We start from the raw sequence: 55,797 nt of genomic DNA, 5'->3' as shown, positions 1-55,797 counted from the left end.
TAGCCATTACCCATATAAAAATGTTCTGCCCACCCCAAAACTTCACTAATCCAAACTTGGGTTTGATTGTCCATCAATCTTTCCTTATTCTTCTAAATTAACTGATTCTGTTTTGCGCCATGCTTCGGTGCAGGCGTGCAGTTGTGCCAGTGGTACGCGCAGCAGCAGGCGGCAGTCCAGTTGCAAATCTTGCTCGATGATTTGGGCTTGGTGCAGTTTTGCCAAGCGGCGCACTTCGCCCAATACGGGATAGGCGCAGCGCAGGGCAATGGTTTGTTCGATGTTTTTTTCAATGATTTCGGCATCGCTTAAGGCGTTGGCTGTGGCGGTTTTGTAGGCGTGAATCAGCCCCGGTACGCCCAATAGTGTGCCGCCAAAATAACGCACCACCACCACCAGTGTGTCGGTTAGGTTAAATGAGTCAATCTGCCCCAAAATGGGTCGTCCTGCGCTGCCAGAGGGTTCGCCGTCGTCGTTGGCGCGGAAACGGTTGCCGTCTGTGCCGATGCGGTAGGCATAGCACCAGTGGCGGGCTTTGTGGTGCTGTTGGCGCAGGGCTTCAACGTGTTGTTTGACTTGGTTTTCGTGGGAAACGGGGTAGGCGTAGGCGGTAAAGCGGCTGCCTTTGTCTTTAAATTGCCCTTCGGCGGGGGCGGCGAGGGTGCGGTAGGTGGTGGGGGTCATTGCCAGTCTTTCTGTTTGGACGTTTGTCCGATGCCTGCATTAAAGCGGTTGGTGGGGTCGAGGCTGCGGTAAAAGTCGCGCAGGGCAGGGGCGGCGGGATAAAGATGTCCGACATTGTGTTCGGCGGGATAGTGTGCGCCGCGTTGGTCAAGCAGTTTCCACATGGCGTGTTCTACCGCCAAGCAGTCTTCGCCTTTTTTGACGATGTAGTCTTGATGGAAAACGTGGCAGAAAAAATGTCCGTAATAGAGTTTGCGGGCGATTTTGGCATCTAATTCGGGGGGAAGCTGTTCAAACCAGTCGTGGTCGTTGCGGCGCAGGGCGATGTCTAGGGCAACAATGTCTTCGGTGTCGCGGGGGTGAACGGCGCGGTAGCGCACGGCGGCGGAAGCTACGGCAAAACGGTGCAACATGGCGGCTTGGGCTTCATCGGGGGTGCATTCAAAAAACGCGCCTTGTTGGGGGTCGGCAAACAGTTGGTTTAAATAATCGCGGGTTTCGGCAATGCCTGCATCGGCGGTTTTGAGGATTAAATGGTGTTCGTAGCGGTGGCGGAAATCGGTCAGGCGCGGGGGCAGGTGGGCGGGCAGCAGCCGCGACAGGGTTTGTAGGGCGCGGTCGGCAAAATGGCGCGGCAAAAAGGGCATACGAGCAGCAAAACGGTCTACTGCGGCTTTAGCGGCAAATAAGTTTGGTAGGTGTTGTGTGCCGAAGTGTTTAATCACATAAAACATATCTTTGCCATATTGCTCTGCCAAATCAAAGGCATCGCGGTGGATGTATTCGCCTGAAACGGGCAGGTTGGCAAAGTTGCTCAACATCTCGCGGCGCAAACGGGTAAGCGTGGCGGTGTGGGCGCTGCCGATGTAAAACACGGCGGTTTGTTCGGCGGCGGGGAAGGTGTCCAAGCGCACGGCAAACACCGCCAAACGCCCCGCGCTGCCCGAAGCCTGATGCAGACGGCTTGGGTCGGCATTGAAACGGGCGGGGGTGTCGGCATCAATTTGGCGGACGTGCTGACAATAAGCGTGGTCGTGCCCGTGTGTGCCAGCGGCGATGTCTTTGCGCTGATAACGTCCGTTTTGTAAATTGTCTAATATTTCTTCGGGGCTGTCGCCCAAATCAATACCTAAATGATTGACTAAATTGAGTGTGCCTGAAGCGTCAATTTGGGCATACAATGCCATTTCCGTATAAGCAGGACCACGCTGTACCAATGCCCCGCCCGAATTATTGCACACCCCGCCAATCACCGATGCGCCGATACAGGACGAACCAATCACCGAATGCGGTTCACGCCCCAAAGGTTTGAGCAGGCTTTCCAATTCGTGTAAAGTGGCAGCGGGCAGACACACGGCTTGACGGTTGTCGTTAATCAACTGAATGCCCTTGATGCGCATGGTGTGGATAATCACCACTGCACGTCCGTAACCGCCGCTGGGCGTTGAACCGCCTGTTAAACCCGTGTTTGCTGCTTGGTTGATAATCACCACATCCGCCGCCGCACAAGCCTGCAACACGTGCCAATATTCCACCAGCGTAGCAGGGCGCACCACCGCCAAAGCCTCGCCGCTGCCAAAACGGTAGCCCTCGCGGTAACGGCGGGTTTGCGCAGCTTCGGTTAAAACATGGTTTTCGCCAACAATTTGGCGCAATCGGATAAGCAAATCGGCAGACATGGCATCACACATCAAAAAATAAAACTTTATTTTAGCGCAGTTGGCGCATTCGCACGGATAGAAATCATCATGCACAATATTTTAATTTTTGGTTTGGGTTTTCTGGGTAAACCCTTGGCAGAAGCCCTGTGGCAAAACGGCGCAAACGTCCGCGCCGTCAAACGCCGTCTTACTTCAGACGACATCAACCTGCCGTTTGCCTTGGATACGCTGGATTTGTCGCCGCAAAGCCGTTTGCCTGCATGGGCGGATTATCCGACATGGGTGTTTTTGCTGCCGCCGTCTCAAGTAGCAGATTATGCACAAACCCTTGCTGCTTTGGTGCAATATGCTGAAAGTGCGGGCGTGGCGCAGCTGGTGTTTGGCAGCAGCACTTCCGTTTACGGCTCGCAGGCGCGGGTGTGTGATGAACACAGCAGCCTTCACCCCGAAACCGCTTCAGCCCATGCGATTGTGGCTGCTGAACAAAGCTGTTTGAACAGCACCATCGCCCATGTGGATATTTTGCGTTTTGGCGGGCTGTACGCAGCGGAACGCCACCCCGTTTATTCTCTGCTCAAACGCCAAAACAACACAGGTGCACACCAGCCTGTGAATATGGTACACCGCGATATTGCCCTTGCTGCGCTAATTCGCGCCATACAGCAGCCCAATGGCAAGCGCATCCGCAATATTGTGGAAGCGCAGCACCCCAGCAAAGCGGAGTTTTACGCTGCCGAAGCCGCCAAATTGGGCGTGGCTGCGCCGCATTTTGATTTAAGTGATACCCGCAGCGGTAAAACCGTTGTTAGCGTGTTTGATGAGGTTTTATCTGCTGTGGCATAAATGGCTTTATCTTTTGACTGTTTACAGGCAGCCGTGAAATGCGCGGCTGCCTGTTTTTTGGCTGTCGTCTGCTATAATCCGCGCATTTAATGATTGAGTAATCGCAGAAAGACTTTAAATGATGCAAGAAACCTATCGCCCCGACCAAATTGAACCCGCCGCCCAACAAAACTGGACGGTGCAGCAGCTTGCCAGCGTGGGCGAAGACCCCGCCAAGCCCAAATTTTACTGCCTGTCCATGTTTCCCTATCCCAGCGGCAAACTGCATATGGGACACGTCCGCAACTACACCATCGGCGATGTACGCAGCCGTTTTAAACAATTAAACGGTTTCAATGTGTTGCAGCCGATTGGTTGGGACGCATTCGGTATGCCCGCCGAAAACGCCGCCATTGACAAAGGCGTTGCCCCGTCTGATTGGACCTATGCCAACATCGCCGATATGCGCAGCCAACTGAAACGCTTGGGGTTTGCCTTTGACTGGCAGCGCGAAATTGCCACCTGCAAGCCCGAATACTACCGTTGGGAACAGCTTTTGTTTACCAAGCTGTTTGAAAAAGGCATTATTTACCGCAAGTTGGGCTTGGTAAACTGGGACCCTGTCGATAACACTGTATTGGCAAACGAGCAAGTGATAGACGGACGCGGCTGGCGCAGCGGCGCATTGGTGGAAAAACGCGAAATCCCCATGTATTACTTCCGCATTACCGATTACGCCGAACAGTTGCTGAGCGATTTGGACGGTTTGGATTGGCCCGAACAGGTTAAAACCATGCAGCGCAACTGGATTGGCAAATCGGTGGGGATGCAGGTGCGTTTCAAGCTGCCTGAAAACCAACGCGCAGGTTTGCCAACAGAAAACGCCGAATTTATTCAAGTTTACACCACTCGTCCCGACACCCTGTTTGGTGCGTGTGCCGTAGTGGTGGCGGCGGAACATCCGCTTGCCACTGCTGCCGCCGAAAACAATCCCGAACTGCAAGCCTTTATTGCCGAATGCAAAGCAGGCAGCACTGCCGAAGCCGATTTGGCAACCATGGACAAAAAAGGCATGCCCACAGGTCGCCATGTGATTAACCCTTTAAGTGGCGAAGAACTGCCTGTGTGGGTGGCGAACTATGTGATTTGGGGTTACGGCGATGGCGCGGTGATGGTTGTTCCCGCGCACGATGAACGCGATTTTGCCTTTGCCCAAAAATACGCCTGGCCGATTAAGCAAGTGATTGACATTCAAAACGCCCCTGCCGCTTACGACACCGCTGCTTGGCAGGATTGGTACGGTCAGAAAGACGAACACACCGCCTTAATCAACAGCGGCGAATTTAACGGCTTAAACGTTGCCCAAGCCTTTGGTGCCATTGGCGTGAAACTGCAAAGCATCGGCATGGGCGAACCGAAAACCCAATACCGTTTGCGCGACTGGGGCATTTCCCGCCAACGCTATTGGGGTTGTCCGATTCCGATTATCCATTGCGAACAATGCGGCGACGTGCCTGTACCTGCCGAACAACTGCCCGTGGTGTTGCCCGAAAGCGTTGTTCCCGATGGCAGCGGTTCGCCTTTGGCAAAAATGCCCGAGTTTTACGAAACTACCTGTCCGCATTGCGGCAGTGCAGCCAAACGCGAAACCGATACCATGGATACCTTTGTGGAATCAAGCTGGTATCAATTCCGCTATTTGTCGCCGCATGATGAAAACACCATGGTTGCGCCTGAAGCGGCGGCGTATTGGGGGCAGGTGGACCAATATATCGGCGGTATTGAACACGCCATTTTGCACCTGCTGTATGCGCGTTTCTTTACCAAGCTGATGAACGATGAAGGCATTGTGCCTGTGCGCGAGCCGTTTAAACAGTTGTTTACGCAAGGCATGGTGTTGCAGGCAACCTATTTTCGCGAAAGCGAAGACGGCAAAAAACAATGGTTTAACCCTGCGGAAGTGGATTTGACTTTGGACGAAAAAGGTCGCCCTGTGGCGGCGGTGTTGGCAGCAGACGGCGAACCCGTGCAAGTGGGCGGCGTGCAAAAAATGTCCAAATCCAAAAACAACGGCGTGGACCCGCAAAAAATCATTGACCAATACGGCGCAGACACGGCGCGGCTGTTTATGATGTTTGCCTCGCCGCCCGACCAATCTTTGGAATGGTCAGACGCAGGTGTGGAAGGCGCGTTCCGCTTTTTGCGCCGTTTGTGGCGCACCGTGTACGAATTTGTACAAAACGGCGGCGCAAACATCGCCAAATTTGACGGCAGCCAAACGCTTTCAGGCAGCCTAAAAGATTTGCGCTTTAAGCTGCACGCCACCATTGCCAAAGTAACGGACGATTACGACCGCCGCCAACAGTTCAACACCGCCATTGCCGCCGTGATGGAATTGCTGAACCAATACGACAAAACCGACACATCGGGCGAACACGGTCAGGCATTGGCGCGTGAAGTGTTGGAAAACGTGTTGTTGCTGCTTGCCCCGATTACCCCGCATATCTGCGAAGCCCTGTGGACGGAACTGCACCCGCAGCCAAACGCCGCCTTGTGGCAACAAAGCTGGCCGCAGCCCGATGCCGCCGCCTTGGTGCAAACCGAAGTGGAAATGATGGTGCAGGTAAACGGCAAACTGCGCGACAAAATCACCGTTGCCGCCGATGCCGATAAGGACAGCATTCAGGCAGCCGCCCTTGCCAGCGCAGGCGCACAAAAATTCACCGAAGGCAAAACGCCGAAAAAAGTGATTGTTGTGCCGAAACGTTTGGTGAATATTGTGGTGTAAAAAATCGCAGCGCCTACAATAAGTTTGCAGGCGCTGTTTTGTTGGCATCAAACAAGCCTTATTGGTCTTTCGTACCGCCAAAACTGGTATTGAGATTGCTTAAATCTTCACCCAAACCACCCCAAGTCCGTCCGCTAAAAGTGGCTTTGCCTGCTACCTCCTCGGCTTGTGGTCCAAAGAATTTACCTTCGTAATGTCCTTCGCGGTTTTTGACAAAAATACTGTCTGTTCCGACAACTGCTGTACCTGCAAAACTATTACCGCGAATATTGGTGCGTTCTAAAGTAATATTACGGCGCAAACCGTCCATACGCAAATGTCCTCTAACGGTTTTATTACCAAAGTCGGCGTATAACTCCATAGAGCCCGCATTGCGTACTGTGCCCTTTAAAGCATCATAGCGGGTTGCTACCCCTGTGTAACGTGCTGTGCCCTGTGTGGGCATATCTTTAGCAGGGGTTGCTTTCCCTACATAAAAAACATCGTGTTCAGGTGCAGCAGCATAACTAATCAAAGGCCAGAAAGCCTGTTTGAATGCTTCACCTTTCAAACCACCTAGCGCTTTTCCGCCTACTGCTAAAGCAATATCCACACCGCCTATAGTTAAAGAATCTATGTCTGCGTATGCGCCGTTAAACGAATAGCGGCGGTTTTCACCTGCAATTTTTCCACCTTGAGGTAAGTCAATGGAAACTCTGCCAAGAATAAAATCATCTTTATTTAAAGAGGCGGTATCATCAGTATGTACAGCACCTGTGCTTGAATTAACACTAGAGCTTGAAGAAGATGGTTGCTCACTGTGAGTGTGATTGGTGTGGGGAGTAGGTATGTAGCTACTAGAGGTAGAGGGTGCTTCGCTACCGCTACTGCCGCAAGCGGAAAGTAAAACTGCAACTGGGACACTTGTGATGAGTTTACGCATAGTAATTCCTTAAACGAGATAAATAGAGAAAAGGAAGCATCAAGCCAGAGTTGATAAATAAAATCAACTGGACTATTATACCAAATTTTTAAATATATTAAGATAAAACTGATATTTAAACCAGCCATTAATCAGGTATCTTTGGTGCCTTATCAGGTGCTTAAGTTTCCATTTTGGACACTTTGGGATAAATCATGGCGTTAAATGAAAAAATCCGCATGTTGCGGAAGCTGAATAATTGGTCTCAAGAATAGATGGCAGAGAAAATGCAAATGACAAAAAGCGGTTATGCAAAAATAGAACGCGGGCAAAGTAAGATTACTACTGAAAAGCTGGAACAAATTGCCAATATTTTTGGAATAGAGATTACTGAACTGTTAAAAATGGGTTTAAACGGGACATTTAATCTGATTAAAGAAAACGGCAGCCAATCCAATTACTATGGCAGTAGTGAATCGTTGGCTGCTGAAATAGAAAAATTAAAACTGATTATCCAGCACCAGCAGGAAATGTTGGTGCAGAAGGATTTGTTGTTAAAGCAAAAGGAAAGTGAAAACGCTGTATTAAAAATTTTGGTAGAGACCTTGCAGCATAAGCAAGATTAAGTTTGTAGTTGATAAAAATAAAAACAAGACAAGGTTCAGTGCCCGCCGTGTTAGGGTATTGGTAATTTTGTATTGTTTTTGTTGTAATCAACTGCATAATTGTAATCCAAACGCCCAAGCTGTTTTTACGGCTTGGGCGTTGGCATTACTGCTGCTGCGGTTTGGCAGACAGGCTTTGCGCCGTTTGGATTAAATCCAAAAACTCTTGGCGCAAACCATAGCGGTCAGGGTGGGCAGACTGTTTTGCCAAATCAAAAATGTTTTGCCAACCCATATTGCCGTTGTATTTTCCGCCTTTTAGCTGTTGTGCGTAAGCGGCAGCAGCCAGTGCAAAGCGTGTATCCGTGCCGGCTTGTGCCAAAGGTTTGCTTTTGGCAGCAATGGTTTGGCTGATTAAATGGCTTTTTTGCTGTGTGGGCAATTTGTAACGCAGTTTCAGCAAGGCATATTCGTGGCTTTTGCCTTGAGCGGCAGCAGTAGCTTGATAACGGTTGTCGTCCAGCCAACCTTTTTTGCCAACAGGCACAATTTCATAGAGCGCGGTAACGCTGTGTCCTGCGCCAATATCCCCCGCATCAACGCGGTCGTTATTAAAATCTTCTTCTTTTAAGGCACGGTTTTCATAACCTATCAAACGGTATTCTTTAACCGTAGCGGGATTAAATTCTACTTGGATTTTGACATCTTTTGCCACCGTTGCCAAAGTGGACGACAATTGCCGTGTCAGCACTTTCTGGGCTTCTTTTTCGGTGTCGATGTAGCTGTAATTGCCATCACCCGCATCGGCAAGCTGTTCCATCATGTGTTCGTTGTAATTGCCTGTGCCAAAACCCAATGTGGTCAGCGAAATCCCGCTTTTGCGTTTTTCTGCCACCATGTTTTTTAAGGTGTCAAAATCGGTTACGCCCACATTAAAATCGCCATCGGTTGCCAGTAAAATACGGTTGATGCCATTGTGGATAAAAGATTTTTGTGCTTCACGGTACGCCATTTGAATGGCTTGTTCGCCTGCCGTAGCGCCATCTGCTTCCAGTTGCTCAATGGCGCGGCGGATGGTGTCTTTTTCGCTGCCTGATGTGGGTGGCAACACCAGTTTTTCGCCAGAAGCATAGGTAATCAGTGTGATTTTGTCCTGCGGGCGCATTTGCTCCAGCAGCAGGTTTAGGGTGTGTTTGACCAAGGGCAGTTTTTCGGGTGTGTCCATGCTGCCTGATACGTCCACCAAAAACACCAAATTGGCAGGGGGAAGTTGTTTCGTTGCCCAATCTTTGGCTTTAATGCCGATTTTGATGATTTTGGCATCGGCTTGCCAAGGCGAATCTACGGTTTCGGTGTGAACAGCAAACGGTTTGCCGTCAGTGGGTTGGGCGTAGCCGTAGTCGAAGTAATTGATGATTTCTTCGGCGCGCACGGCGTTGGCAGGCGGCAGACTTTGGTTGTTGAGATAACGGCGGGTGTTGGCATAGCTGCCTGTATCCACATCAATACTGAAGGTAGAGACAGGGGTTTGTACGGTGCGGTGAATGGGGTTTTCGGGGGTATTGCCATAACGCTCGGTATTAACAGCTAATGATGCAGTACGGATATGGGCATGGGATACGATAGGGGCGGCTTGGGGGGAAATACCGTAAGCAACTGGCAGGGACTCTAAACGATAGGTCATGCGCCCGAGAACAGACAGGTCATCAGCAACGGCAGTGTGGTCAGACGACGGTGGTGGCGGCGGGCTGTGTGGTGCGCAGGCAGAAAGTGCCACTAAAACGGCAAGCAAGCGTAAGCGGAACATGGTGTTTTCCTTGAAGCAAATGGGTGAAAACCAGAAGCGCAAATCCCGTTTTTTGATTATTTTCTTTATTTTAAGTCAAGCCTGTTTACCCATCAAGTTCCGCAAAAGGTTTGATAGGGTTCGTTTGTAGCGGGAATGGATTGGTAAATGCTTGGGCTGTCGGCATAGGCAAACGGCTGTTGCAAGGCAGTCAGCAAATCCGTAAACGGCTGCATTTCGCCCGCTTCGGCGGCGGCAAGCGCGGCTTCCACATGGGCGTTGCGCGGAATCACAAAGGGATTGACGGCACGCATTTGCGCGGCGGTGTGCGCCGAATCCTGCCCTTGAAGGGCTTGCTGCCAACGTGCGTACCATTCGGCAAAATCGGGCGCAGCAAACAAATCCTGCGTACCGTCCAAAACGGCATCGCTGCCGCCCACGCGCAGGCTTAAACGCACAAAGGTATTGCTGTAATCGGCGCGGTGGTCTTGCATCAGTTGCAGCAATTGCGTGGGCAAATCGTGCGGGGTTTGCGGTGGCAAGCCCAGTTTTTGCTGCATGATGTGTTGATATTCTGCGAGAAACGTGGTTTGAAACTGCGCTAATTGGGTGTGTGCGCTGTCCAAGGCGCGTGATTCGTCTGTGTCCAGTAGCGGCAGCAGTGTTTCTGCCAAACGCGCCAAATTCCATTCGGCAATCCGGGGCTGATTGGCATAGCGGTAACGTCCGTGCTCGTCTATGGAACTGAAAACGGTGTCGGGGTGGTAGTGGTCTAAAAACGCGCATGGACCGTAATCCAGCGTTTCGCCTGCGATGCTGGTGTTGTCGGTATTCATCACGCCGTGAACAAAGCCCACGCTTTGCCATTGTGCCAATAATTTAGCTTGGCGGATAATGATTTGTCCGAGCATTTCGGTATAGGCTTGCGTGGGGGTGTCGGCGGCAATGTCGGCAAAATGGCGTTTTAAGGTGTAATCTGCCAAGGCGCGGATGTTGGCAATATCGCCTGTGGCAGCGGCAAACTGAAACGTACCGACACGGATATGGCTTTGCGCGCTGCGTACCAATACTGCGCCATCAGGAAAACGGGGACGGTACACACGTTCGCCCGTGCGCACCACCGCCAAGCTGCGTGTGGTGGCGATACCCAGCGCGTGCATGGCTTCGCTCATCAGGTATTCGCGCAACATGGGGGCAACAGCGGCTTTGCCGTCGCCACGGCGGGAATAGGGCGTTTTGCCGCTGCCTTTCAGTTGAATGTCGTACAAACGACCGTCAGGGGTTTGCTGCTCGCCCAATAATAGGGCGCGACCGTCGCCCAGCAGGGCAAAGTGTCCGAACTGGTGTCCTGCATAGGCTTGAGCAATGGGGGCTGCGCCATCGGGGAAGCGGTTGCCGCACCAAATATCAGCATCTTCCGCACCTGCCGAAATACCCAATTGCTGCGCCAAAGCGTGATTAAAACACAGGGTTTGGGGCGCGGGAAAATCGGCAGTTTGGGGGATGCGGGTGTAAAACGTTGATGGAAGCGTTTGATAGCTGTGAACAAAGTGAAAATGGCTCATAAAGGTGCGCTTTCAGACGGGGCAGGGGCTTTTTTGCGCCCGAATTTTAAAACGGTTTTGCCGTCCCAATCGATTTTGACCGAGCCGCCGTCTGCCAGTTTGCCGAACAATAATTCGTCTGCCAACACGCTGCGGATACATTCGCGGATTAAGCGGTGCATGGGACGCGCGCCCATGTGCGGGTCAAAACCTGCTTCGGCAAGGTGGCGGCGCAGCGCGGGCGTAAAGGTGGCGGAAACGTTTTTCGCCAACAGCTGCTGTTCCAATTCCAACAAGAATTTATCCACCACACGGGCAATCACGGCTTCGTTTAGCGGTGCAAACGGCACAATCGCGTCCAAACGGTTGCGGAATTCGGGGCTAAATTGTTTTTTAATCGCCACCATTTCATCGCCGCGTTGTCGCGCACCCGTAAAACCAAACTGCGGTTTACTTAAGGCTTCCGCGCCCGCATTGGTGGTCATAATCAAAATCACATTGCGGAAATCTGCGCTTTTGCCGTTGTTGTCGGTCAGTTTGCCGTGGTCCATCACTTGCAGCAGCACGTTGTAAATATCGCGGTGGGCTTTTTCAATTTCGTCTAGCAGCAGCACGCAATGTGGTTGTTTGTTGACCGCTTCGGTCAGCAAACCTGCCTGTTCGTGTCCGACATAACCAGGGGGCGCACCAATCAGCCGCGACACGGCGTGTGCTTCCATGTATTCCGACATATCAAAGCGTTGCAGCGGAATCCCCAAGGCATAGGCAAGCTGTCGCGCCACTTCGGTTTTGCCGACACCTGTCGGTCCGGAAAACAAAAAACTGCCTACGGGTTTTTCGGGCAAGCCCAAGCCCGAACGCGACATTTTTACTGCTGCCACCAGCGCGTCAATCGCCGCATCTTGTCCGAACACCATGTTTTTCAAATCGCGCCCCAAATGCTGTAAAACATTGCGGTCGTCGTGGGAAACGGTTTTTTCGGGAATGCGGGCAATGTGTGCCACCACGCTTTCAATTTCGCTGCGCCCGATGCGTTCCACTTTTTGCTCGGTGGGCAACAGGCGTTGTGCTGCGCCTGCTTCGTCAATAATATCAATGGCTTTATCGGGTAGAAAACGGTCGTTAATGTGTTTGGCGGACAATTCGGCGGCGGCTTGCAGCGCATCTTCTTCATATTGCACCTGATGATGGGCTTCAAACGCGCTTTGCAAACCGCGCAAAATGGCAACGGTTTCCGCCACATCGGGCTCAACAATATCAATTTTTTGAAAACGGCGGCTTAAAGCGTGGTCTTTACTGAAAATGCTGCGGTGTTCTTCGTAAGTAGTTGCGCCGATGCAGCGCAGCGTGCCTTTTGCCAAGGCGGGTTTGAGCAGGTTGGACGCATCCATGGTGCCGCCTTGAGTACTGCCCGCGCCGATAATGGTGTGGATTTCGTCAATAAACAAAACGGCATTGTCTTGTTTTGCCAATTCTTTTAACACAGCTTTCACCCGCGCTTCAAAATCGCCACGGTATTTTGCGCCTGCCAGCAGTGCACCCATGTCCAAGGCATACACTTGTGCCTGTGCCAAAATTTCGGGAACATTTTTTTGTTCAATCAAATACGCTAAACCTTCTGCCAAAGCGGTTTTACCGACACCTGCTTCACCCACCAGCAGCGGATTGTTTTTGCGGCGGCGGCACAGCACCTGAATCAAACGGCGCATTTCGTTTTTGCGCCCAATCAGCGGGTCAATGCGCCCTGCGCGGACTTCGGCGTTGAGATGTACGGTATAGGCTTCCAGCGGTTTGGCGGAGGGGGCATCGTCTTCTTCGGCGTGTTCAGACGGTTTGGCTGTGTCTTCATCATCGGGGGCAATACCGTGAGACAAATAGCGCAGCAAATCATAACGGCTCACCGATTGCAATTGCAGAAAATAAGCGGCGTAACTGTCTTGTTCGTCCAAAATGGCAATCAATACATCGGCAGGTTTTACTTCGCGCTTGCCCGCGCTTTGAACGTGTATCATGGCGCGTTGCATCACACGCTGAAAACCCAATGTGGGTTCGGGTTCGGAACGGCGCAGGTAATCATCAGGTAAAACAGGGGTGTTTTCGCTGATGCTGTCGCACAATTGGGCGCACAGCACCGCAGTATCCGCGCCGCAGCGTTGCAACATGGTGGCGGTATCAGGGTCGTGTTGGGTAAGGGCGAGCAGCAGGTGTTCCAGCCCCACCATTTCATGACGGCGGTTTTGCGCGTCTTCATACATTTGTTGCAGAATATTTTCCAGTTGTGGGGTAATCATGATAATTCCTCAATGGTGCACAGCAGCGGATAACCTGCTTCGGCTGCCAATTGCAGCACCTGTTGTTGTTTGGTTTCGGCAATATCGCGGCTGTAAGTGCCGCACAATGCCTTGCCCTGATGGTGGATAGTCAGCATGACGGCAACGGCTTGGTTGTGCGGCAGCAGAAAAATACCGCTTAACACGTCCACCACAAAATCCATGGGGGTATAGTCGTCATTAATTAGAAAAACACCGCAGCGTTTGGGTGGGGCGAGTTTACCGCGCAGGGCGGTGCTGTCGGTTTGGGAAAAGGTCATTATGGCTCGCTTTGTTGCATTTTTTTGCTATTTTAATGAAAAAAATCGTGTTTCCCAACTCTTGTCTTGACTGTTCAGCCTAACATCGGTAAAAAGCTAATCAGCGAGATGGTGCTGCGGAAAAAGCCGTTTTTTCGGTTTTGGTTCGACTCCGTTTTGCATCTTGTTTAATTTTTTTCAGAAAGTACGATTTATGGCAACCGGTATTGTTAAATGGTTTAACGACGCTAAAGGTTTCGGTTTCATCACCCCCGACGAAGGCGGCGAAGATTTGTTCGCTCACTTTTCGTCCATCAATATGGAAGGCTTTAAAACCTTGAAAGAAGGTCAAAAAGTATCCTTTGATGTTACCGAAGGTCCTAAAGGCAAACAAGCGGCAAACATCCAAAAGGTATAACAGCCTGTTGTTCGGACTTGCCGAATTGGGTATTCAAAGCAGCGGCAGATTAAGGTTTGATGCCTTGGTCTGCCGTTTTGTATGGGCACAAAAACGGCACAAACTTTTAGGTTTGTGCCGTTTTCAAAATATTGTAAATAAAATAAATGGTTTCATTGGTGGGTCCGGTGGGTTTCGAACCCACGACCAAGGGATTATGAGTCCCCTGCTCTAACCCCTGAGCTACAGACCCCAAGGCAATATTAACCATACGCAAACGCAGGATTTTACCCAAAAACAGCATCAGCTGCAAGCCTAACTGCCCGCCTGACGGATTTTCTGCTGCATATCCTTGTCAAATTCGCTTAAATCAAACTGTGAAATGCTGTCGGGCACGGCAAGCACCAAAGGCAGGCGCGTGATGCCGTTGTTGCCTGCGGGAAAAGCATAATGGCGGATAGCCTGTTTGCTTAACATCAGCGAATCAAATTCCAAATGCACCACTTGGTCGGGGAAATGTTTGGGCAGCTGCAAAAGCTGCTGATACACTTCCCATTGGGTCTGCTGCGACTGACGTTTTAAATTACCCAAGCGGTTTTCGTCTTTTTCGGTGCGTTTGAGCAGACGCCCCAGCAGCCCCGGCGAATCCACGCTGGATTGCTGGTCGTTGATTTGGCTGATTAAACGGGTGTGGCGTTCCATTTTTTGCGCCATCATGTCTTCTACCGACTGCAAGGCTTCCTGCGAGGCTTCGTGGCTGTTTTCCCATTCAATAGGTGTTTGCATTTTGAAAATGGCATCGTGGCGTTTTTCCAAAAACAGGGTGTAGGCAAGCAGGCGTCCGAATAACATATCTGCCTGTTCGTTCAGCAGCAGCGCGGGCAGCAGCAAAAAATCTTTAAACGAACTCAATATATTACCAAACAACTGGCGGATGCCGATGTACAGCACTTCCTGCTCGTCATTATTGCTGACCACTTTGCGCAATACCCGATGAAACGGTAATAATACATTAACAATCAATAGTTTTTCGTATTGCTGCAAACGCGATGTTACGGCTTTGTTCAGCGGCACATCTACGGGCATGGGCGAAAACAGCATGGGCAGCAGGGTGTCTTCGTGGAAATGCTCCAATTCGTACAAACACTCAAAAATTTCGGGATTGACGTTGGATTCAAGGGTAATGATGTGTTCAATCTGGTGACGGAAACGCTGTTCGTATTCGGTTTGCTGCTTAAAATGCTGTTCGTATTCGGGAGGATTTTCTGCCAGCACCGCCAAATTGATGGCGACACCGTTGAAAATAATGCGCTCGTGCGAATACAGGGCTTCTTCCTGTAAAAAACGGCGGATGGTAAAGGGGTTATGCCCTGTTTCGATGGTGGGGGCAATGGCAAATAAATATTTGGATGTGCGGACAATCTGCAGCTGGCGGGTTTTTTGTTCGCGGCACAAAAAGTCGTGCATCAGCGGCTCGGGCATGGCGGCGAGCTGGCGGTTGCTGAGGGTTTTGAACCAATAGCCCAGCAGCTGGTATTTGAGATACACCTCGTTGATAAAGGTGATAATCATGCCGGGATTGAGGTTGCGGTGGTTTTGCGGCAGCAGCAGGTTGTTTTTTTTGCGGATAATATGGGCTGCAGCGTAAATAAAGGCAGTATAAAGCCTTTGTTTGAGCACTTGCTGCTGCAGGTTGTTTTCAATATCGAGGTTTTGGATTTTATCCAATACGTTTTCTAAAAAATCGGCAATTTCTTCAATGTGTTCGTAGGCGCGCAGGCTGTCCAGATGGCGCACGGCGCTGACGGCGAAGGCTTTGAGGTGGCGGGCGCTGTGGGGGATGTCTGCCAAAACGTGGGTCAGGTTGTCTTCTGTGCCGTCGGGGTGGTAGCCGAAGGCTTTCTGTTCGTTGTTCCAGAAGATTTTTTTGGGCGCAAGCAGCTGTACGGCCACGTTTTTGCGGTCGTGGTCGCGCAGGCGTTTGAAAATATCCAACAGATAATCTTGCCAAAATACATCCAATCGGGGGTCGATTTGGTTGATTTGGGTGCGGATGGGATAGGGTATATAGTCATCCGGAACCGATATCTGAGGCGGTGGTATATCCATACTTGCTCTCGTAAACAGGCTCTCGACGGCGTGTGTGGGTCAAACTGTTTTATTGTACTGATTTATTGCGCTAACAGGCGTTTTTTTGCGCCAAGTTTGCGCGGTATGTGGTTTTTCGGGCGTGCTTGGCAGCAACGGCGGTACAAAACCGCCGCGCATTGTACCGTATTTTTGGATTTACATTGCGCCGTAATTGGGTCCGCTGCCGCCTTCGGGACATTGCCAACGGATATTGCCCGTGGGGTCTTTGATGTCGCAGGTTTTGCAGTGAATGCAGTTGGCGGCGTTGATGTGCAGTTGCGGCTTGCCGTTTTGTTCAATGATTTCGTACACGCCTGCGGGACAATAACGGGTTTCAGGGGAAGCGTATTCGCGGGCGTTGATTTCCGTTGCCAGCAGGGGGTTTTCCAATATCAGGTGAACAGGTTGGTTTTCGTCGTGGGCGGTATGGGTTAAAAATACGCTGTCGCTGCGGTTAAAGGTGAGTACGTTGTCGGGGGCAGGGTAGGCAATGGGCGAAGCTGCGGCGGCTTTGTTTAGGCTGCGGGCATCGCTGTGGCGGTGGCGCAGTGTCCACGGGGTGCGCCCTTTAAACAGGTATTGTTCTAAAGCGGCATAGGCGCTGCCGCCGTATAATCCCCAGCGGAAGGCGGGACGGATATTGCGGGCGGTGTGCAGTTCGCGGTAGAGCCAGCTTTCGGCAAAACGTTGTTCGTAAGTTGCGGCACGGCGGGGGCTGTCGGATTCGGTTTGCAACACTTCAAACACGGCTTCTGCGGCAAGCATACCCGATTTAATCGCGGTATGAGAGCCTTTGATGCGCGGCACGTTTAAAAATCCCGCTGCATCGCCCACCAATACGCCGCCGTCAAAACTCAACTGCGGCAGGCTTTGCAAACCACCTTCGCTGATAGCACGCGCACCATAGGCAATGCGCCGTCCGCCCGCCAGCATTTTTTGGATTTCGGGGTGGGTTTTCAAACGCTGCATTTCTTCAAATGGCGACAAATACGGATTGTGATAATCCAGTCCCACAATCAGCCCGATGGCGATGCGGTTATCTTTGCCGTGATAAATAAAACCGCCGCCGTAAGTGCGGCTGTCCAAAGGCCAACCGATGCTGTGAATTACCCGTCCTGCGGTGCATTGCTCGGCGGGCACTTCCCAAATTTCCTTAATGCCCAAGCCGTAAGTGGGCGGACAGCTGTCGCGGTCCAGCGCGAAACGGGCAATGACTTGTTTGCTTAACGAACCGCGCGCACCTTCGGCAAACAGGGTTTGACGGGCGTGCAGTTCCATGCCCGCTTGGTAGTTGGCAGACGGTTTGCCGTTTTTGTCCAAGCCCATATCGCCCGTTGCCACGCCTTTTACCGCGCCGTTGTCGTGATACAGCACTTCCGCCGCCGCAAAGCCCGCATAAATTTCCACGCCCAAAGCTTCTGCCTGTTCCGCCAACCAGCGGCACACCAGCCCCAAGCTGACAATATAATTGCCCTGATTGTGCAAACTGGGCGGAATCGGCAAACGCCACGCCCGCTCTTTGCTTAACAGCCAAAAATCATCTTGTTGAACTTCGCAATCCAAAGGCGCACCGCGTTCGCGCCAATCGGGTAACAGCTCGTTTAACGCCACAGGGTCCATCACCGCGCCCGACACAATATGCGCCCCCACCTCGCTGCCTTTTTCCAAAACGCACACGCTGATGTCGCGTCCCGTGCTGTGGGCGAGCTGTTTTAAGCGGATGGCAGCTGCCAAACCTGCCGGTCCTGCGCCCACAATCACCGTATCGTATTGCATAGTGTCGCGTTTTTGAGATGAATCCATGGCTTGTGTTCTTTCCTGCTCTGTGCGGCAGATTGACAATAAAACAGTGGATTTTAACACTATTTTTATTTTTCGGCACAGGGTGCGCCCGTTTTTGCCTGCAGGGAAGCTGCTGTTTGACAAATTTTCTGCGGCAAACCCTTGTAGTGCCGCTGCCTTGCTGATAGAGTGAAACCTACTGGTCTTTAAGATTCAGGTGGTATTTTGTGTATTGAAGTAACTGTGTTTTTTTGGAGTTCTCACTCATGAACAAGCAATTTGTTTTGTGCACGGCAGCAGGCTTTGCCCTTTCCGCCTGTTCGCTGCTGCCTATTTATCAACAGCCGCCGCAGCAAGGCGCAAACGCCCCCCGTGTGTACGACGAAGCCGATGCCCGCCGCGCTGCCGACATTCTCAACCGCAACCACGCCCGCACCACCGTGTACGCGCCCAAAGTCAAGCCCCAAAGCAAAAATCAAAGCAAAACCGCAGGCGTGCACAGCGACCATATGCCGCTGGTGTTGGCTGCCGAGCGTTACGCCGTAGGCAAAGCCCGCAACGTGCTGACCCAAGGGCGCGTGATGGCACTGTTTCACAAAGAAGTGGTGCGTGGTGGCTGTTGGGATTATCTCGACACCGTATTTACCCGCGCAGGCGTACCGCGCCAAGCCCGCAAAACCGTGTACAAAGGCGCATCGCCCAAAGGACCGTACGCCCACCCCGACCAACTGCGCGTAGGCGACTGGATTTACCACATCAACCACAGCTACAAAAACATCCAGCACAGCGGCATGTTTATCGGTTGGGTGGATAAAGAACGCCGTTTGGGTTTGACATTAAGCTATGCAGGCGAAGGGCGCAAAGACCCTGCCCGTTACAAAGTATATGATTTGAGCAGCGTGTACAACATTATGCGCGCCGAATAAAACCCATTGTGGTTTACGAAGACACTGCCTAGCAGTGTCTTTTTTGCTGTTTGACCGTTTCGTTTGCACCACAATGCCACGTTATCGTTTTTTGTGAATGCTTGTATCAGGAAAATTTATATAATATTGAAAATTAAATTATTTTTATGATTGAAATCCTGTTGTCGCAATGTTTGCAGCGTATAGATTACGCATAAAATAAAATCATTTAAAAATAAATAGATAGTGATTGTTGTGTCAAAGCGAATACAGTAGGCGCAAAATAAATAGCTGTGTAGATTGACAGAAAAGATGTACTATAATGGCAAACAAATGGTAAGAAATGTTGCCGTTTGTTAAGACTACCTCACCGCTGCGGCGGGATTTCGGAGAACTGCCATGCAAGAACTCATCAATACCCTAAACGGGTTAATTTGGAGCAAACCTTTGATTTACCTGTGTTTGGGTGCGGGTTTGTTTTTCTCGGTGCTGACGCGCTTTATGCAGGTGCGCCATTTTGGCGAAATGCTGCGTCTGCTTGCCAAACCCAATACTGCCCAACAGGGCATCAGTTCGTTTCAGGCTTTGGCGGTGGCACTGTCGGGGCGTGTGGGAACAGGTAATATTGCGGGGGTGGCGGCTGCCATCGGTTTTGGCGGACCAGGTGCGGTGTTTTGGATGTGGGTGGTGGCGTTTTTGGGCGCGAGTACCGCTTATGTGGAATCCACGCTGGCGCAAATCTATAAAGAACGCGACCAAAATGACCCCAACGAATACCGTGGCGGTCCGGCTTATTATTTTGAAAAATTCTTTGGCGGTGCGGCGGGTAAGGCTTACGGTATCTTGCTGGCGGTGTCGCTGATTGTATCGTGCGGATTGTTTTTACCGGGGGTACAGGCAAACGGTGTTGCCAATGCCGTTACCACCATTTTCGGTGAAGGCGATATGGTTAATACCATGTTTGGCGAAGTGGGCGGCAACAAACTGGTTGCGGTGCTGGTGATTTTGGTGGTGCTGGGCATGATTATTTTCGGCGGTATCAAGCGCATTGCCAATGTTACCCAAATTGTCGTGCCGTTTATGGCATTGGGCTATATTATTATGTCGGTACTGATTATCGCCATGAACGCCCATCAGCTTCCCGGTATTGTCAGCCTGATTATCAGTGATGCCTTTACCGCGCAAGCGGGTTTTGGCGCGGCGATTGGCTGGGGTGTGAAGCGCGGTGTGTATTCTAACGAAGCAGGACAAGGCACAGGTCCGCACGCTGCCGCTGCCGCCGAAGTGGAACATCCCGCGCAACAAGGCATGGTACAGGCGTTTTCTGTGTATGTGGACACCTTATTTGTGTGTTCTGCCACCGCGTTTATGATTTTGATTACGGGGCAATACAATGTGCAAAACGAAGCAGGGCAGTTTGTGGTGCAAAACCTGCCGACTGATACCGTTATCAGCAGTCCTGCGTTTACCCAATTGGCGGTTGCCAGCATGTTTGGCGGATTTGGTAAAGTATTTGTGGGGATTGCGATTTTCTTCTTTGCCTTTACCACTATTTTGGCTTACTACTACATCGCCGAAACCAATGTGGCTTACCTGACCCGTTCGTTTAAAACCACTGGCAGTTTGTTTGTGGTTAAAGTGGTGATTATGATGGCGGTTGCCTATGGTGCAGTAGGTGGCGCAGGCTATGTGTGGGACATCGGCGACATCGGCGTGGGCTTGACCGCGTGGCTGAATATTGTCGGCATTATTGTGATTTTCTTTATGGCAAAACCCACTTTAACGGCGCTGAAAGACTATGAAGAGCAGCAAAAAGCAGGGGTAAAACATTTTACGTTTGACCCGCAAAAGCTGGGGATTAAAGGCGCGTTGTTTTGGGAAGAGCGTTTGCGCCAGCAGAAAAATCCTACTGAAGACAAAGCTTCCTGATTGTTACCGGTAACGGCAAACTGCCCGAAAAAAAAACTTTTCGGGCAGTTTTTTTTAATCGGCAGAAAAACGTCCCTGCAGGCGGTAGCGCCCTGCGGCAAACCACAAACGCACCTGCGTTACTGCCAGCTTGCCGCTCCATGTGCGCCGTTCTACCACCAAACACGGTTCGCCACGTGCCATAGCCAGCGCAGCGGCAATGTGTTTGGGCGGTAACACCGCTTCAATAATGTGTTCGCCTTCGCTAAACGGGGTAACCGCAGTCAGATAATCGTGCGGGGTAATGTGATGAAAATCCTGCGCCAAATAATCGGGAACGGCAGCAGGATTGACCCAACGGTCTTCATACTGAATCGGTACATGGTTTTCAAAATGCACAATCATGCTGCGGTAGGCGTGTGCGCCGGCGGGCAAGTTGAGTGCTTCGGCGGTGGCGGCATCGGTGGCGAGTGCCTGCACCGACAGCACCCGACAATGGTGTTTTCCGCCACGGCGGGCGATTTCTTCGGCAATGCTGCGTACTTCAAACAGTGCCGATTGGGCTTTGGGCGGGGCAACAAAAGTGCCGACACCCTGCAAACGCACCAACCTGCCTTCGGCAGCCAGTTCGCGCAAAGCACGGTTTACCGTCATGCGCGACACGCCGAATTGCGCCGTCAGTTCGTGTTCGGACGGCAAACGGTGGTGTACGGGCCAAGTACCGTTTTGAATATGGGCGAGCAGGTGTTGTTTGACTTTCTGATAAAGCGCTTGGGGGATATTGTTCATAATGTTTGAAAAAAAAATCTGTTAAATCATTATAAAACGTATGCGGCGGTTTTGTCATGGCGGGCGCGGCGGCGGGGCGAAGCGGATATTTTCTAAAAAATATTTATTTTATAATCAATTGTTTGTGATTTTTTTATTCAAAAAGCAAAATTTTTTGTAAGAAAACGCCTGCCTTGTCCGTCTAACGGGTATAACACTTCACAAACAGGGAAACACCTTATGATGAATCCACGCCTCTGCTGCCCCAAACGGCTGCGCTGTTTAAAACATTTTTCCGAAGGCATCGGCAAAGATGTGTCGCTGCTGGCACTGCGTTTGTTTGTTGCTTATGAATTTGCGGAAGCAGGTTTGGAAAAATGGCGCGGACAAAACTGGTTTGCCGATATCCAGCAATCGTTTCCGTTTCCGTTTAATGTGTTGCCTGCCGATTTTAATTGGGCGTTGGCAATGGGCGCGGAATTGCTGGTGCCGCTGCTGCTGGTGTTGGGATTGTTCGGTCGTGCTGGTGCTTTGGTGTTGGCTGTGCTGACGGCGGTGGCTTGGGCGGCGGTACACGGCGGCAACGGCTACAATGTTTGCAACAACGGCTACAAAATGGCGCTGGTGTATCTGCTGATGCTGCTGCCTTTGCTGTTGCAAGGCATGGGGCGTTGGTCGCTGGATTATGTTTTATTCGGGCGTAAAGCTGCGGATGCAGCGGTAACGCATGAAACCAATTGATTTTCTTTAACTGTTTAACAAAGGACTTGAACCATGAAAAAAACTTCTTCTCTGATTGCTTTGGCAGGTGCGTTGGCATTGGCGGCTTGTCAGGATTCCGCATCACAAAACAGCGCAGCCCCCGCCGCGCAACAACAGCCTGCCTCTGCTGCTAAAGCGGGCGAAGGCAAATGCGGTGAGGGTAAATGCGGTGGTGCGGCATCGGCTGCTGCCAGCAAAGCGGGCGAGGGTAAATGTGGTGAAGGCAAATGCGGCGGTGCATCGGCTGCGGGCAGCAAAGCGGGCGAAGGCAAGTGCGGTGAGGGTAAATGCGGCGGCGAGCAAAAATAATCTTGCGCCCGCTTTATGATTGAATCAATTGAAATTTAAAAGGATGAAACCATGAAAAAAACTGCTTCTTTAATTGCCTTGGCGGGTGCATTGGCGCTGCTGGGTTCGCAAACAGCCGTTGCCGACCATCATCAAGCCGCTACCGCCAAAACCCAAAAAGCGAAAAAACTGAAAAAAGCCAAACGCGGCAGCCTGACCAAAAAACACCGTCACAGCAAAACCACTGCGGGTGCGTGTGGTGCAGCGCACGGTGTTAAAGCAGGCGAGGGCGCATGTGGTGCGGGCAAATCCAAAGCCCGTGAAGGTGCATGTGGCGGACATTCGTCCAAAACAGGCGAAGGCAATTGCGGCGGCGCACATCAATCCACAGGCGCAAAAGCGGCTGAAGGCAAATGCGGTCACTAATTAACAACCGTTTCTAAACCAAAGTAAACAGGCAGGCTGAAGCCCTGTTGGTTTTAGCTGTCTGTTTTGCCATGCGTATGGCGGTTTGCACAAGCTGCCATACGCATGGCATAAAAATATAAAGGATAAAAAGATGAACGCTTTACAAGGTGCAGGTTTGGGATACAAACGCAGTATGGCAGATGATTTTCTGGCATTAGACCGCGAAGTTTCGCCCATTCAATTTATTGAAGCTTCGCCTGAAAACTGGTTGAAAATGGGTGGCGCGGCACGCAAAAAATTTGATGCGGTGGCAGAACGTTTCCCCATTGCCTGCCACGGCTTATCGCTGTCTTTGGGCGGACAAGACCCTTTGCAAATAGATTTTGTCCGCCAAATCAAAGAATTTATGCGTCAATACCGCATCGGCTTTTTTTCTGAACATTTAAGCTATTGTAGCCATCACGGGCATGTGTACGACCTGCTGCCGCTGCCATTTACCGAAGAATCGGTGCGCCACACCGCTGCGCGTATCCGCATGGTGCAGGATATTTTAGAACAGCAGATTTCGGTTGAAAATACATCGTATTACGCCCACAGCCCTTTGGCGGAAATGGACGAAGTGGGTTTTTTAAACGCCGTGGCGCGGGAAGCGGATTGTGGGATTCATTTGGATGTCAATAATGTGTATGTTAATGCCGTGAATCACGGCATTGTGCAGCCGCGCGATTATATTGACCGCGTGGATTTGCCGCGTGTGAACTATATGCACATGGCAGGACACGATGAAGAACACGAAACCCTATTGATTGACACCCACGGACAAGCCGTGTGCGATGCGGTGTGGGACTTATTTGCCTATACCTGCCAACGCATTCCCCACCCTGTGCCCGTATTATTGGAACGCGACAGCAATTTTCCGCCGTTTGCCGAGCTGGAAGCCGAAGTAGGGCGCATTGCTGCGATTCAAAGGCAAACCGAGGAAGCACCTTATGTCTGAAGCCAAAATAAGCAGCGCCGAATTTCAAGCCATGCTGGCGAATTATGTGCGCGACCCGTCCCAACCTGCGCCCCCCGGTATGCCTGCCGAGCGTTTGGCGGTTTATAACCGATTGGTTCGCAATAATATTAAAAACTTTTTGGATTTGTGTTTCAGCGACAGCCAGCATTTTGCCGATGCTGCCTTGTGGGAACGTCTGCAAAACCGTTTTTTGGCAGAAGCTAAGCCCGAATCGCCGTTTTTTAACGATATTCCCGCCCAATTTCTTGCCTACGCGCAAAGCAAAAACGGTGCAGACAAACTGCCCGATAATGTGTTGGCGATGATGGATTTTGAAACCGCGCTGTTGCACGCCGAGACCGCCTTGCTTCCCGAATCAGACGGCAGTTGGCAAGATGATACCCTGCTGCGTTTTTCGCCTGCTGCCCGTTTAACGCATTACCCCTGCGATTTTGTCAGCAGCGGTTTGGAACGCTTGGACGAGGGCGAAACCGCCGTATTGACGTGGCGCAATCCGCACAACGAAGTCTATTACCGCAAATTGGAAAATACCGATTTGTTTTTACTGGAACATTTTAGCAGTCAGGACGACAGCTTAAACAGTCTTGCCGCTGCCTTGTACGAATTAACAGGCAATTCTGCCGAAGCATGGCTGCGTGATGCCGTGGGTGCATGGATAAAGGCGGGCGTGCTGCTGCCTGTGGCGGATTAGCATGGAACAGTTCCAAGCCCTGTTGGCGGCGGTGCGCCCCGAAGTCTTGCGTTTTGCCCGCGTGCAGTTGCGCGATGAAGACCTTGCCGAAGACATGGTACAGGAAGCCCTAGTCGCCGCAATGGACAAACACCGTCAGTTCCGCAGCGATTCGGGATTAAAAACATGGGTGCTGGCAATTTTAAAAAACAAAATCAGCGACCATTTCCGCAGCCTGAAAAATATGGTTAGTTTGGACGAATGGCAGGAAGACAATCACGCCATCGAGCAAAATTTTGATGCCTGTTTTGACGAACGCGGACATTGGCTGGCAGCGGCTGCACCGCAGGCTTGGGATGCCGAACCCGAAACCTTTACCGACCAGCAGGAATTTCGCCGCGCTTTAGAAAACTGTTTGCGCGGATTGCCCGAAGACACCGCACGGATTTTTTATCTGCGCGAAATCATGGGCATGGAAGTTGAGGAAATTTGTGCGGATTTTGCCATCAGCCGCGAAAACTGTTATGTGATTTTGCACCGCGCCCGCAACGGACTGCGGGCGTGTTTGCAACACCGTTGGTTTGATTGGCATCAGGAATCAGGAAAGGCGTATGTTGAATTGTAAAGAAGCCTGCAAGCTGTTGTCGCAAGGGCAGGACAGGGAATTGACACGCGGGGAACGCTGGCAATTGCGCCTGCATCTGCCGTTTTGCCCGAGCTGCCGCCGTTATCACGCGCAATTGTCGTTTATCCGCAAGCAGGTGGGGCAGTGGCAGCGTGAGTCGGAAAATAATCAGCATGAAGTTGAAAACCGGTTACCGTGATGAAAAAATCCGCATAAAGCTGTTGAACTTTATGCAGATTTTGATAACTGCAATCGCTACAGGCAGACACGCTTATGTGAACACCCCGCACATTGCTGTGCGGGGTGGGTTTCATCATGTACTTTTAATTAACTTTTTAAATTTTGCCAAACCCAACTCAATTAACGGGTGCGGGGCATGCAGCTCTTGAAAGCGATGCGGTTGTTCGGCTCGGTAACCATTACGCTGGCTTTGCGGTAGTTGCGGCTGTCGATGTTGCTTGCGCCCAAACGGTAACCGCGTGCATCTTTAAAGAAAGAGCTGACGTTGTCAGAATGGTTCAGGTCGTAGCGCATTACGCGGTTTTGACCGTTTACACGGGCAGTGGCGGTAACGGGTACGCCCGCAGCGTTAAAGCCGTAGCTCACAGTCAGGTGTTTGCCGCCTTGGCAGGTGTAGCTTACATTGGCGCGTTTGGTGATTTTGTTGGCGTTAATGGGGCTGGTAGCGGCAGAAGCAGAAGCAATCAGACCAGCAGACAGGGCAATGGCGGAAAAAATTTTCAGGGCTTTCATCATGGTTTCCTTATTGAATTAAAGAGTGGAAAAACAAGCGGGAAATTTTTGGTTTGTGCCGTCCCGTTCGGCAACAGAGCGAATATTACGCCTCTGCCCGCTGTCCGTCCAACGGGATTGCCGAACTTTGCAAAGCTTCACGCAATACGCCTTTATGTAACCGCCGCTGTGCAAACGGTAACGTCTTGGCGCGTTTTCTTGACACAAACGCTACATAAAAAACAGGGTTATTCGGGCAAAACGGCTGGGGTAAAACCGTTTTGCCCGAATAACCCTAAAGCTACTCGGGGGGCGCGCTGGAAAAGGAGGAAAAAACCACCGCACCCAAAAGCCACATTCCGTCTGCTGCGTATGCCAAATACAACACTGATACACATTTTATACCTGTTCCTGCAGGATACAGGCTAGCACCTTGTGCGGAATGATGTTTTAATTCTGACGAAATTTGCCCGTGCATGCAATTTATTCTCAAAATTTTTACCATATTTTCTTACTATGCTTTGCGGGGGCGCAGCAGCGCACGTTCTGTGTTACCCTGATTGATTGTGCTGTGTCAATACTGAAGGAATACCGATGAAAATCAAATGTTGGCTTTTTTGTACCGTAATCGATAATTTTGGCGATATTGGCGTGTCGTGGCGTTTAGCTCGGGAGCTGACGCAGCGTTTGGGCTGGAGCGTGTATTTGTGGGTGGACAATGCGGCGGCATTGCGGGCAATTGTGCCGTCTTTGCCCGAAATTCTGCCTTTGCATCACGATGGTGTGTATTTACGCCATTGGCAGGAAGGGCAGTATGCCGATTTAAGCCATGTGCCGCCGCCCGATTTGGCGATTGAAGCCTTTGCCTGCCGTTTACCCGAAAGCGTACAAAAAATCATTATTGACAACAACGCCGTGTGCCTGAATTGGGAATACTTGAGCGCGGAAGATTGGGCTTTACGCACGCATTTGATGAAATCTTTACAAGCCAATCATTTGCAAAAGTATTTTTGGCAGATGGGTTTTGTACCCGAGAGCGGGGGGTTGTTGCGCGAAGAAAACTATGCCATGCGCCAACGCACGTTTGACCACGCCGATGAATTTGCCTTGCGCCGCCGTTTGGGTTTGCCTGACCGCAGTTCCGACAGCACCGATATTTTTGTGTTCAGTTACAAAACACCTTTATTGCCCATTTGGTGGCGTACGCTGATGCAAAGCGGACGCAATGTGCGTTGGTGGTTGGCAGGCGAACAATCAGCCGACAGTTTGCGCCAAAACGGGGCATTGCCTGACAACTGCTATATATTGCCGTTTGTGCCGCAGGCAGATTTTGACGAAGTATTGTGGTCGGCAGATATTTTGCTGGTGCGCGGCGAAGACAGCTTTGTACGGGCGCAATTGGCAGGCAAACCGATGTTGTGGCACACTTATCCGCAAGCGGAAGCGGCGCACCTGACCAAATCGGATGCGTTTTGGCGGCAGACGTATTATCCTGCCGCTTCTTTACCGGGCAAGCTGCAATCGGCGCATCATGTGTTGTCTAACGAATTAAACGGCGGTCGCCGCTTAAACGATACGGTACGCACGCAGGCTTTAATCACGCTGCTGGACTGGCAGGGGCATTGGCGGCAGTCGGCGCAGCAGTGGCAGGCGTTTTTGCACGGACAAAGCGATGCGGTGTCGCGTTTGGCGCAATGGTATGCGGCGCAGCAGCCTGCGCGTTACCGTTTGACGGGGTGAGTGTGGTCGGCGGTTTTTTCTATCATAAAATCAATAAAGCTGCGGATTTTAGCACTTAAAAAAGCACGGTCGGCATACACGGCATATAAAGGAATACGCATCAGCGTGTAATCAGGCAACAGCCGCACCAAGCCTTCCGCGCACCATTCGGGCAGAAAACCAATGCCGCAACCTGCCCCAATCAGTTTGGCGGTCATCATGGTATTGTCGCAGCGCAAGGCTTCGCACAACGCCAAAGTGCTGGCTTCACCCTGCGGCGGACGCAGCTTTACCCACGCCAAATCGGAATAAGACGGCACTACTGCGGGGTGTTTGGATAAAGCTTCGGGCGTGTCGGGCGTGCCGTAACGCGCCAGATAATCGGGCGCAGCGTATAAATAAAACGCAATTTCCCCCAAAGGACGCACAATCCATTCAGGCTCGGTGTGTACCGACACCCGCAATGCCACATCCAAACCTTCCGCCACCAAATCGCAACGGCGGTTGTCAAACGACAAATCCAACACCACTTCGGGATAACGTTGGCGGTATTCCGCCATCCACGCCGCGACACGGCGGTCGGCAAACCATTGCGGCATGGTCACGCGCAACCTGCCTTGCGGTTTGTCCAAACCCCCGCCCGCTTTTTGCGCCGCTGCCGCCAAAATTTCCAAAGCGTGTACACATTCGCGGTAATATTCCGCGCCCGTATCGGTTAAGCGCACATGACGGCTGTTGCGGTACAACAATTTTGCCGACAAAGTTTTTTCCAAATGCGCCACATGTTTGCTTGCCATTGCAGGCGAAATATCCAAACGCTGCGCCGCCCGTGAGAATCCGCCTGATTCCACCACCAAGCGAAACACCTTCATACTAAAAAGCGTGTCCATTATTTCCCAATAAGAAATGATTTATCAATAAAACGACCGTATATTAAACCACAAGAATCTTATATACTGTCCATTGTGATTAGTTCAATTCAATTTTAAGGAAAAACCATGCTTCACAACAACCCTTTGCAACGCTTCCAACCCATTTTGCTGGCACTGCTGCGCATTACCACTGCATATATGTTCTTCTTGCACGGTACAGCCAAACTGTTTGCCATGCCCCACATTGAAATGTTTGACAATATGCCGATGTTTTCATTGATGGGCGCGGCAGGTGTGCTGGAAGTGGTTGGCGGTATTTTGCTGATGATTGGTCTGTTTACCCGTCCTGTGGCATTTTTGCTGTCGGGCATGATGGCAGTAGCATATTTTATGATGCACGCCGCACAAGCCCCGCTGTTGCCGCTGATGAACGGTGGCGAACCCGCTGCATTATTCTGCTTTATTTTCTTGTATCTGTCGGCTGCCGGCGCGGGCGCGTGGGCTTTGGATAACCGCCTGTTTGCCGCAACCAAGTAATACCCTGCCTTGGTTTGTGCCGTTTCGGGTACAATCTGCGCCTGTTTCCTTTCATGGGAAACAGGCGTTTTTTATTGTTTATAGCTGATTAAAATTTCAACGATACCGCGTTGCCAACGCCCTGATGTACGATTCGTACACGGCGGGCGTTATCGCCTTGTCTCGTTTTTATTTTTATCAACTATCCTTACTTAATTAAAGGAATCATCATGAAAAAATGGCTTATCCTGCTCAAAACCCTGCTGCTGGCATTGTGCTTGTTGCGCCCCGCTTGGGCTGCAGATGTGCCTGCCGACACTTTTCTCTGGAAAATCAGCAAATCCGACACCCCCACCAGCTATCTGATTGGCACGGTACATAAAGGGAAAACAGGCAGTACGCTGTCGTCCCAATACCGCGATATTTTGGCACAAACCCCGCGTTTGGTGGTAGAAACCCAAATTGAACCTGAATTTTTTCAAACGCCTGCGGGTATGCTGCGGGTAATGCTGATGATGCAGTTGGCGCAGTCCGAGCAAACACTGGTGCAGTCTTTAGGCAAAGCCCGCCATGCCAAAGTGCAACGCGTCGTGCGCCGTTATGCTTCGCCCGACGAACGCGCCATGTTAAGCAGCAAGCAAAAATGGCAGCCGTGGTTTGTGTTGATGTCGCTGGAACAAATGATTGTTCCCAAAGGCTATGATGATGATTACGGGATTGACAGACTGCTGCTGAAAGCTGCCCGCGCCACAGGCAAAGACATTGACGAATTGGAAGGGATAGAAGTGTTGAAATATTACGCTGCCATTCCCGAAGACACGGTTTTGCGTGGCATTGATGCCACTTTACAGCATCAGCAAGAACAAATTGCCTTGTCGCAACATTTGTTTAAACTCTACCGCGAGCATCGCGCCACCGAATTGTGGGCAGAAGTGAAATCCGATAAATATTATGAAATGTTTGTCCCGCAAGACCGCGAAATTTGGAAAAACATGATGTTTAAGCAATTATTAAAAGAAAGAAATACCCAGTGGATGCCAAAGTTGGAAAAATTATTGAGTGAGCGTGCCAACACGGTGGCAGTGGGTGCGGCGCATCTGTTTGGCGAACACGGTTTGATTGCTTTGTTACGCCAACAGGGTTATACGGTAGAACCGATTATGCTGAAAAAACGCAAAACCAATATTCCATCTTGAAAGGCTGAATATGTCTGAAATCGCGCTGCTGCCCGACCATTTAATCAACCAAATCGCGGCAGGGGAAATGGTGGAACGTCCCGCCAATGCTTTAAAAGAATTGTTGGAAAACAGCTTGGATGCGGGGGCTAATCAGATTACGGTGGAATTGGGCGGCGGCGGCGTCCGCCTGATACGGGTGCGCGACAACGGCGCGGGCATCGCCGCTGCCGAACTGCCCTTGGCACTGTCGCGCCACGCCACCAGCAAAATCCGTTCGCTGGCGGATTTGGAAGCAGTGTCCAGCTTGGGTTTTCGCGGGGAAGGTTTGGCAAGCATTGCTTCGGTGTCGCGGCTAACGCTAACCAGCCGCCGCGCCGATGATGCCCACGCCGCCGAAATCCGCGCCGAAGACGGTAATTTGGGTGCAGTATCGCCCGCGTCCCACCCTGTCGGCAGCACCGTAAGCGTGGCAGAACTGTTTTTCAACACCCCCGCACGGCGCAAATTTTTAAAATCGGAAGCCACCGAATACGCCCATTGCGCCAATGTGTTGGCACGTTTGGCATTGGCGCATCCGCAAGTGGCGTTTGCCCTGTCGCACAATGGCAAAGAGATTTTTAATTATCCCGTTCAAACCGCACAAGCGCGTATGCAAGCCGTTTTGGGCGAAGCCTTTTCCGCAGCGGCTTTGGCGGTGGACGAACAGGCGGGCGAATTGCACCTGCACGGCATGATAGCCAAACCCACTTTTGCCAAAGGGCGTAGCGACAATCAGTTTTTCTTTGTCAATAAACGCTTTGTGCGCGATAAAGTGATGTTGCACGCGCTTAAACAGGCGTACCGTGATGTTTTGCATCAGCAGTTTTCGCCTGCTTTTGCGCTGTTTTTGGAACTGCCGCCCAATCAGGTAGATGCCAATGTGCATCCCACCAAAACCGAAGTGCGTTTTAGCGACAGCCAAGCTGTGCATCAGCTGGTGTTTCACAGCATTAACAAAGTATTGGCAGACACCCGCGCCGACCGTACCGACAGCGTATCTACTTTGTTTCTGCCTGAAACGTCTGCCCCCGCCACACCTGCCGCACCCGCCAAAAGTGCGCCTGCCGCCTATTCCTATCAACAAGCACGCCCGCAACAGCGCGGTTTAAGCCTGAACGAAAGCCGCGCTGCCATGCGTACTTATGCCGAGCTGTACCGTTCCGCCCCGCCACCGCCGCCAGCAGACGACTTTACCCCTGCCGAAATCCCCTTTCCACCCGCCACACCCCAACCCCAAGCGATTACCGAATCCAATGAAAATGAATCAGCCGACCATTCTGCCCCGCCTTTAGGCTTTGCCATGGCGCAATTGTCGGGGATTTACATTTTGGCGCAAGCCGCAGACGGGTTGGTATTGGTGGACATGCATGCCGCCGCCGAACGCATTACCTACGAAAAACTCAAAAGCAAACACCGCGAACAAGGCAGTTTACCCATGCAAAAACTGCTGATTCCCATAGAGTTTACTGCTGAACGCAGCACCGTTGCCGCGCTGGACGAACACCGCCAAGCCCTACACGAGCTGGGTTTTGATATCCGTGCCAAAGGCGAACAAACTTTAGCCGTGTACGCCTTGCCCGCACTGCTGGCACACGCCGATGTTCCCGTATTGGCGCAAAAAGTTTTGCAGGAATTGGGCGCAGTCGGCACGAGTCAAGCCCTTGAAGCCTATGAAAACCGTATTTTCAGCACCATGGCGTGCCACGGTTCGGTACGCGCAGGGCGCAGGCTGACTTTGCCCGAAATGAACGCCCTGTTGCGCGATATGGAACGCACCCCGCGCAGCAACCAATGCAATCACGGTCGTCCCACATGGGTTAAACTGGGGCTGGACGATTTGGACAAACTGTTTTTGCGTGGTCAGTAAAAACTTTGAGGCTTGATGGATTGCGTATTGTATTGTATAAACCTTTAATCCAGTCTTTTTACCTCACCCTAGGAACAAACACATGGAACTGCATAAAGTTTACATCTGGGACAGCAAATACGGCATTCCCACCAATGATGAAGAAGCCCGCGCCATCGCGGCGAAGCTGGCAAACACCTTTGAAACCGAACCCAATCCGCGCATGGTGGCATTTGGCAAGAAAATGGAAGAATTTGTCCGTCCCGCATGGACATATTTTGAAGATGCCTCCGAATTAACCGCCATGTATCATGTTGCCCGCGATACCGAAAATTGCTTGGAGCGTATTTATTGTTTAGGCGACCTTCCCGATTCATATATAGCCAACAGTACTGGGATTGTTGCCCGTGCTGCTGCTGAAAACGGCTTGGTTGTCGCACGGGAATTTGAATATACGGTACAATTACTTTTACCTGACGGTACAGAATACTATGAAGGAAAAAAAAGCGATTGGCGGAACGATGCAGAAGAAACTGAAAAGCGTTGGCAGGAAACACTAGCAAAAGTCAGAAAGAGAACAGGCAAACTGCCTAAAGGATACGACGCCAGAAACACCTTCCTTTCCTTAATTATTCAGGAAAAAATCGGTAAGCCGCTTGATTTATTGTGCAATCAATATCATTACATACCAACCCGTATGAATTATTTTGATTCTTTTAGGAAGTTGCAAACAGAATTAGTAGATTCATTTATGTTTTCTACAGATATAGAAACTGGGAGTGAAAATTATTTCACAAGCTTGATTAGAATAAATTTTCATAAAGAATATAATGATTTAATTGACAGACTGATGCCGGCTGCTCAACCTAGTAATACCGATGAAGGTGCGGTTAGACAGATTGCATTAACTGATTTTTATGGGGTATCGGAGGAAGAAAACCCTAAAGTTCACGTTGGATATCATTCTCATAAAGCTGCAAATCATAAATGGAGCATATCCAGCCGTGAAGAAGCGGTTGTTTTGGCAGAAGCGGCGGCGGATATGTTGATGTATTACCTGCCCCATATCGGCACGGCAGAGGATTTTACCCGATTTGTGCAGGCACACCATGCAGGCGAAACCAACTTTGCCCGCTTAACCTTGCCCGATACCAATCCGAATAAGCGTAAATTTTATTTGGAGCAGCCTTAAATACCATGTTCAGACAGCTTGAAACCGCTTTTCAAGCTGTCTGAAAAACCATTTTTTATTTCAGGACGATTAAACGATGAGCAGCAACGGCATTTATGTGTGGGACATCAAATACGGTATTCCCGACAATATGGAAACAGCCTACCGCTTTGTGGCCGATTTGAACACCGTTCCCGAAACCGAACCCAATCCGCGCATGGCGGCATTCGGTCAAAAAATGGCGGAATTTGTCCGCCCTGCTTTAATGTATTATGACGGCGATTATGCTTTGGAAAATATCGGCGGCATTGCCTGTTCTACCGCCACCACCTTGGAACGGGTGTACTGCTTTGAAGCCAAGCCCGCCCTGCTGGATGAAGAAGTTTTTGTCTGCGCCATCATCCGTGCGGCCTGTGAAAACGGTTTGGCGGTATTGGAAAACGATTGGGACATCATGTTTTTGCCCGACGGCAGGCAAATTTCTTATCGGGGCGGACAAGGCGACTGGCGCAGCTATGTGGCACAAGGCGAAGCGGCGTGGCAGCAACTGCTTGAAGAAGCCGAGAAATAGCGCGTAGTTAAACCGTTACCGATTCGCGGTTTTCAATCAGGGCATGCAAACCTGCATCGCGCCATGCTGGGGCGTGGCGGGCGCACACATCGGCGCGGGCATAGGCGGCAACAGGCAGCGACACGCCTTGTTGCAGGGTGTGCAGCAGCGTTTGCGCGGCGGAATCGTTTTCCACACGCCACAGCAGGGCATCGGCATCTTGCGCTTGCTTAAATTCGGCAAGATTGCCAACGCTGCGCCAAACGGCGCGGGGCTGAACCGTAGCGGGCTGAGGGGCGTGAGCATCTAAAAGCAGGGCATCGTGTCCGCTGTGAAATAGGGACGGCGGTGCAATACGGTACGCGCCGTCTGTGCTGTAAAAACCGTGTTGCGGATTGCCTGAAAACGTTGCGGGAATCGCCAGCGCGTTCAGCAGCGCGGCATTGGCGGGCAACATCGGCGAGACCGCATACGCGCCCGCCCGTTGCCATGCCAATTGTTGTCCTTCACGCGGCGACACCGTGCCATACCAAGCATCGGCAGCAATACGGAAAAAATGCAAATGCACGGTGGCGTGTTCATAGGCGTGGATTTTTTGCAGCCACGGACGGGCGCGGGTAATGGTGATGCCCAATTCTTCTTCAAACTCGCGTTTGAGCGCGTCAAACAGGCTTTCACCTGCTTCTACTTTTCCACCCGCGAATTCCCAATAGCCTGCATAGGCTTTTCCTGCGGGACGTGATGTGAGTAGGATTTCACCTGCTGCGTTATACACCACGCCTGCTACGACTTGCACGGGCTTCATGCCTTGTCCTGATGAATAATGCGGGCAATCAAGGCATTGTCTTTGCCGTGCATATCGGGGATTTGCACTTGAATGCCGTTACCGGGGGCAATATCGGTGGAGATGCCTTTGCGCTGCATGGCAGTCAGTACGCGGATTTCGTTACCCTGCGGGTGGATAATTTCCAAGCTGTCACCCACGGCAAAACGGTTTTTCACATCTACAGTCGCCCAACCTTCTGAATTAACTGCCGATACTTGTCCGACAAACTGGCTTTGTTTTGCCAATGAATGTCCGTGCAAGTAGTTTTGGTAATCCTGCGTGTGGTGGCGTTCTAAAAAGCCTGATGTGTAACCACGGTTTGCCAAGCCTTCTAATTCGGCTAACAGGCTGTAATCAAAGGGTTTGCCTGCTACGGCATCGTCAATGGCGCGGCGGTAGCTTTGGGCGGTGCGGGCAACGTAGTAAACGGATTTGGTGCGTCCTTCCACTTTCAGGCTGTCCACGCCGATTTGGGCGAGTTTGGCAACTTGTTCAATGGCGCGTAAATCTTTGGAATTCATGATGTAAGTGCCGTGTTCGTCTTCCATAATCGGCATCAGTTCACCGGGGCGGTTGGCTTCTTCTATCAGGAAAACTTTGTCGGCGGCGGGGTGGCGGCGTTGTCCGTTAATGCCTTCAAAGGCGGCATCGGCTTCACTTTTGGCGCGGTGAAAATCAAATCCGTTTAAGGATTGCACATCGCCCATATCATCGGTTTGGGTGTCGTGTACTTTGTAATCCCAACGACAGGCGTTGGTGCACGTGCCTTGGTTGGGGTCGCGGTGGTTGAAATAGCCCGACAGCAGGCAACGCCCCGAATAGGCAATGCACAATGCGCCGTGTACAAACACTTCCAATTCAATATCGGGGCATTGCTGGCGGATTTCGGCGATTTCTTCCAAGCTTAATTCGCGTGACAGGATAATGCGTTCTACGCCCACGCTCTGCCAAAATTTTACGCCCCAATAGTTGGTGGTGTTTGCCTGTACCGACAGGTGTATCGGCATCTCTGGCCAACGCTCGCGCACCTGCATAATCAAACCGGGGTCTGCCATAATCAGGGCATCGGGGCGCATGGCAATCAGTGGTTCCATGTCGGCGATAAAGGTTTTGAGTTTGCTGTTGTGGGGCAGGGTATTGACGGTTAAAAAGAACTTTTTGCCACGCTGATGGGCTTCGTTAATGCCTTGTTCTAATACGGGCAGTTTGGCAAATTCGTTGTTGCGGGCGCGCAGGGAGTAGCGCGGGCTGCCTGCGTAAACGGCATCGGCGCCGTAATCAAAAGCGGTACGCATCCGTTCCAAGCCGCCTGCGGGCAGCAGCAGTTCGGGGGATTTCATGATGATTCCTTTAGTAAAATGGTTTTCAGGCAGCCCAAAAACCACGGGGCTGCCTGAATGGAAAAAACGCGCCGATTATGCGCTTTTTTGCAAAATGGGTCAATTTGCAGGCTATAATTGCCGCATGATGTTCAAAACCTTTTTCTTGTTTGTTGCCACCGCATTGGCGGAAATTATCGGTTGTTGGCTGCCGTATTTGTGGTTGCGCCAAGGCAAAAGCGCGTGGTTGTTGCTACCCGCAGCAGCGGCATTGTCACTGTTTGCATGGTTGCTGACTTTGCATCCTGCTGCCAGCGGGCGCGTATATGCCGCTTATGGCGGCGTGTATATTGCCACTGCCTTATTGTGGCTGCGTTTGGCAGACGGCGTGCGCCCCGCGTGGAACGACTGGCTCGGCGCGGCACTGTGTTTGTGTGGTGCTGCGCTTATCGCCTTGGGCAAACATTGATTAAGGCTGTTGTTGCGTTTCTTTGGCAGGTAAAGTATCCGCAGCATCGTCTGCCGTTTTTTCTGCCGCAGCATCCACATACATACCCGCCACCGCCGTATCCAAACCCTTCCATTTGCGCCAACCGTACATCACATAGCCCGACAAACTGTAAGCAAAGAAAAACGCAAATAACACCAAAGCAGGTTTCAATGCCAGCACCATAACCGCCAGCACCAGCAAAATCATGCCAAAAAACGGTACTTTGCGTTTAACATGAATTTCCTTAAAGCTCCAAAATGGAATCTGTGCCACCATCGACAAGCCCGCAAACAGCGTAATCAGCAACGCCCAAGCCCCGCTGCCGCCCAAACCGTCCACACTTTGGTCCAACCACACCAAACCCGCCATCAGTGCCGCCGCAGTTGGGCTGGGAATACCAATAAACCATTTTTTATCGATTTTACCGATAAGCGTATTAAACAAAGCCAAACGCAGCGCCGCACATGCACAATACACAAAAGCAATCCCATAACCCAGCTTGCCAAATTGATAAAGCTGCCAGTTATACACAATCAGCGCAGGCGCTACCCCAAAGCTCACCATATCCGCCAAACTGTCCAATTGCTCGCCAAACGCACTTTGGCTGTTGGTCCAACGCGCCACGCGCCCGTCCATACCGTCCAGCAGCATAGACACAAACACCGCCGCAGCTGCCGTACCAAAACGGTCGTGCATGGATTCGGTAATCGCATAAAACGCACAAAACAAAGCCGCAATGGTAAACGAATTAGGCAGTAAATAAATACTGTTTTGTTTCAGTGTGTTGATTTTATTGATGGCTTTCGGATGAGGCATAATCTTTTCCCCGTATTGGCAATAAGACGATAATAACACGGTTTGCGCGTATTTCGGGCATCTTATCAGGGTAGGGAATAAAAATCATAGGGTTAAAAATTGCCTGATGATTTTTCAAAAAATGGGTTTGAGTATTCAGCATAAAAACAGCCTGTTAAATAACAGGCTGTTTGGTTTGGGGAAAGGTAGTGGTTTATGTTTATTGTGCCCCAAGTTGCAGATAGGCGGGCAAGCCCAGTTTGGCAATCAGCTCTTGCTGGTTACCCAGCCAATCGGCATGCTCTTCGTTTTCGGTTTTTTGCTCTTCCAGCAATTGGCGGGAAACGTAATCTTCCTGCGCTTCGCACACGGCAATCGCTGCGGTTAACGCGGCGTGTTTTTCTTCTTCTTTTGCCAAATCGCAAGCAATGATTTCTTCTGCGCTTTCGCCAATCAGGATTTTACCCAGTTCTTGCAAATTGGGCAGACCTTCCAGCAGCAAAATGCGCTCAATCAGTGCATCAGCGGCTTTCATTTCTACAATAGACTGTTTGTAAAAACGCTGTCCTAGCTCTTCCAAGCCCCAGTTTTTCAAAATGCGGGCGTGCAGAAAATATTGGTTGATGGTTACCAGCAACAAACCCAAGTTTTTATTGAGTTCGCGGATAACGGCGCGGTCGCCTTGCATGGCTGTCCTCCTTAATGGCTGTGGGGTACGGCTTCACCGATTTGGCTTTGCAGGTAGTTTTGTTCGCCCAGCAAATCCATCAGACGCAGCTGTTGTTCCAGCCAATGCGCGTGGTCTTCTTCGGTGTCTTTCAGCTGTTCAACCAGCAATTGGCGGGTAACATAATCTTGTTTTTCCTCGCACAATTTAATGCCTTTTTTCAGATTGCCTTGTACTTCCAATTCGGTATCCAAATCCAGTTGCAGCATTTCGCGCACGGTTTTGCCTACTTTAATGGCTGCGGGTACGCAAATAGGCGTACCGCCCAAAGTCAAAATACGGCGGATAAAGCCTTCGGCGTGCAGGGTTTCGTCTTCCATTTCGTGACCGATGCGGGCAAACAGCTTGGTCAAGCCCCATTCGTCATACATACGTGAATGGATAAAATACTGGTCGCGTGCCGATAATTCATAAGCCAATAAAAAGTTCAAATAATCAATAATTTCTTTATCGCCTTGCATGGTGATGTCCTTCTGTAATGTGTTTTGCCAATCAATGTGGCGCATGATAGCGCGTTGCTTGCAAAAAAACAATTCCCTTTGAAATACAAACCATTATCAACATTAAAAACCGCAGCGGAACGGATTTGATAAGCATTCCGATTGGGATGTTTTTATAGTGAAATCATATCGGTATTTTGAGATTGATTGTTAATTGCTATTTAATCGGTGCGATAGTGTTTAAAATCTTTACCTTTCTTTATACTTTGCAGCGGTTTTTTGCAGCTTATCTACAGGCTTTTTCCGTGTCTGGGGCAAAAAGGTTTATAATATTCGGTTTTGACGTAAAAATACCGTAAGATGAAAAATATTCGCAACATTGCCATTATTGCCCACGTTGACCACGGCAAAACCACCTTGGTTGACCAACTTTTGCGCCAGTCCGGCACGTTCCGCGCCAACCAGCAGGTAGATGAGCGCGTGATGGACAGCAACGATTTGGAAAAAGAGCGCGGCATCACCATTTTGGCGAAAAACACCGCCATTGAATACGAAGGTTGCCACATCAATATCGTAGACACCCCTGGACACGCCGATTTCGGCGGCGAAGTAGAGCGTGTATTGGGCATGGTGGATTGCGTGGTGCTGCTGGTGGACGCGCAGGAAGGTCCGATGCCGCAAACCCGTTTTGTTACCAAAAAAGCCTTGGCATTGGGTCTGCGCCCGATTGTGGTGATTAACAAAATTGACAAACCCTCTGCCCGCAGCCAATGGGTGGTGGACCAAACCTTTGAACTGTTTGATAACTTGGGCGCAACCGATGAGCAGTTGGATTTCCCCATTGTGTATGCTTCGGGTTTAAGCGGTTTTGCCAAGCTGGACGAAAACGACGACAGCAGCGATATGCGCCCCTTGTTTGAAACCATTTTAAGCCACACCCCGCCGCCTTCAGGCAGCGCGGACGAAACCCTGCAACTGCAAATTTCGCAACTGGACTACGACAACTACACAGGACGTTTGGGTATCGGGCGTATTCTGAACGGACGCATCAAACCCGGACAAGTGGTTGCCGTGATGAACCACGAACAACAAGTCGCACAAGGTCGCATCAACCAACTGTTGGGCTTTAAAGGCTTAGAACGCGTGCCTTTGGAAGCAGCCGAAGCAGGCGATATTGTGATTATTTCGGGCATTGAAGACATCGGCATCGGCGTTACCATCAGCGAAAAAGACAATCCCAAAGGTCTGCCGATGTTGAGCGTGGACGAACCCACGCTGACCATGGACTTTATGGTGAACACTTCGCCCTTGGCTGGCACAGAAGGCAAATTTGTTACCTCGCGCCAAATCCGCGACCGTTTGCAAAAAGAACTGCTGACCAATGTGGCTTTGCGTGTGGAAGACACGGAAGATGCCGATATTTTCCGCGTATCGGGTCGCGGCGAACTGCATTTAACCATTTTGCTGGAAAACATGCGCCGTGAAGGTTACGAGTTGGCAGTGGGCAAACCGCGTGTGGTGTACCGCGAGATTAACGGTAAAAAATGCGAACCTTATGAAAACCTGACTGTAGATGTGGAAGACAGCGTTCAAGGCGCGGTAATGGAAGAGCTGGGACGCAGACGCGGCGAACTCACCAATATGGAGAGCGATGGCAACGGACGTACCCGTTTGGAATACCATATCCCTGCACGTGGTCTGATTGGTTTTCAAGGCGAATTTTTAACCATGACACGCGGTACGGGCTTGATGAGCCATGTGTTTGACGACTATGCACCCGTTAAACCCGATATGCCGGGACGTCACAACGGCGTGTTGGTGTCGCAAGAGCAGGGCGAAGCGGTGGCGTATGCCTTGTGGAATTTGGAAGACCGCGGACGCATGTTTGTTTCCCCCGGTGAAAAAATTTACGAAGGCATGATTATCGGTATTCACAGCCGCGACAATGATTTGGTGGTGAATCCCTTAAAAGGCAAAAAACTGACCAACGTCCGCGCCAGCGGCACAGATGAAGCGGTGCGCTTAACCACGCCGATTAAACTGACTTTGGAAAGCGCGGTAGAGTTTATTGACGATGACGAATTGGTGGAAATTACGCCCAAGTCTATCCGTTTGCGCAAACGCTTCCTGACCGAACAGGAACGCCGCCGCCACTTTAAGAAAGATTGATTGTATAGCTGATTTAATTTGAAACAGTTACAAGGCGGCGAGCCGCAGACAGTATAAAAATACGGCAAGGCGAGCCAACGCTGTAACTGTTTTAAAGTGGATTAGCTATAAAGGGTAAAAACAGGCTGCCTGAAAACTTTTCAGGCAGCCTGTTTGTTAATTGGCTTTTTGCCATTGTTCATCGCGGTAGATGAGCTGAAGCTCTTGTTCGCTGTTCTGTAATTCAACCTTGCATTTCATTTTATTGCGCTTTCTGCCTTCAGGCGCGGCGCAGTAAAAATCCAGCAATTTTCCGCCCGATGCTTGGGTAATCCGCACAATATCGCCTGCCGTAATGGGCGGCGGAGGAACATCGGGCGTGTGTTTTCTAAACACAAACCACATCAATACCAAGCCTATCAGGCCGACTTTCAACCAAATTCCGCTATTTTCAAACATTTTTTATTTGTAAAAGGTTTTAATATGTTAGAATCATAGCATAACGGTTTAATTTTTGTAAAACGGGTTATGGAAGAATGGTCTGATGATGACGGCGGCGCAGCTTTGTTAAGCGAGCCTGCGGTTTGTGCCGTACGCAACGGTGCGGTATGGTTTGCGAAAGCCTTTCAGTTGTTTGAGCAACGTTGGGTGGGCTGGTCAGTGTTGTGTACGGTGATGTGGCTGCTGCAATGGGGCATTTGGGCGGCGGCGCAAGTTAAGCCCGCCTTGCTGTTGGCTGTGCCTTTTGTGATGTTGATGTTTGCGGCAGGGGTAATGTCTGCGGCATCGGCACAGGAATTTGATGAAGAACCGCCCTCTATCGGGCATTTGTTTACGGTGTTCAATACCGACAATTATATCAATGCCTTGCTGCTGTATATCTTGATGCTTATCGGCGGGTTGGGGATTTTTTATTATTTGAACATTGTTTTCTTGGGCGGAAATTGGTTGCAGCTGCAAATGGCGGCGGCGTTTTTTGCGGTGTGTTTGTCGTTTTTGTTTTTTACGCCTGCTTTGGTGTTTTTACAGGGCGAAGGGGTGATGACGGCGGTGCTGTTGAGCTTGAAAACGGCGTGGCGTAATATTTTTCCGATGCTGTTGATGCTGGGTTTGCAGTGGGCGATGATGGTATTTGCCGGTTATGGTTTGCTGCCGTTTCTAACGCAGATAACGAATACGGTGTATATGGGCATGGTGCTGCTGGCGGTTTTAACGCTGGGGCAGCTGTTTATGATGTTGGGCTGTTATGCGGCTTACCGCGATATTTGGTTTGAAGATTGATGCTTACAGGCTGCCTGAAAAGTGTTCAGGCAGCCTGTATAGTCAATATGCTTTATTTCTCATACGGTGTTGGCTTGCCTTGCCGTATTACGCATACTGTCTGCGGCTCGCCGCCTTGTATGAAAAATAAATCACATTAACTATAATATTAAGAACGGCGTTTTTTGTGGGTTCTGCCTTTTTTGTGTGGGGCAACATCGCTGCATTCGCCGAGCTTGATGTGGTTAGCAGCATTGGCAAACACAATATGGTTGTTTTCCGCGTAATCTGGCGTTATCTTGCTGACACGGTATCCTGCTTGGGTTTTGTGCGGTAAGCCTATGGCAACATGGGCGCATTGTGCAGCATAACGCACAGGGCGTTGGTTAATCTGCTTGCCGTTTTGGTTAAACAGGTAAACAGTGAAGCCGCGTATGAAAGCAATTTGCCCCTGTGGTGTCTGTTTTGTATCCCAGTCCCAGTCGGTGGGGAAATCAAATTCGGGCGCAATCATGATTTTGCCCTGTGCATTGGCAACACCAAATTTATTGTCTTTGAACAATAAATAAAATTTTTCCGTATCCTGCCAAAGAAGCCTGTTGTATTCCGCTGCCAATACGCTTTCGCCGCGCTTGTTGATTAAGCCGTACAAATTATTTTTTCTGGCGATTGCCAAACCGTTTTGTTCAAAATTCTCAATATTTTGGTAAGTTTCGGGTGCATTCATCAGGGTTTTACCCGTGCGGTCAATCAGCAGCCAATCGCTGTTGTCGGGGTGTTGTACCCATGCCGTGTCTGCACCAAATTCGTGGGCATTGGCAAACTGCGGTGCAATCACAGTTTTGCCCTGCGTATCCAAATAACCGTAACGGGCGTGCGGATTTTTTTCGCCGTATTTGGTTATGGGGTCGGCGGAATAGGCAGCCAAGCCTTCGGAAAAAGGGTTAATCTTATAATAACGCGGTTCCAGCAGTATCTTGCCCGTTTGGTCGGCTAAGCCGTAACGCTCGCCGTATTCGCTGTTTTGAATGATAAAAATCGGTTTGTCCGCTTGTTTGGGCATCTGAATATCATCGTATTGCATTGGCACAACGGTTTTGCCGTTGCGGTCAATCACACCTTCTTTCCCATCTTGGTTGCTGATGTTTAACAGCAACTTACCATTTTGGCTAAATGCGTTATGTGCAAAAATAACAGGATAAGTACCAAACGGTACCAACAAGCGGTTTTGGCTGTCGGCAACGGCATATTCATCCTGTTGGTTGCGGACAACGGCGGTATCTTTATCCGCGCAGTTAATTTCTGCATATTGCTTGGCATATTGCTGTTCAAAACGCTCGCAGGCAGTTTGTTCGGCGTGTGCGACACCACACAGCAGCAGCGCACATAAACCAGCCATGCTTTTTAATGAAAAACTCATGATGTTATCCTTTGTTGAAAAAGGGTTTCATAGTTGATAAAAATAAAAACGAGACAAGGCGACAACGCCCGCCGTGTACGGGTAGTACATCAGGGCGTTGGCAACGCCGTATCGTTGCGATTGTAATCAACTATAGTATCGGACAGACAGCGGTTTTTTGCAATAAGCAGCAGGGGAAAACCTTATCTGATGCGCTTTGGCATTATAATGGTGCGTTTGTTGAACAGGAAAACCCGCCATGCGCCTTGCTGATTTTGATTTTGAATTGCCCGAACAGCTTATCGCCCAACATCCGCCTGCTGAGCGCGGCGGCAGCCGTTTGTTGGCGGCGTTGCCCGATATGCCTTTGCGCGACGGCGTGTTTGCTGATTTGCCTGATTTTGTGGTGGCGGGTGATTTGTTGGTGTTTAACAATACCAAAGTGATGAAAGCGCGTTTGTTTGGACACAAAGCCAGCGGCGGCAAAATTGAAGCCTTGGTGGAACGGGTGTTGGACGCGCACACGGCGCTGGCGCATATCCGTTCGTCCAAATCGCCCAAAGCGGGAACGGAATTGCTGTTTGACGGCGGTATCCGCGCCGTGATGCAGGAACGGGCGGGCGAATTGTTTTGCCTGCGTTTTTTGGGTGAGCAAAATGTGTATGAATTATTGGAACAAAACGGCAAACTGCCGCTGCCACCGTATATTGTTCGCGCTGCCGATGATGACGATGGTGCCCGTTATCAAACCGTTTACGCCAAATATCAGGGCGCGGTGGCTGCGCCCACGGCGGGTTTGCATTTTACCGATGATTTATTGGCACAATTAAAGCAAAAAGGCGTCAACATGGCGGAAGTGACTTTGCATGTTGGCGCAGGTACATTCCAGCCTGTCCGCAGCGACAATATCGCCGAACACAAAATGCACAGCGAATGGTTTGACGTACCACAAAGCGTGGTGGATGCTGTGGCGGAAACGCGGCAGCGTGGCGGTAAAGTGTGGGCAGTGGGGACGACTTCGCTGCGGGCTTTGGAATCGGCGGCGCGTTCGGGCAGCTTGCAGGCTGGCACAGGCGACACCGATATTTTTATTACCCCTGGTTATCGTTTTCAGGTAATAGACCGTTTAATCACCAATTTTCATCTGCCCAAATCCACTTTGCTGATGCTGGTGTCGGCACTGGCAGGCACGGAACATATCCGCGCCGTGTACCGCCATGCCGTTGAACAACAATACCGTTTTTTCAGTTATGGCGATGCCATGCTGCTGGGACGTAATTGAGTTGGCTTTTGTGGTGTGATTGGCGTATAATCGCCGTTTTCGCGGACGTGGCGAAATTGGTAGACGCACCAGATTTAGGTTCTGGCGCAGAGATGTGTGAGAGTTCGAGTCTCTCCGTCCGCATTAAAAAACACAGCCTTTTTTGAGGCTGTGTTTTTTATTTGCTTAATGGCTGATGTTATGCCGCAGGGCAAGCAGTTGAGCTTGGACGGCGTGAAGCTGGTAGCCGTGGCTGTGGAAGAACCACCAAACCAGTACACCCAGCAATATCGCCAGCAGTAGCAAACGGCGCATTTTGCGTGGCGGGGGCGGGGTGTCGGCGCTGTCGGCAGACGGTTTTTTCAGCAGGGTTTGGGTATCCAGCAGCGGGGCGGGCTGGTCGCTGCGTTCGGCGTAAATCGCCAGCCAGTTTTTAATGCCAGTGAAGCGGGCATCGGGGGCTTGGGCAGGCAGAATTTCGGCATCAATCAGTTGTTGTAGGCGCACTTGGGCGATGGGGTCGCCTTGTTCGGCGGCGCGCAGCAGCTGACGGCGTACGGTTTCTAATACGGCTTGGGGGTTGTTCAGATAGGCTTTTTTCTGTTGCTCGATTTCTTTGGTACTGAGTCCTGCTTCTTTTAGGTCAGACAAAATCACATAGGTGTCGTTGCTGATGGTTTCGTAACACAATTCGGGGGCGGTTTGCGGTACGGCAAGCAGGATTTCTGCTAAAAATTTGGTGGCGCGCCAATCGCCCGCATCGGCTGCCTGATTCGCCCAAGCAGCAGCTTCATACAGCGATTGCGGGACAAAACGCCCTACGGTATAAAGGTAGGCAAGGTAAACGGCGGCGGTGCGGTTGGTTTTGCTTTGTTTCATCAGCCCGTGCACAAAACGGGCGCTTTGGTAGGGGCTTAATTCGTGCGACAGGGTGTCGGCGGCTTGTGGCAGCGGCTGTTGTGAAAGCAGGCGGTTGGCGGCGGGGTCGGCGAGTTCCATCAACACGGCACTGAAATCCGCCAAACGCAAACGGGCATATTTTTCAATGCGTTCGGGAAAGGTTTCGCTGTTGTTGTTTTCTTTTAAGGCGAGGGCGCAGCGGGCGATTTCGGCTTCGGGGGGCAGGTCTTCGGCAAAACGGGGGTAGGTGCTTTGCGCGGCGGTGCGGTAGTTTTTGATTAAACGGCGACCGAGTTTGCTGTCGGCGGCGGTGTAGGCTTCGGGCAACTGCCCCAAATCGGGCAATTCTTCGGGCAAGGGGCGCACCAATTCGGGATAATCGTGCCAAAAATCAGGCTCTTCTGCCAATAACGCGGCAAAGGCGGGCGCGGTTTCGGCGGGGACTTTGGGGTCGGCGTTTTCCAGCCAATCGCGGTAGTGCTGCGTGTGCGCCCAATAACGCGCGGGCAACAGGGTGGCGGCGCGGGTGCTGTCGTCAATCAGAATGGGAAACACGGGCAGGCGCAACACGCCGTCGGGCAGGTGCGGCAGCCACACAAACAGCGGCGCGGTTTGCAGCGGCATATGGCTAACCATAGACGGAATGCGGTGAAACGGATTGGCAAGATGGGCGTGTGGGTGGTCGTTTGCTTCGGTATCGCCGTCTTCATCGCCGCCGTCTTCTTCGTCTTCATCGCTGTGTCTGAGAATGGCGAGACTACGCGCCGCTTGGCGCAGGGTTTCGGTATCGGTGCGCCCAGACGGGTCGTACACGATTTCCACGGTGGCGGGACGGGTATTGCCCGATTCTGCCAGCAGCGGCGAAGGCTCAACCGCCGCTGCCCACACCACGCGCCCTTGGCTGTAAAGCGTACCCAAGGCGTTGATTTGCAACCATAACGGCTCGTTTGCCAAGCCGTTGGGTGCAAGCATTTGTAAATAGGGCAGTTGTGCGGGTTCGGTGGCAGACAGGGCGTGGCGGATACTGAAATCCAGCGATTGCGGCGGCGGTTCGGCAAACGGTGTTTGTGCGGGTGCATCGGGCGGCATCAGCGCGGCGGCGGCGCACAACACGCTTTGTTCTTCATCATTGCCAAACAATGCCCCGCAAATGCTTTTTAGTGGGAAAAATACGGTTTTGCTGCCGTCATAATGGCGGAATTCTGCCAAAAAATCCGTCCACAACGCAGGCGGATAGCTGGCTGCCAGTTCGGGCGACTGCTCAACAAACTCACCGTAATGCAGCCACACCGCCGCCTGGCGGCGCGTGCGCCCCACCGTTTCGCCACAGTAAAATGCCAGCACCGACAAAAAATTCTGTTTGTCTAGCTGCTCAAAAAAACTTTCTGCATCAGGCGCTTCGTTTTGGCGTATGCTTTGCAGCAGCGCATCAATGCGGAACAGGCTTTCGGGGCTGTAATCCAAACGGCAGCCGCGCAATTCCTGCTCGTAAGCCAAGCCGTCTTGCCACGGTTTTTCTTGAAAAAACGTGTTTAAATACCACAAAACGCGGACGGTGGAAGCAGTAGGCTGGTTGTGCAGCAGGAAATCGTGGGCAGACATATCGGGTTCCGTAGGGCGCAAACTGCCTGCCTTTGGGGGCAGACAGCCGCAAAACAATTGTTGTCAAAAGGCTGGGGTGCAGACACGCACACTTTTAAATTTTGAAACAAAACAGATTATAGCCGATTTTGCCCGAAAAATAAGCGTTGCGGCAAAAGGGAAAGAAAGGCTGGGGCTTATTTGGTCAATTCGGTGTCGATTTGCTGATACAGTTGCGCAAAATCGGGTTCGCCCACAAAGGTTTGAATGATGTTGCCCTGTTTGTCCAGCAACACGCTGGTGGGGTACAGCTCGGTTTTGACAAAAGCACGGGTAACGGTGCGGTCGCCGTCATACGCCACCGCAAAGGGCAGGGCGCGACTGCTGGCGTAGTGGCGCACACTGTCCGCGCTGTCCACAGGCACGGCAATGCCGATGATTTGGAAAGGCTTATTTTGATAATCTTTGGCGGTTTGAATCAGCTTGGGCATTTCGCTGACACAACCAGGGCAAGACGGAAACCAAAAATTTAACAGAGTCACTTTGCCGTTTAAATCGGCATTGCTCAAGGTTTGCCCCTGCAAATTTTGAATGTGAAACGCGGGCGCGGGCGTGCGGTTGGGCGCGAACAATAAAAAGCCCAATGCAGCGGCAACTGCCAGTACTACCACAGCAGCAATCAGTTTTTTTTTCATAACACAAATATTTATCTTTTAATAAAAAAACAGGTAAGCGCATCAGGCAGGCGCACCACATTACCCGCCGCATCGGTTGCCGACAGGGTAACGTCTGCTTCCGCCACCGTGCGTCCCGCGCACTGCACGATTTGACGCAGGCACAATTGGCGCGATTTAACGGTTTGGATTTCGCAAACAATATCCAATACATCATCTAACACGGCGGCGCGGCGGTAACGGATGTCTATCCGCACCACCACCAAACGCGCCTGCCGCAACACGTCCTGCAAATCCTGTTGCGCGAAAAACGACCAACGCGCCGCTTCCAGAAATTCCAGATAGCGGGCGTTATTCACATGACCGTAGCCGTCCAAATGGTAGTTGGCAACGGTGCAGCGGTAAGGTTTACACGCCATGCGGTTCAAAAGCGTCCCGCGCCAGTGCGTCGCTGCTTAAGTCCATCACAATGCTGGACAATTCAATGGCAAACCATTCGCCGAAAATATCGGGATGCAAATCGGGCCATTGGCTGCTGTCTTCGCACCAATCGGCTAATTCGGCAGCAAAAATTTCTTCAATGCGCGATTGGATTTCTTCCCATACCTGTTCGGCGTTTTCGCAGGCAGGCACCAAATAGGCGTTGGCATCGGCTTGCAGGCTTTCCAGCGTAATGCCGTCCAACTGACTATCGGGCAGGCTGTTGAGCCAGTTCCAAAACGGGGGAAGCGGAATCAGCATAAATACGCTGCGGTTGACTTCGTACATGGTCTGCGCTCCTTTGGGGCGGGTGGGGAAACGGGTTATTCGGCTGGGGCAACGGCTTCTGAAGCACTGTCTTGACCGGCTTCGGCGGGGCTGTCGTTGGTTTCAGGGGTATCGGTAAGGGCTTCAGCAGGTGCAGATGCTTCGGTTTCGCGGCTTTCTGCTGCTTCCAAGCTGCTGTCGGGGGCAACCAAATCGTCAATATCCACGTCATCATCGGCAGGCAAAGCAGCAGTATTGCCGATTTGACGGTTACGCAAACCCATATATAAATCACGGGTGTAGGCATATTTATCGCCTTGAATATGGGCGAAACCGTCAGTAAACGGCAGCAGGGCTTCGCGTTTGCTTACGCCGCGCAATGCGCCCAAAGAAGCGCGTACCGCTCGTTTGGGAAACAACACGCTTTCGGGGGATTTGACTTCCATCACCACATTGCCCAAGCTGTCGCGCACGGTGGAAGGTCCGGTTAAAGGCATCACAAAATAATGGCTGTTTTTCCAGCCCCATGTGGCAAAGGTGTCGCCCAAGGTGTTTTTATTATTGGGCATATTGGCAGCGTCGGCAATATTAATCAATCCGCCCAAGCCAAATGTGGTGTTTACCGACACACGCATAAAATCGGTGCCGGCTTTTTCAATATCGCCGCGCAATAAATTGCTGCCAAAACTGACAATATCGCGCAGGTTGTCAAAAAAATTGTTTACCGCGCTGCGTACGGGGCGGGGGGTAACTTTTTGATAGGTACGCGCCACAGGCTGCATCACATAACGGTCTGCCGCTTCGTTAAAACGGAACATGGCGCGGTTATAGGATTCGTAAGGGTCGGCGGTAACGGCAACACTGGGCGGCGGTGCAGCGGGTGCGGACGCATCATCGGCAGCGTGAGCGCACGACAATGTCCCGCACAGCAGCAGCGGAACAACGATACGGCGGACAGTAAAACGGCGCTTCATCGGTTTTTCCTTTTTTAATAAAGGATTAACAGTTAATTAAAATGACGTTTGCTCTTGGAAAAAATCCTGTATTTCATACAGTTTCGCCAGCTCGCGCACACTTTCGGGCAAACCGCGCAACGCAGGCGCACCTTGCGGGCGGCGCAAAGCAGCCAACAGCAAACCGATACACACAGAATCGGCACGTTGCAAACCGCTGAAATCCACGCTGTGTACTTCGCTGCGGGCGCATTGTTCCACAAATTGCCGATAAGCGGAAGCGGTAACGGTGTGTGCCGTTGCCGTTCCGTTTACATACAGGCAGCCTTCACGAATGCCCGTGTGCATTATTTACCGCCGCTTTTGTTTAACTCGGCAATCAGTGCATCAATACCTTTTTTGTAATCGATGCCCTTGGGTGTACGTCCTTGTTCGCTGACGATTTTTTGAAATTGGCTTTGAAACGGTTTCACAATGCTGATGCCTTCGGCTTTGATGTCGTACACGCGGAACATTTTGCCGTGGCGGTAAGTAGAAAAGGTAACATCGGCTTTTTTGCCATTGGTCAGTGCCAGCGTGGTAACCACATCTACTTTATTGGCACTTTTTACCACAGGTTTGTCGTGTACTTGCACTTTGGCATTTTTAAACGCCATCATGGTGCCTGCGTACTGGCTACGGATTTTGTTTTTAAAAGCATTGATTAATGCTTGTTTTTGCTGGGGTGTGGCGTTGTGCCAAATGGCAGTGCCCATGGCTTGCGCGGTAATGCGCTCAAAATCAAAATAAGGCGTGGCGTAATCTTCTGCCTGCTTGCGGATTTGGGCATCGTTTTTGCCGTTTGCCTTGTTCAGAATATTTAACATCTGCACGGCGTTTTCGCGCACCTGCGTAACGGCGGCGGGGTCGGCAAATGCCATGCTGATGCTGACAATACCAATGCTCAATGCGTTGATTAAGGGAAATTTCTTCATGGTGTGCTCTCTTTCTTGAGGTAGTGGGTTATTCGGTTTTATCGGAAGCAACCGATTCGGCGGCTTTTTCGGTCATGCCTGTCATAAATTTGCCGATGAGTTTTTCCAACACCAGTGCGGAATCGGTGGAAGTAATCACATCGCCATTGGATAATTCATCTGATTCAATCCCTTGCAGCAGTCCAATATACTGCTCGCCCAGCAAACCCGATGTGAGGATTTGAGCGCTGACATCGCTGCTGAATTTGTATTGGCTGTCGAGATTCAGGGTAACTTTTGCCTGATAGCTTTTTGGGTCAAGCGCGATACCGCCCACGCGCCCCACCAGCACGCCCGACACTTTAACGGGGGCGTTTACTTTCAGTCCGCCAATATCGGAAAACTCGGCGCTAACCGAATAGGTGCTGCGGTTGCCCGAAAAATTGCCGCCGCCAGCCACTTTAAACGACAACGCACCCAAAGCAGCCATGCCCAGCAGTACAAACAGCCCCACCCAAAATTCCAACATACTTTTTTTCATAAACTTATCCTTGATAAATCCGCAATCAGGCGGTAAACATAAACGCCGTTAAAATAAAATCCAATGCCAGCACCGTCAGCGCAGATGACACCACCGTGCGCGTGCTGGCGCGTAAAATGCCTTCTGCCGTGGGCGTACAGTGAAAGCCCTGATACACGGCAATCAATGCCACCGCCATGCCGAAACACAACGATTTGATTAAGCCGTTTAATACATCATAGCCGAAAGTAATATTATTTTGCATGTGCGACCAAAAAATCCCGCCGTCCAAGCCCAGCCACTGCACACCGATTAAATACGCGCCGTAAATGCCCGCCACATTAAAAATACTCGCCAGCAGCGGCATGGACAGCACACCCGCCCAAAAACGCGGTGCCACCACGCGGGCAACAGGGTCAATCGCCATCACATTCATGGCTTCCAGCTGTTCGGTGGTTTTCATCAAACCGATTTCGCTGGTCATCGCGCCGCCTGCGCTGCTGGCAAACAAAATCGCTGCCAATACAGGACCCAGTTCGCGCAACAGCGAAGCCGCCACCATAAAGCCCAGTACATCGGCAGATTTAAATTTTGCCAACTGTGTATAACCTTGTAAGCCCAGTACCATACCGACAAACAGCCCCGACACGGCAATAATCAACACCGACAGTACGCCCGCAAAATACACTTGGCGCACGGTAAGGCGCAGACGCAGCAGCGACTGGGGCAGCAGGGCGAAAATCCGCAGCAAAAACAGCGTGTGTGCGCCCAAAATGCGGATAAAGGCAAGCGTTTTGCGTCCAGTGGTTTGGATAAAATTCATCAAGATTCCTTTTGGCTGGAAGGAAAATTATTTTGGTATCATGGGTTTGAAGAAGAAGTGTGTAACAAATCGTCCTGCCAACTGTTGCGTGCGGGATAGCGGAACGCCACAGGTCCGTTGGGCAGTCCGCCAACAAACTGCCGCACCCATTCGGAATCGGTGTGGCGCATTTCATCGGGCGTGCCTGAAAACAGCACTTCGCCATGTGACAAAAACACCACTTGGTCCACAATTTGCAGCGATTGTTCTATATCGTGGGTCACCATCAGGCTGGTGGCGTGCAGGGCTTGGCTGACACGGCGGATCAGGTGGGCAATCACGCCCAGCGAAATCGGGTCCAAACCAGTAAAGGGTTCGTCAAACAGCATCAGTTCGGGGTCGAGCGCGATGGTACGCGCCAAGGCAACACGCCGCGCCATGCCGCCTGAAAGTTCGGCAGGCATCAGCTGTTCCGCACCGCGCAAGCCCACGGCGTGTAATTTGAGTAACACCAAATCGCGTATCAGTTTTTCGGGCAGTTTGGTGAGTTCGCGCATGGGAAAGGCGATGTTGTCGTACACGGATAAATCGGTAAACAGTGCACCATGTTGAAACAACACCCCCATACGGCGGCGGTGGGCGGTAAGTTCGGCATTGCTGAAATCCGCCAAATCGCGCCCCTGTATCAATACCTGTCCTGCGCTGGGACGAAGCTGCCCCGTAATCAGGCGCAACAGCGTGGTTTTGCCGCTGCCCGAACCACCCATAATGGCGGCAAAATGCCCCGTTTGCACACGAAAATTGACATTGTGCAAAATGGGACGGCTGCCGTAGGCAAAAGCCACGTTTCGGCATTCGATAAAGGGGACGGCGTTCATATCAATATCGGATTGGGGGAAAGTCAGCAAAATGCCGCCCATATTAGGCGGCGGCGGGCTTTCGCGCAAGTGTGGCGACAAAATTTAACCAAGCCTTGCATTTATTTGGCTATTTCAACACACAGAACGGCGTATTCAAACCGCTGCCCGCACAGCCTGAACCCGCGTTCTGTCCAAGCCGAAACATCAAATCAGAATCGGCATCACAATGTATTTGAAATCGGGATTATCGGGTAAAGTGGCAAGGGTAGGGCGTTTGGCATCGCCAAAGGCAAGTTGCACGTCTTCGCTTTGGCTGTTGCGTAATACGTCCATCAAATAGCTGATGTTAAATGCCGTTTCCAATTCGCTACCCTGATAGGCGATTTCCAGCTCTTCCTGCGCTTCTTCCTGCTCGTTGTTGCTGCACGACACGCGCAACACACCGGGGGCAATTTGCAGGCGCACGCCACGGAATTTTTCATTGGCAAGAATGGCAGAGCGTTCCAATGCACCCAATAAAGCCGTGCGCCCAATCAGGAAAATTTTGTCGTTATCCAAAGGAATCACGCGGTTGTAGTCGGGAAATTTGCCGTCAATGATTTTGCTGACAATCACGGTTTGGTTGCAGCTGAAACGTACTTGGTTGTCTAACAGCTCAATCTGTACTTCTTCGTCGGGACGGTTGAGCAGCTTGCTTAATTCCAGCACGGTTTTGCGCGGCAAAATAATTTCGGATTTGGGCAAATCGGCATCAATGGCGGCGCTGATGTATGCCAAACGGTGGCTGTCGGTGGCAATCAGGCGCAGTTGATTGCCTTCGGTTTCCATCAGTAAGCCGTTTAAATAAAAGCGGATGTCTTGCACCGCCATGCTGTATTGTACTTGCGCCAGCATGTTTTTCAGCTGTTCTTGGGTAAGACTGAAGCGGTTGTGAACGGCTTCGGCAACGTTCATGGTGGGGAATTCTTCGGCGGGCAGGGTTTGCAGGTTAAAGCGTGATTTGCCTGCTTTCAGGGTCAGACGGTTGTCGGCGTATTCCAAACGCACGGTCGCCCAATCGGGCAGGGCGCGTAAAATATCGTGCAGTTTTTTGGCATTGGTGGTAATGGCAAAATCGCCCGCTTCGCTGGGCGGACCTTCGGTGTGGATTTGGATTTCCAAATCGGTTGCCAGCAGGGTGGTTTTGCCGTTTTGGTTTTGAATCAGGATATTTGCCAAAATGGGCAAGGTGTGGCGGCGCTCAACAATGCCAATAACGGCTTGCAAGGGTTTGAGCAGGGCATCGCGGTCGGTTTGCAGAATCAGCATAAATACGGTCCTTCTGGGTTGAATTTCATTATAAAACAATAAAATTAAATATTTTGCACGGCTGCCAGCAGTTTTTCATATTCTTTCATGATTTCTTGGTTTTCATTCAGCAGTTTTTCTACGGCTTTTACGGCGTGCATCACGGTGGTGTGGTCGCGCCCGCCAAACGCCGTACCGATGGCGGGCAGGCTCATATTGGTGAGTTCTTTGGTAAGCGACATGGCGATTTGGCGCGGACGGGCAAGGTTACGGGTGCGTTTGTGTCCCAAAATATCGCTGATGCGGATTTGGTAAAAATCCGCCACGGTTTTCATAATCAGCTCGGCGGTAATCGGCGTGGGTTTGCTGCTTAAAATGTCCTGCAGGGCATCGCTTGCCAAATCAATATTGATGTGGCGGCGTTTTTCAAAACGGCAACGCGCCAATACGCGGTTGAGTGCGCCTTCCAGCTCGCGCACGTTTTGTTTGATGTTTTGGGCGATAAACAACGCGGCATCGTGGTCTAAACCCACGCCTGCCAGTGCTGCTTTGTGCTGCAGGATATGCACGCGCATTTGCAGTTCAGGCGGTTCCAGCTTAATGGTCATGCCCCACGAAAAACGCGACAGCAGCCGTTTCTCCATATTGGCAAGGCTGTCGGGCTGTTGGTCGCAGGTTAGGATAATCTGCTGGTTGTTGCCGTGGTAGTGTTCAAACAGCAGCAAAAACTCTTCCATGGTGCGGCTTTTGCCCTGTAGAAACTGAATATCGTCAATAATCAATAAATTATAGTTTAAATATTGCAGTTTGAAGCTGTCCCAAGTGCGGTTGCGCACCGCTGCCATAAAGTTTTTTAAATATTCGTCGGCATGCAGATAACGTACGCGGGCGTGTGGGGCGAGGCGCAGTAATTCATTGCCTGTTGCCTGTGCCAAATGCGTTTTTCCCAAGCCCGTTCCGCCGTACACAAAAAAAGGATTATACATACTGTCGCCCGGTTTTTCGGCAATGCTTTTGGCAACCGCCGCCGCCAAATGATTGCCCTTGCCTTCCACCAAATTGCCGAACGTGTATTCGCCCGACAAATTGGTGGGATTATTAGGCGGAGTGTCGCGGGCTTTGGCGGGAACGGCGTTTTTATCTTTGTCTTTTGGCGGTAACACCGCAGCAGCAGGGGTTTTGCGCTCGCTGCTGCGCAAATTGCTTAAACGGTGCGCGAGAATATCCTTGGCACTGCTGTGGGCGTGCAGTTTGGGAACGGGCGTTTCTTTTTGCGGCGCGGGCTGGCGCGGTTTGCTGCGCGACTGGGCGATGGGCAGCGGCGCATCGGGCATCGGAATATCGGGAAACAGCTGCTCGGAACGGCTTAAGCACAAGCGTTGTTTGCTGTTGTTGTTTTTTTTGGTGTTTTTTTTAGCGGATTGGGCGGTGGCTTCAGCCCGTTGAGCTTCAGCCCGTTGAGCTTCAGCCCGTTGAGCTTCAGCCCGTTGAGCTTCAGCCCGTTGAGCTTCAGCCCGTTGAGCTTCAGCCCGTTGAGCTTCCACCCGTTGAGCTTCCACCCGTTGAGCTTCCACCCGTTGAGCTTCCACCCGTTGAGCTTCCACCCGTTGAGCTTCCACCCGTTGAGCTTCCACCCGTTGAGCTTCCACCCGTTGAGCTTCCACCCGTTGAGCTTCCATCCGTTGAGCTTCCGCCCGTTGAACTTCCGCCCGTTGAACTTCCGCCCGTTGAACTTCCGCCCGTTGAACTTCCGCCCGTTGAACTTCCGCCCGTTGAACTTCCGCCCGTTGAACTTCCGCCCGTTGAACTTCCGCCCGTTGAACTTCCGCCCGTTGAGCTTCCAACGGTTCAGCCATCGGATAATGTTTGCCCGTACCGATTTTAAATTGCAGCACAGGTGCTTCAGGTGCAATTTTTTTTTGAATCTCGCCCAGCTTGGCAGCATATTGGCTGCGCAGCATATTGGCAGTAAAATGGTTTTTCGCATACACCACCCATTCGCCGTTTTCTACGCCCACGGTCAGCGGAGCAATCGCCAGTTTGAACTGTTGCTCGTTTAATTCGGTGTGCAGCAAACGCAGGCACTGCGGCCAAAATTCGGCTAGGGTCATGATGCAGGGGATAAACGAAAAGATTATTTATTTCAATAAATTGTTGATTGGATAGGCACGACTTGGAACAGATAGGCGCATTATAGCCGAAAATGTTATC

General features: G+C 51.2%; 55 protein-coding genes and 2 tRNA genes (1 of these 57 only partly in view). 24 read left to right on the top strand and 33 right to left on the bottom strand.

What is annotated here, in order from left to right; all coding sequences use genetic code 11:
• The 3 genes in view from H3L98_RS00620 to dld are tightly spaced (at most 10 nt apart) and all read right to left on the bottom strand, a layout consistent with a single transcriptional unit that may run on beyond the window.
• Positions 1-74 carry the 5' portion of a hypothetical protein gene (locus H3L98_RS00620; RefSeq protein WP_027022725.1) on the bottom strand. Its footprint begins 649 nt before the window's first position, so the window shows 74 of its 723 coding nt (coding positions 1-74); the start codon lies at positions 72-74; the stop codon falls past the left edge of the window.
• A 10-nt stretch (positions 75-84) separates the two neighbouring features.
• The gene (locus H3L98_RS00615) at positions 85-684 is read right to left on the bottom strand and encodes an IMPACT family protein (protein WP_027022724.1); all 600 of its coding nucleotides are present in this window, start codon (positions 682-684) and stop codon (positions 85-87) included.
• Positions 681-2,363 carry a D-lactate dehydrogenase gene (dld, locus tag H3L98_RS00610; protein ID WP_027022723.1) on the bottom strand — a complete coding sequence of 561 codons (1,683 nt, stop codon included), beginning with the start codon at positions 2,361-2,363 and terminating at the stop codon, positions 681-683. The genes H3L98_RS00615 and dld overlap by 4 nt, the downstream gene beginning before the upstream one ends.
• A 69-nt stretch (positions 2,364-2,432) precedes the next feature.
• Here dld and H3L98_RS00605 point away from each other — a divergent pair, with 69 nt between their 5' ends.
• Positions 2,433-3,188, top strand: a complete 756-nt coding sequence (locus H3L98_RS00605; RefSeq protein WP_027022722.1) for an NAD-dependent epimerase/dehydratase family protein — start codon at positions 2,433-2,435, stop codon at positions 3,186-3,188.
• A 121-nt stretch (positions 3,189-3,309) separates the two neighbouring features.
• A complete protein-coding gene (gene leuS / locus H3L98_RS00600; protein ID WP_027022721.1) occupies positions 3,310-5,955 on the top strand; it encodes a leucine--tRNA ligase in 2,646 nt (881 codons plus the stop codon).
• Between the two features lie 58 nt (positions 5,956-6,013).
• Here leuS and H3L98_RS00595 read toward each other — a convergent pair whose 3' ends face one another.
• Positions 6,014-6,877 carry a Slam-dependent surface lipoprotein gene (locus H3L98_RS00595; RefSeq protein ID WP_084481928.1) on the bottom strand — a complete coding sequence of 288 codons (864 nt, stop codon included), beginning with the start codon at positions 6,875-6,877 and terminating at the stop codon, positions 6,014-6,016.
• 254 nt (positions 6,878-7,131) lie between these two features.
• Here H3L98_RS00595 and H3L98_RS00590 point away from each other — a divergent pair, with 254 nt between their 5' ends.
• Positions 7,132-7,482: a helix-turn-helix domain-containing protein gene (locus tag H3L98_RS00590; RefSeq protein WP_246327828.1), complete on the top strand. Its 351-nt coding sequence runs from the start codon at positions 7,132-7,134 to the stop codon at positions 7,480-7,482.
• A 145-nt stretch (positions 7,483-7,627) separates the two neighbouring features.
• Here H3L98_RS00590 and H3L98_RS00585 read toward each other — a convergent pair whose 3' ends face one another.
• From H3L98_RS00585 to H3L98_RS00570, 4 genes are all read right to left on the bottom strand, one after another.
• Complete coding sequence (locus tag H3L98_RS00585) at positions 7,628-9,268, bottom strand: vWA domain-containing protein (RefSeq protein ID WP_034333899.1); 1,641 nt, start codon at positions 9,266-9,268, stop codon at positions 7,628-7,630.
• Positions 9,269-9,360: 92 nt separating this feature from the next.
• Complete coding sequence (locus tag H3L98_RS00580; protein WP_027022719.1) at positions 9,361-10,812, bottom strand: protein adenylyltransferase SelO; 1,452 nt, start codon at positions 10,810-10,812, stop codon at positions 9,361-9,363.
• Positions 10,809-13,082, bottom strand: coding sequence for an ATP-dependent Clp protease ATP-binding subunit ClpA (clpA, locus tag H3L98_RS00575; RefSeq protein ID WP_027022718.1), 2,274 nt, complete (start codon positions 13,080-13,082; stop codon positions 10,809-10,811). Before clpA ends, H3L98_RS00580 begins: the two co-directional genes overlap by 4 nt.
• Positions 13,079-13,381, bottom strand: a complete 303-nt coding sequence (locus H3L98_RS00570; protein WP_156932352.1) for an ATP-dependent Clp protease adaptor ClpS — start codon at positions 13,379-13,381, stop codon at positions 13,079-13,081. Before H3L98_RS00570 ends, clpA begins: the two co-directional genes overlap by 4 nt.
• A gap of 193 nt (positions 13,382-13,574) precedes the next feature.
• Between H3L98_RS00570 and H3L98_RS00565 the strand changes: the two genes are divergently transcribed.
• The gene (locus H3L98_RS00565) at positions 13,575-13,778 is read left to right on the top strand and encodes a cold-shock protein (RefSeq protein WP_027022716.1); all 204 of its coding nucleotides are present in this window, start codon (positions 13,575-13,577) and stop codon (positions 13,776-13,778) included.
• A gap of 156 nt (positions 13,779-13,934) precedes the next feature.
• Here the strand turns inward: H3L98_RS00565 and H3L98_RS00560 are convergent.
• From H3L98_RS00560 to H3L98_RS00550, 3 genes are all read right to left on the bottom strand, one after another.
• Positions 13,935-14,010: transfer RNA gene (locus H3L98_RS00560), tRNA-Ile, on the bottom strand.
• A gap of 62 nt (positions 14,011-14,072) precedes the next feature.
• A complete protein-coding gene (locus H3L98_RS00555; protein ID WP_169733485.1) occupies positions 14,073-15,779 on the bottom strand; it encodes a hypothetical protein in 1,707 nt (568 codons plus the stop codon).
• A 264-nt stretch (positions 15,780-16,043) separates the two neighbouring features.
• Positions 16,044-17,690 carry an electron transfer flavoprotein-ubiquinone oxidoreductase gene (locus tag H3L98_RS00550; protein ID WP_027022714.1) on the bottom strand — a complete coding sequence of 549 codons (1,647 nt, stop codon included), beginning with the start codon at positions 17,688-17,690 and terminating at the stop codon, positions 16,044-16,046.
• Positions 17,691-17,935: 245 nt separating this feature from the next.
• Here H3L98_RS00550 and H3L98_RS00545 point away from each other — a divergent pair, with 245 nt between their 5' ends.
• Together H3L98_RS00545 and H3L98_RS00540 are read left to right on the top strand one after the other, a co-directional pair.
• The gene (locus H3L98_RS00545; protein WP_124795675.1) at positions 17,936-18,595 is read left to right on the top strand and encodes a hypothetical protein; all 660 of its coding nucleotides are present in this window, start codon (positions 17,936-17,938) and stop codon (positions 18,593-18,595) included.
• 378 nt (positions 18,596-18,973) lie between these two features.
• On the top strand, positions 18,974-20,503 hold the full coding sequence (locus tag H3L98_RS00540) for an alanine/glycine:cation symporter family protein (RefSeq protein ID WP_027022713.1): 1,530 nt from the start codon (positions 18,974-18,976) through the stop codon (positions 20,501-20,503).
• 54 nt (positions 20,504-20,557) lie between these two features.
• On the opposite strand, the gene hutC is transcribed toward H3L98_RS00540, so the two are convergent.
• A complete protein-coding gene (hutC, locus tag H3L98_RS00535) occupies positions 20,558-21,271 on the bottom strand; it encodes a histidine utilization repressor (RefSeq protein WP_051532158.1) in 714 nt (237 codons plus the stop codon).
• 219 nt (positions 21,272-21,490) lie between these two features.
• Between hutC and H3L98_RS00530 the strand changes: the two genes are divergently transcribed.
• From H3L98_RS00530 to H3L98_RS00500, 7 genes are all read left to right on the top strand, one after another.
• On the top strand, positions 21,491-21,991 hold the full coding sequence (locus H3L98_RS00530; protein WP_420838874.1) for an HvfX family Cu-binding RiPP maturation protein: 501 nt from the start codon (positions 21,491-21,493) through the stop codon (positions 21,989-21,991).
• 33 nt (positions 21,992-22,024) lie between these two features.
• Positions 22,025-22,321 (top strand): HvfA family oxazolone/thioamide-modified RiPP metallophore, encoded by a 297-nt coding sequence (locus tag H3L98_RS00525; protein ID WP_027022710.1) that lies wholly within the window; start codon positions 22,025-22,027, stop codon positions 22,319-22,321.
• 51 nt (positions 22,322-22,372) lie between these two features.
• On the top strand, positions 22,373-22,726 hold the full coding sequence (locus H3L98_RS00520; protein ID WP_027022709.1) for an HvfA family oxazolone/thioamide-modified RiPP metallophore: 354 nt from the start codon (positions 22,373-22,375) through the stop codon (positions 22,724-22,726).
• 133 nt (positions 22,727-22,859) lie between these two features.
• The gene (locus H3L98_RS00515; RefSeq protein ID WP_027022708.1) at positions 22,860-23,705 is read left to right on the top strand and encodes an HvfB family MNIO-type RiPP peptide maturase; all 846 of its coding nucleotides are present in this window, start codon (positions 22,860-22,862) and stop codon (positions 23,703-23,705) included.
• Entirely contained in the window at positions 23,698-24,417 is a 720-nt protein-coding gene (locus H3L98_RS00510) for an HvfC family RiPP maturation protein (RefSeq protein ID WP_027022707.1), read from the top strand. Before H3L98_RS00515 ends, H3L98_RS00510 begins: the two co-directional genes overlap by 8 nt.
• Before the next feature lies 1 nt (position 24,418).
• Complete coding sequence (locus tag H3L98_RS00505; protein ID WP_034333896.1) at positions 24,419-25,021, top strand: sigma-70 family RNA polymerase sigma factor; 603 nt, start codon at positions 24,419-24,421, stop codon at positions 25,019-25,021.
• A complete protein-coding gene (locus H3L98_RS00500; protein ID WP_027022705.1) occupies positions 25,008-25,220 on the top strand; it encodes a zf-HC2 domain-containing protein in 213 nt (70 codons plus the stop codon). Before H3L98_RS00505 ends, H3L98_RS00500 begins: the two co-directional genes overlap by 14 nt.
• A gap of 161 nt (positions 25,221-25,381) precedes the next feature.
• Here H3L98_RS00500 and H3L98_RS00495 read toward each other — a convergent pair whose 3' ends face one another.
• Positions 25,382-25,777 (bottom strand): ACP-like domain-containing protein, encoded by a 396-nt coding sequence (locus H3L98_RS00495; protein ID WP_051532157.1) that lies wholly within the window; start codon positions 25,775-25,777, stop codon positions 25,382-25,384.
• Positions 25,778-26,347: 570 nt separating this feature from the next.
• Between H3L98_RS00495 and earP the strand changes: the two genes are divergently transcribed.
• Positions 26,348-27,493 carry an elongation factor P maturation arginine rhamnosyltransferase EarP gene (earP, locus tag H3L98_RS00490; protein WP_034333894.1) on the top strand — a complete coding sequence of 382 codons (1,146 nt, stop codon included), beginning with the start codon at positions 26,348-26,350 and terminating at the stop codon, positions 27,491-27,493.
• On the opposite strand, the gene H3L98_RS00485 is transcribed toward earP, so the two are convergent.
• Complete coding sequence (locus tag H3L98_RS00485; protein ID WP_027022703.1) at positions 27,475-28,362, bottom strand: LysR family transcriptional regulator; 888 nt, start codon at positions 28,360-28,362, stop codon at positions 27,475-27,477. The two genes, earP and H3L98_RS00485, sit on opposite strands and share 19 nt — an antisense overlap.
• A gap of 108 nt (positions 28,363-28,470) precedes the next feature.
• On the opposite strand from H3L98_RS00485, the gene H3L98_RS00480 reads away from it, so the two are divergent.
• The 5 genes from H3L98_RS00480 to H3L98_RS00460 all read left to right on the top strand — a co-directional run bounded on the left by H3L98_RS00480 (position 28,471) and on the right by H3L98_RS00460 (position 33,665).
• A complete protein-coding gene (locus H3L98_RS00480; RefSeq protein WP_027022702.1) occupies positions 28,471-28,881 on the top strand; it encodes a DoxX family protein in 411 nt (136 codons plus the stop codon).
• 209 nt (positions 28,882-29,090) lie between these two features.
• Positions 29,091-30,056 carry a TraB/GumN family protein gene (locus H3L98_RS00475; protein ID WP_027022701.1) on the top strand — a complete coding sequence of 322 codons (966 nt, stop codon included), beginning with the start codon at positions 29,091-29,093 and terminating at the stop codon, positions 30,054-30,056.
• Between the two features lie 10 nt (positions 30,057-30,066).
• Positions 30,067-31,944, top strand: coding sequence for a DNA mismatch repair endonuclease MutL (mutL, locus tag H3L98_RS00470; RefSeq protein ID WP_027022700.1), 1,878 nt, complete (start codon positions 30,067-30,069; stop codon positions 31,942-31,944).
• 82 nt (positions 31,945-32,026) lie between these two features.
• The gene (locus H3L98_RS00465; protein WP_027022699.1) at positions 32,027-33,115 is read left to right on the top strand and encodes a hypothetical protein; all 1,089 of its coding nucleotides are present in this window, start codon (positions 32,027-32,029) and stop codon (positions 33,113-33,115) included.
• A 76-nt stretch (positions 33,116-33,191) separates the two neighbouring features.
• Positions 33,192-33,665, top strand: a complete 474-nt coding sequence (locus H3L98_RS00460) for a hypothetical protein (protein ID WP_027022698.1) — start codon at positions 33,192-33,194, stop codon at positions 33,663-33,665.
• Between the two features lie 7 nt (positions 33,666-33,672).
• Here the strand turns inward: H3L98_RS00460 and H3L98_RS00455 are convergent, their stop codons facing one another.
• The gene (locus H3L98_RS00455) at positions 33,673-34,449 is read right to left on the bottom strand and encodes an NUDIX domain-containing protein (RefSeq protein WP_027022697.1); all 777 of its coding nucleotides are present in this window, start codon (positions 34,447-34,449) and stop codon (positions 33,673-33,675) included.
• Positions 34,446-35,810, bottom strand: a complete 1,365-nt coding sequence (trhP, locus tag H3L98_RS00450) for a prephenate-dependent tRNA uridine(34) hydroxylase TrhP (RefSeq protein ID WP_027022696.1) — start codon at positions 35,808-35,810, stop codon at positions 34,446-34,448. Before trhP ends, H3L98_RS00455 begins: the two co-directional genes overlap by 4 nt.
• Before the next feature lie 127 nt (positions 35,811-35,937).
• Between trhP and H3L98_RS00445 the strand changes: the two genes are divergently transcribed.
• Complete coding sequence (locus tag H3L98_RS00445) at positions 35,938-36,258, top strand: YnfA family protein (protein WP_027022695.1); 321 nt, start codon at positions 35,938-35,940, stop codon at positions 36,256-36,258.
• On the opposite strand, the gene pssA is transcribed toward H3L98_RS00445, so the two are convergent.
• From pssA to bfr (H3L98_RS00430), 3 genes are all read right to left on the bottom strand, one after another.
• The gene (gene pssA / locus H3L98_RS00440) at positions 36,259-37,095 is read right to left on the bottom strand and encodes a CDP-diacylglycerol--serine O-phosphatidyltransferase (protein ID WP_051532156.1); all 837 of its coding nucleotides are present in this window, start codon (positions 37,093-37,095) and stop codon (positions 36,259-36,261) included.
• A 199-nt stretch (positions 37,096-37,294) separates the two neighbouring features.
• Positions 37,295-37,762, bottom strand: coding sequence for a bacterioferritin (gene bfr / locus H3L98_RS00435; RefSeq protein ID WP_027022694.1), 468 nt, complete (start codon positions 37,760-37,762; stop codon positions 37,295-37,297).
• An 11-nt stretch (positions 37,763-37,773) separates the two neighbouring features.
• Positions 37,774-38,262, bottom strand: coding sequence for a bacterioferritin (bfr, locus tag H3L98_RS00430; RefSeq protein ID WP_027022693.1), 489 nt, complete (start codon positions 38,260-38,262; stop codon positions 37,774-37,776).
• Positions 38,263-38,601: 339 nt separating this feature from the next.
• Between bfr (H3L98_RS00430) and typA the strand changes: the two genes are divergently transcribed.
• Positions 38,602-40,410 (top strand): translational GTPase TypA, encoded by a 1,809-nt coding sequence (typA, locus tag H3L98_RS00425; RefSeq protein ID WP_027022692.1) that lies wholly within the window; start codon positions 38,602-38,604, stop codon positions 40,408-40,410.
• A gap of 156 nt (positions 40,411-40,566) precedes the next feature.
• Here typA and H3L98_RS00420 read toward each other — a convergent pair whose 3' ends face one another.
• Positions 40,567-40,848, bottom strand: a complete 282-nt coding sequence (locus H3L98_RS00420) for a hypothetical protein (protein ID WP_027022691.1) — start codon at positions 40,846-40,848, stop codon at positions 40,567-40,569.
• Positions 40,849-40,917: 69 nt separating this feature from the next.
• Here H3L98_RS00420 and H3L98_RS00415 point away from each other — a divergent pair, with 69 nt between their 5' ends.
• Entirely contained in the window at positions 40,918-41,670 is a 753-nt protein-coding gene (locus H3L98_RS00415; RefSeq protein WP_182078436.1) for a hypothetical protein, read from the top strand.
• Between the two features lie 148 nt (positions 41,671-41,818).
• Here H3L98_RS00415 and H3L98_RS00410 read toward each other — a convergent pair whose 3' ends face one another.
• A complete protein-coding gene (locus H3L98_RS00410; RefSeq protein WP_027022689.1) occupies positions 41,819-43,069 on the bottom strand; it encodes a WG repeat-containing protein in 1,251 nt (416 codons plus the stop codon).
• A 238-nt stretch (positions 43,070-43,307) separates the two neighbouring features.
• On the opposite strand from H3L98_RS00410, the gene queA reads away from it, so the two are divergent.
• Both queA and H3L98_RS00400 read left to right on the top strand, forming a co-directional pair.
• The gene (queA, locus tag H3L98_RS00405; RefSeq protein WP_027022688.1) at positions 43,308-44,330 is read left to right on the top strand and encodes a tRNA preQ1(34) S-adenosylmethionine ribosyltransferase-isomerase QueA; all 1,023 of its coding nucleotides are present in this window, start codon (positions 43,308-43,310) and stop codon (positions 44,328-44,330) included.
• A 41-nt stretch (positions 44,331-44,371) separates the two neighbouring features.
• Positions 44,372-44,453, top strand: a tRNA-Leu gene (locus tag H3L98_RS00400).
• A 42-nt stretch (positions 44,454-44,495) separates the two neighbouring features.
• Here the strand turns inward: H3L98_RS00400 and H3L98_RS00395 are convergent.
• From H3L98_RS00395 to dnaA, 12 genes are all read right to left on the bottom strand, one after another.
• Positions 44,496-46,811, bottom strand: a complete 2,316-nt coding sequence (locus tag H3L98_RS00395) for a hypothetical protein (protein ID WP_027022687.1) — start codon at positions 46,809-46,811, stop codon at positions 44,496-44,498.
• Between the two features lie 176 nt (positions 46,812-46,987).
• A complete protein-coding gene (locus H3L98_RS00390; RefSeq protein WP_027022686.1) occupies positions 46,988-47,485 on the bottom strand; it encodes a TlpA family protein disulfide reductase in 498 nt (165 codons plus the stop codon).
• An 11-nt stretch (positions 47,486-47,496) separates the two neighbouring features.
• Positions 47,497-47,883 (bottom strand): acyl-CoA thioesterase, encoded by a 387-nt coding sequence (locus H3L98_RS00385; protein WP_027022685.1) that lies wholly within the window; start codon positions 47,881-47,883, stop codon positions 47,497-47,499.
• Entirely contained in the window at positions 47,873-48,232 is a 360-nt protein-coding gene (locus tag H3L98_RS00380) for a hypothetical protein (RefSeq protein WP_027022684.1), read from the bottom strand. Before H3L98_RS00380 ends, H3L98_RS00385 begins: the two co-directional genes overlap by 11 nt.
• A 35-nt stretch (positions 48,233-48,267) precedes the next feature.
• The gene (locus H3L98_RS00375) at positions 48,268-49,185 is read right to left on the bottom strand and encodes an MlaA family lipoprotein (RefSeq protein WP_084481927.1); all 918 of its coding nucleotides are present in this window, start codon (positions 49,183-49,185) and stop codon (positions 48,268-48,270) included.
• Between the two features lie 36 nt (positions 49,186-49,221).
• On the bottom strand, positions 49,222-49,512 hold the full coding sequence (locus H3L98_RS00370; protein WP_027022683.1) for an STAS domain-containing protein: 291 nt from the start codon (positions 49,510-49,512) through the stop codon (positions 49,222-49,224).
• On the bottom strand, positions 49,512-50,138 hold the full coding sequence (locus tag H3L98_RS00365; protein ID WP_027022682.1) for an MlaC/ttg2D family ABC transporter substrate-binding protein: 627 nt from the start codon (positions 50,136-50,138) through the stop codon (positions 49,512-49,514). The genes H3L98_RS00370 and H3L98_RS00365 overlap by 1 nt, the downstream gene beginning before the upstream one ends.
• 28 nt (positions 50,139-50,166) lie before the next feature.
• The gene (gene mlaD / locus H3L98_RS00360; protein ID WP_027022681.1) at positions 50,167-50,658 is read right to left on the bottom strand and encodes an outer membrane lipid asymmetry maintenance protein MlaD; all 492 of its coding nucleotides are present in this window, start codon (positions 50,656-50,658) and stop codon (positions 50,167-50,169) included.
• Positions 50,659-50,683: 25 nt separating this feature from the next.
• Positions 50,684-51,460, bottom strand: a complete 777-nt coding sequence (gene mlaE, locus H3L98_RS00355; RefSeq protein ID WP_027022680.1) for a lipid asymmetry maintenance ABC transporter permease subunit MlaE — start codon at positions 51,458-51,460, stop codon at positions 50,684-50,686.
• Between the two features lie 38 nt (positions 51,461-51,498).
• Positions 51,499-52,317, bottom strand: a complete 819-nt coding sequence (locus H3L98_RS00350; protein WP_027022679.1) for an ABC transporter ATP-binding protein — start codon at positions 52,315-52,317, stop codon at positions 51,499-51,501.
• A gap of 186 nt (positions 52,318-52,503) precedes the next feature.
• Positions 52,504-53,607, bottom strand: a complete 1,104-nt coding sequence (gene dnaN, locus H3L98_RS00345) for a DNA polymerase III subunit beta (protein ID WP_027022678.1) — start codon at positions 53,605-53,607, stop codon at positions 52,504-52,506.
• Positions 53,608-53,651: 44 nt separating this feature from the next.
• A complete protein-coding gene (gene dnaA, locus H3L98_RS00340) occupies positions 53,652-55,697 on the bottom strand; it encodes a chromosomal replication initiator protein DnaA (RefSeq protein WP_182078435.1) in 2,046 nt (681 codons plus the stop codon).
• Positions 55,698-55,797: the final 100 nt, after the last annotated feature.

Source organism: Conchiformibius steedae (genome assembly GCF_014054725.1).
GTDB lineage: Bacteria > Pseudomonadota > Gammaproteobacteria > Burkholderiales > Neisseriaceae > Conchiformibius > Conchiformibius steedae.
This window is presented reverse-complemented; position numbering and strand designations above follow the sequence as displayed.

Bases quoted from the DNA above. Each gene is read 5' to 3' on its own strand.
- H3L98_RS00615 (WP_027022724.1), bottom strand. From the start codon at position 684: ATGACCCCCACCACCTACCGCACCCTCGCCGCCCCCGCCGAAGGGCAA.
- dld (WP_027022723.1), bottom strand. From the start codon at position 2,363: ATGTCTGCCGATTTGCTTATCCGATTGCGCCAAATTGTTGGCGAAAAC.
- H3L98_RS00605 (WP_027022722.1), top strand. From the start codon at position 2,433: ATGCACAATATTTTAATTTTTGGTTTGGGTTTTCTGGGTAAACCCTTG.
- leuS (WP_027022721.1), top strand. From the start codon at position 3,310: ATGCAAGAAACCTATCGCCCCGACCAAATTGAACCCGCCGCCCAACAA.
- H3L98_RS00595 (WP_084481928.1), bottom strand. From the start codon at position 6,877: ATGCGTAAACTCATCACAAGTGTCCCAGTTGCAGTTTTACTTTCCGCT.
- H3L98_RS00590 (WP_246327828.1), top strand. From the start codon at position 7,132: ATGGCAGAGAAAATGCAAATGACAAAAAGCGGTTATGCAAAAATAGAA.
- H3L98_RS00585 (WP_034333899.1), bottom strand. From the start codon at position 9,268: ATGTTCCGCTTACGCTTGCTTGCCGTTTTAGTGGCACTTTCTGCCTGC.
- H3L98_RS00580 (WP_027022719.1), bottom strand. From the start codon at position 10,812: ATGAGCCATTTTCACTTTGTTCACAGCTATCAAACGCTTCCATCAACG.
- clpA (WP_027022718.1), bottom strand. From the start codon at position 13,082: ATGATTACCCCACAACTGGAAAATATTCTGCAACAAATGTATGAAGAC.
- H3L98_RS00570 (WP_156932352.1), bottom strand. From the start codon at position 13,381: ATGACCTTTTCCCAAACCGACAGCACCGCCCTGCGCGGTAAACTCGCC.
- H3L98_RS00565 (WP_027022716.1), top strand. From the start codon at position 13,575: ATGGCAACCGGTATTGTTAAATGGTTTAACGACGCTAAAGGTTTCGGT.
- H3L98_RS00550 (WP_027022714.1), bottom strand. From the start codon at position 17,690: ATGGATTCATCTCAAAAACGCGACACTATGCAATACGATACGGTGATT.
- H3L98_RS00545 (WP_124795675.1), top strand. From the start codon at position 17,936: ATGAACAAGCAATTTGTTTTGTGCACGGCAGCAGGCTTTGCCCTTTCC.
- H3L98_RS00540 (WP_027022713.1), top strand. From the start codon at position 18,974: ATGCAAGAACTCATCAATACCCTAAACGGGTTAATTTGGAGCAAACCT.
- hutC (WP_051532158.1), bottom strand. From the start codon at position 21,271: ATGAACAATATCCCCCAAGCGCTTTATCAGAAAGTCAAACAACACCTG.
- H3L98_RS00530 (WP_420838874.1), top strand. From the start codon at position 21,491: ATGATGAATCCACGCCTCTGCTGCCCCAAACGGCTGCGCTGTTTAAAA.
- H3L98_RS00525 (WP_027022710.1), top strand. From the start codon at position 22,025: ATGAAAAAAACTTCTTCTCTGATTGCTTTGGCAGGTGCGTTGGCATTG.
- H3L98_RS00520 (WP_027022709.1), top strand. From the start codon at position 22,373: ATGAAAAAAACTGCTTCTTTAATTGCCTTGGCGGGTGCATTGGCGCTG.
- H3L98_RS00515 (WP_027022708.1), top strand. From the start codon at position 22,860: ATGAACGCTTTACAAGGTGCAGGTTTGGGATACAAACGCAGTATGGCA.
- H3L98_RS00510 (WP_027022707.1), top strand. From the start codon at position 23,698: ATGTCTGAAGCCAAAATAAGCAGCGCCGAATTTCAAGCCATGCTGGCG.
- H3L98_RS00505 (WP_034333896.1), top strand. From the start codon at position 24,419: ATGGAACAGTTCCAAGCCCTGTTGGCGGCGGTGCGCCCCGAAGTCTTG.
- H3L98_RS00500 (WP_027022705.1), top strand. From the start codon at position 25,008: ATGTTGAATTGTAAAGAAGCCTGCAAGCTGTTGTCGCAAGGGCAGGAC.
- H3L98_RS00495 (WP_051532157.1), bottom strand. From the start codon at position 25,777: ATGATGAAAGCCCTGAAAATTTTTTCCGCCATTGCCCTGTCTGCTGGT.
- earP (WP_034333894.1), top strand. From the start codon at position 26,348: ATGAAAATCAAATGTTGGCTTTTTTGTACCGTAATCGATAATTTTGGC.
- H3L98_RS00485 (WP_027022703.1), bottom strand. From the start codon at position 28,362: ATGGACACGCTTTTTAGTATGAAGGTGTTTCGCTTGGTGGTGGAATCA.
- H3L98_RS00480 (WP_027022702.1), top strand. From the start codon at position 28,471: ATGCTTCACAACAACCCTTTGCAACGCTTCCAACCCATTTTGCTGGCA.
- H3L98_RS00475 (WP_027022701.1), top strand. From the start codon at position 29,091: ATGAAAAAATGGCTTATCCTGCTCAAAACCCTGCTGCTGGCATTGTGC.
- mutL (WP_027022700.1), top strand. From the start codon at position 30,067: ATGTCTGAAATCGCGCTGCTGCCCGACCATTTAATCAACCAAATCGCG.
- H3L98_RS00465 (WP_027022699.1), top strand. From the start codon at position 32,027: ATGGAACTGCATAAAGTTTACATCTGGGACAGCAAATACGGCATTCCC.
- H3L98_RS00460 (WP_027022698.1), top strand. From the start codon at position 33,192: ATGAGCAGCAACGGCATTTATGTGTGGGACATCAAATACGGTATTCCC.
- H3L98_RS00455 (WP_027022697.1), bottom strand. From the start codon at position 34,449: ATGAAGCCCGTGCAAGTCGTAGCAGGCGTGGTGTATAACGCAGCAGGT.
- trhP (WP_027022696.1), bottom strand. From the start codon at position 35,810: ATGAAATCCCCCGAACTGCTGCTGCCCGCAGGCGGCTTGGAACGGATG.
- H3L98_RS00445 (WP_027022695.1), top strand. From the start codon at position 35,938: ATGTTCAAAACCTTTTTCTTGTTTGTTGCCACCGCATTGGCGGAAATT.
- pssA (WP_051532156.1), bottom strand. From the start codon at position 37,095: ATGCCTCATCCGAAAGCCATCAATAAAATCAACACACTGAAACAAAAC.
- bfr (WP_027022694.1), bottom strand. From the start codon at position 37,762: ATGCAAGGCGACCGCGCCGTTATCCGCGAACTCAATAAAAACTTGGGT.
- bfr (WP_027022693.1), bottom strand. From the start codon at position 38,262: ATGCAAGGCGATAAAGAAATTATTGATTATTTGAACTTTTTATTGGCT.
- typA (WP_027022692.1), top strand. From the start codon at position 38,602: ATGAAAAATATTCGCAACATTGCCATTATTGCCCACGTTGACCACGGC.
- H3L98_RS00420 (WP_027022691.1), bottom strand. From the start codon at position 40,848: ATGTTTGAAAATAGCGGAATTTGGTTGAAAGTCGGCCTGATAGGCTTG.
- H3L98_RS00415 (WP_182078436.1), top strand. From the start codon at position 40,918: ATGGAAGAATGGTCTGATGATGACGGCGGCGCAGCTTTGTTAAGCGAG.
- H3L98_RS00410 (WP_027022689.1), bottom strand. From the start codon at position 43,069: ATGAGTTTTTCATTAAAAAGCATGGCTGGTTTATGTGCGCTGCTGCTG.
- queA (WP_027022688.1), top strand. From the start codon at position 43,308: ATGCGCCTTGCTGATTTTGATTTTGAATTGCCCGAACAGCTTATCGCC.
- H3L98_RS00395 (WP_027022687.1), bottom strand. From the start codon at position 46,811: ATGTCTGCCCACGATTTCCTGCTGCACAACCAGCCTACTGCTTCCACC.
- H3L98_RS00390 (WP_027022686.1), bottom strand. From the start codon at position 47,485: ATGAAAAAAAAACTGATTGCTGCTGTGGTAGTACTGGCAGTTGCCGCT.
- H3L98_RS00385 (WP_027022685.1), bottom strand. From the start codon at position 47,883: ATGGCGTGTAAACCTTACCGCTGCACCGTTGCCAACTACCATTTGGAC.
- H3L98_RS00380 (WP_027022684.1), bottom strand. From the start codon at position 48,232: ATGTACGAAGTCAACCGCAGCGTATTTATGCTGATTCCGCTTCCCCCG.
- H3L98_RS00375 (WP_084481927.1), bottom strand. From the start codon at position 49,185: ATGAAGCGCCGTTTTACTGTCCGCCGTATCGTTGTTCCGCTGCTGCTG.
- H3L98_RS00370 (WP_027022683.1), bottom strand. From the start codon at position 49,512: ATGCACACGGGCATTCGTGAAGGCTGCCTGTATGTAAACGGAACGGCA.
- H3L98_RS00365 (WP_027022682.1), bottom strand. From the start codon at position 50,138: ATGAAGAAATTTCCCTTAATCAACGCATTGAGCATTGGTATTGTCAGC.
- mlaD (WP_027022681.1), bottom strand. From the start codon at position 50,658: ATGAAAAAAAGTATGTTGGAATTTTGGGTGGGGCTGTTTGTACTGCTG.
- mlaE (WP_027022680.1), bottom strand. From the start codon at position 51,460: ATGAATTTTATCCAAACCACTGGACGCAAAACGCTTGCCTTTATCCGC.
- H3L98_RS00350 (WP_027022679.1), bottom strand. From the start codon at position 52,317: ATGAACGCCGTCCCCTTTATCGAATGCCGAAACGTGGCTTTTGCCTAC.
- dnaN (WP_027022678.1), bottom strand. From the start codon at position 53,607: ATGCTGATTCTGCAAACCGACCGCGATGCCCTGCTCAAACCCTTGCAA.
- dnaA (WP_182078435.1), bottom strand. From the start codon at position 55,697: ATGACCCTAGCCGAATTTTGGCCGCAGTGCCTGCGTTTGCTGCACACC.